Here is a 55,512-nt window from a genome sequence, read left to right as displayed (position 1 = left end):
CCTGACGGCCCGGGAGGAGGCCGTACTGGCCTGTCTGGGCGAGGGGTTGTCCAACCAGCAGATATCCCGCCGGCTGGGCATTGCCGAAACCACGGTGAAGACCCATGTGTCCCGGGTGCTGGCCAAGCTCGGCGTTTCCTCCCGGGTCCAGGCCGCCCTCGCTTACCGGACACCGGCGTTTCAGGAGCAGCGCGGCTCGGCCTGACTTCTACGGCTGGGCTGACCTTTACGGCTGGGCTGGCTTCATGGCTGGCCTGACTTACGGCTGGGCGGGCGTTACCTGAACAAACAGGTCCTCGGCCGGCGGCGTCCAGGTCTGCGGATCGGCGGGCACCTGCTCGCCGGAGCGGATGTCCTTGATCTCGTGCGTGCCGTCCTCGGAGGTGAACCAGACAAAGGGAATCCCGCGGCGGTCCGCATACTTGATCTGCTTGCCGAATTTCTCCGCCTTCGCAGCCACTTCCACCGGAATGCCGCGGCCGCGCAGATCCGCGGCGATGTCCTGGGCCGCAGACCACGAGTCATCGTGGGCGAGTGCCACCAGAACGGCGGTGGGAACGCTGCGGTTCGCCTCGGCAAAGTTCTGGCTCAGAATACGCATGACCAGACGGGTCACACCGATGGACAGGCCGACGCCGGGGAACTTGCGACTGCCCTTGGACGCCAACGAATCGTAGCGGCCGCCGGAGCAGATCGAGCCCAGGGATTCGTGGCCCACCAGCACGGTCTCATAGACGGTGCCCGTGTAATAATCCAGGCCGCGGGCAATGCTCAGGTCCGCCACCACGCGGCCCGGAGCACGCTTGACAGCTTCGGCGATGACCTGGGACAGCTCATCCAGGCCTTCTTCGAGCAGCTCATTGGTAATGCCAAGGGCGCGGACCTGCTCCACGAAGGAGACGTCCTCGGTGCGGATGGAGGCGAGCTTCAGGGCGGCGTCCGCCTGTTCGGCGGTGGCGCCGAGTTCTTCCTGCAGCAGCTGCGCCACCCGCGCGGCACCGATCTTCTCCAGCTTGTCGATGCTGCGCAGCACACCCGCGGTGTCCTGAAGCCCGATCCCCCGGTAGAATCCCTCGGCCAGCTTGCGGTTATTGACCCGGATCAGAAAATCCGGGATCGGCAGCGCGCCGAGCGCCTCGGCAATGACCAGCGCCAGCTCCACGTCGTACCGGAATGGAAGCTCGCCGTCGCCCACTACGTCAATGTCCGCCTGCGTGAATTCGCGGGCACGGCCCTCCTGCGGGCGTTCGCCGCGCCAGACTTTCTGGATCTGGTACCGGCGGAACGGAAACGCCAGGTGGCCGGCGTTTTCCACCACGTAGCGGGCAAAGGGGACGGTGAGGTCAAAGTGCAGGGCAAGGGAGTTCGGATCGACTTTGCCGGAGGCCTCGCCTTCTTCAGCCTGCAGCCGGCTCAGTGCGTAAACTTCCTTGTCGATCTCGCCCTTGCGCAGCAGCTGCCCCACGGTTTCCACCGCACGCGTTTCAATGTTGGAGAAACCGTGCAGTTCGAAGGTGCGCCGCAGCACATCCAGTACATGAAGTTCAACCAGGCGCTCCTGCGGCAGCCATTCGGGGAAACCGGACAGTGAGGCCTTGCGTGCCATGCGGGCGAGCTCCTTCTGGGGATATGGGCAATCTGCTGCAGGGAATTCGCCTGCCGGCATGCCTAAACTAAGTGCGGCACTCATTTTAGGTCGTCCGCGCGCGCCATGGCGAACCGGAAGGACCTTCCACTGCCGGGGCCGGTGCCGCCGCCCGGCCGCCGATGTCCGTCCGTATCATCAGGAGAACCCGTGGCAGCTCCCCGCCAAGACCGCGAAACCCGACGGCGCATAGCCCGGATGCAGGCCAAGCGCGCCCTGCAGCAGAGCCAGGACAAGCGCCGGAAACGCGACAATCTTTTTGCCGGTGCGGCGGGAGTCCTGGGGCTGGCCCTGGCCCTGGCCCTGCAGGCGGCCTGGTTCTCTTCCAATCCGACGCCGGAGCAGACCCGGCTCATCGAACAGCAGGTTGCGGCGGCCAAGGCCGGCGAACCCACAGCCAATCCTGAGACCCCCGGCGCGCCGGCCACCGCCGGGGCCATCCCGGACAAGTCCATCGCGGAAGGCCGGACCTTCTCCGGAACCCTGGCCACCAGCGCCGGAGACCTGGGAGTGGAGCTGGATGGAAATGCGGCCCCGCAGGCCGTGGCCGTCTTCACCTCCCTTGCCGAGTCCGGTTTCTTCACGGGTAAAACCTGCCACCGGCTCACCACGGCGGAGACCATGGGCGTTCTGCAGTGCGGTTCCCTCAACGGTGACGGTGCCGCAGATCCGGCCTACCAGTGGGGTCCCGTGGAGAACACTCCCCCGGACGGCGTGTATCCGGCGGGGTCCGTGGCGGTGGCCCGCGGAGGCAGCACCGACAGCAACGGGACCCAGTTCTTCCTTGTGTACAAAGACTCCAATATTCCGCAGGATACGGGCGGATACACGATCATGGGTAAGCTAACCTCAGGGCTGGATGTTCTGGAATCAGTTGCCGAGCAGGGAGCTGTGAAAAATGGCACTGAAGTTCAGGACGGCACTCCGAAAACCCCGGTGACGATAGACTCGTTTACCCTGAAGTAAATGGCAGCGCGGGCTTCGCGCACTGCCAAACCTCGAGTGAAAGACTTTTAGCGGTGACAGACAGTCAGAAATCCGACGAAACAGCTTCCAGGCCAGTCCCGGAGGCTTCCGAAACCCAACGGCCCGCAGCACCCAGCCCGGCAGCTTTCGCCGCCCGGCGGCCCGCTACTGCAGCACCTGATGCAGGCACCCCCACCCCGTCAACCGCACCCAAGCCGGTCATTGCGGCCCCGCCGGTGCACTCCACGTCTCTGGAAGAAGCTGCCCGCTTTGCCCGCGTTCAGGAGGACGGCCATGTTTTCCTGCTCGTGAACGGCGAGGAATTCCCGGTAGGCCAGTACCCCGACGCCAGCCGCGACGAAGCCCTTGCGTACTTTGTGCGCAAGTACGACGACGTCGCCAGCCAGCTTGCACTGCTTCAGGCACGGGTGCAGGCCAAGGCTCCCACCACGGACATGCTGAAGACCCTGAAGCACCTCGGTGAGCAGGTGGCCGAGCGCAAGATGGTGGGCGACGTTCTGGCCCTTGACGCGCAGATCGAAGCGCTGCGCAGCAGCATCAAGGAAGCGGAAGCCGCAGAACGGGCCGAAGCCGAAGCCGTCAAGGCACGCGAACTGGCCGCCCGTGAGGCCATTGTGGCCGAAGCCGAGGAAATTGCCGCCAAGGATCCGGCCACCATCCAGTGGAAAACCAGCAGCAACCGGATGAATGAGCTCTTCGAAGCCTGGAAAACGGCCCAGAAGAACGGACCCCGTCTGGGCCGCAGCAACGAAGATAGCCTGTGGAAGCGGTTCCGTTCCGCCCGCACTGTTTTTGACCGCCACCGCCGGGCGTACTTCTCCCAGCTGGACAGCGAAAACACGGCGGCCAAGCGGGCCAAGGAAGCACTGATTGCCCGTGCCGAGGAACTGGCCACGTCCACCGACTGGGGCAACACGGCAGCGGAATACCGCCAGCTGATGGATGAGTGGAAAGCGTCGAAGCGTGCCAGCCGCAAGGACGACGACGCTCTCTGGGCGCGTTTCCGTGCAGCCCAGGACACCTTCTTTGCCGCCCGCCAGGCCGCCAACGAGGTGATCGACGAAGAGTTTGCCGCCAACCTCACGGTCAAGGAGGAGCTGCTGAAGGAAGCCCAGGGTATCCTTCCGGTCCGCGACCTGACGGCCGCCCGCAAGGCGTTGAACTCCATCCGTGACCGCTGGGAAGAGGCCGGCAAGGTTCCGCGCGCGGACATGGGCCGGATGGAAGCCGGTATTCGCAAGATCGAGGAAGCCGTCAAGGCAGCCGAGGACGAGCACTGGCAGAAGAGCAATCCGGAAACCAAGGCACGCACCAACAGTGCCCTGAGCCAGCTCGAAGCCACCATTGCCGCGCTGGAGGAAGATCTGGCCGCAGCTGAAAAGAACGGCAACGCGAAAAAGATCGCCGATGCCCGTGAAGCCCTTGAAGCCCGCCAGCAGTGGCTGGCCATGCTGCAGAAGTCGGCGCAGGACTTCTCCTAGCTTCTTTGCGTTGGCCCGCCCTCCCCGTTATCCACAACGGGAGGGCGGGCCTTTTGTTTTAACCCCGGCTCGGCAAAGGTGGATCCATGCCGGCCACACTGTTTCCCTACCCCGGTGTGTTGCCGGCCTTCACCTCCACCGGCGGTGCACTCTTTTGCGCAGGCGGTGACTTTTCCGGGCCCGAACTGCAGGCAATGGAAACTGACGGCCTGCTGCGCTGGGTTTACGGGGAGACGTACGTGCGCTGGGATATCGAACCGGACCCGGTATGCCGGGCACTGGCTGCAGCGAAGGTACTGCCCGAAGGGCTCCGGAGCCGCGTGATGCTGGGTCGGCTCACAGCTGCCTGGGTGTACGGCTGTGCGCCTCCGCCGCGGCGCCTACAGCTGCTGGTGGACCATCACCGGCGGACCAGCGCCCTGGCGCCCTTTAGCCCCGCAGTCCTGCATGAGGTCCGACTGGAGCCCGGGGAGTGCATGGACATTGCCGGGATGATGGTCACCACTCCCCTGCGCACCGCCCTTGACCTGGCCCGTCACGATCCCCAGGAGGAGTCAGTCCAGGCGCTGCTGGCGATCGCTGCGCATCCCGTGCTGGGCTGCCCGCTCGAAGCCGTTCGCCGCTCGGTGCAGGCCGGCCCCGGATACCCGGGGAAGGCAGCTGCCCTGCACCGGCTGGACCTCGCGGCCCGGCAGGCGGATCAGACGCGCCGCTGGGAGCCGGTGGTCCGGTAGACGTCAAACACGCCGTCGATCTTCCGGACGGCGCTCAGGATGTGGTCCAGATACTTCGGATCGCCCATCTCAAAGACAAACTTGGACATGGCCACCCGGTCGCTGGAGGTGTTCACGCTGGCCGAGAGGATGTTCACGTGGTTCTCGGACAGAACCCGGGTGACGTCGGAGAGCAGGCTCTTGCGGTCCAGCGCTTCCACCTGGATCTCCACAAGGAAAACCGAGGACTGCGTGGGCGCCCAGTCCACGGGCACAATCCGGTCCGGCTGATCCCGCAGTTCGGAGACGTTGCGGCAGTCGCTGCGGTGCACCGACACGCCCGAACCACGGGTCACAAATCCAATGATGGGATCCGGGGGCACCGGAGTGCAGCACCGGGCCAGTTTGACCCATACATCCCCCACTCCGCGCACTGTCACGCCGGAGTCGGAGAACTTGGGCCGGCGGGCCGCCGTCGACACCGGGGTTTCCGCCAGGTCCTCTTCGGCACCCTGATGCCCGCCCATCAGCGAGACCAGATGTTCAATGACATTCTGGGCGGAGGTGTGCCCGTCGCCCACCGCCGCATACAAAGCCGAAATGTCCTGGTGGTGCAGTTCCTGGGCCACGGTCAGCAGCGCGTCATGGGTCATCAGCCGCTGCAGCGGCAGGTTCTGCTTGCGCATCGCCCGGGTGAGCAGGTCCTTACCCTTGTCGATCGCCTCTTCCCGGCGTTCCTTGGTGAACCACTGCCGGATCTTGTTCCGGGCCCGGGGGCTCTTAACGAAGCCCTGCCAGTCCTGGCTCGGACCGGCACCTTCGGCCTTGGACGTGAAGATTTCCACCCAGTCGCCGTGCTCCAGCTCGCTGTTCAGCGGCACCAGTTTGCCGTTGACGCGGGCCCCAATGGTGCGGTGTCCCACCTCGGTGTGCACGGCGTAGGCGAAGTCCACCGGAGTTGATCCGGCGGGCAGGGCCATGACCTCGCCCTTGGGGGTGAAGACAAACACCTCGCGGGCGTTGATCTCAAAGCGCAGCGAGTCCAGGAACTCATCCGGATCCGAGGTTTCCTGCTGCCAGTCGACCAGCGACCGCAGCCAGCCCATGTCATTGTTGTCCGGTCCGACGGGTGTTTTGGAGCCGTCCTTGTACTTCCAGTGCGCGGCCACGCCGTACTCGGCGCGGCGGTGCATGTCATGGGTGCGGATCTGGATTTCCACCGGCTTGCCGCCGGGACCGATCACCGTGGTGTGCAGTGACTGGTACATGTTGAACTTCGGCATGGCGATGTAGTCCTTGAACCGCCCGGGCAGCGGGTTCCACCGCGCGTGCAGGGCACCAAGGGTCGCGTAACAGTCACGCACGGAGTCCACCAGGACACGGACGCCCATCAGGTCATGGATGTCGTCGAAGTCTTTGCCCCGGACGATCATTTTCTGATAGATCGAGTAGTAGTGCTTGGGCCGGCCGGTGATGGTGGCCTTGATCTTCACCGCATGCAGGTCATCTGCGATCTGGGTGCGGACCGTGGACAGGTACTTTTCCCGTTCGGGAGTGCGGTCTCCGACCATGCGCACAATTTCGTCGTACACCTTGGGGTGCAGTGCTGCGAAGGACAGATCCTCCAGCTCCCACTTGATGGTGTTCATACCCAGCCGGTGGGCCAGCGGAGCAAAGATCTCCAGGGTCTCGCGCGCCTTGCGGGCGGAGGATTCCTGCGACACGAAGCGCCACGTGCGCGCGTTGTGCAGCCTATCGGCGAGCTTGATGACCAGGACGCGGATGTCCTTGGCCATGGCGACCACCATTTTGCGCACGGTTTCGGACTGCGCAGCGTCGCCGAAGGTCACCTTGTCCAGCTTGGTGACGCCGTCCACCAACATGGCCACTTCCGAGCCGAATTCGCGGCGCAGCTCCTCCAGCGTGTAGCTGGTGTCCTCCACGGTGTCATGCAGCAGTGCAGCGGCCAGCGTGGTGCCGGTCATGCCCAGCTCGGCAAGGATGGTGGCCACCGCCACCGGGTGGGTGATGTAGGGGTCACCGCTCTTGCGTTTCTGGCCCTCGTGGCTGCGTTCGGCCACCAGATAAGCCCGCTGGATCAGGTCCAGGTCCTCTTTGGGGTTGTTCACCCGAACCGTGCGCAGCAGCGGCTCCAGCATGGGTGAATAACCGGTGTTGCCGCGGCCGGCAAGCCGTGCCAGCCGTGCCCTGGCGGAGGTCCTGCGTCCGGGTACGGGCCTGGCCGGAGCCGGGGTGAGCGCGGTTCCCGGAGCGGAGGGCGCCTTTGCTTCCGAGGCCGGGGCGGGTTTGGACGTACGCGCCGGCTTTCCCGACGGCACCGGCTTTTCCGAGCGCGCCGGCTTTTCCGTACTCGCCGCCTTTTCCGAGGGGGCAGGCTTGGCCGGCGCTGACGTGGTTGCCGCTGCCTTCGCCGCCTGGGCGGGCTTGGTTTCCCGCGCCGAGGGGGCGGGCTGTGCCGGGGCCAGCCGGGGGGCAGCGGGAACCGGAGCTGCGGGATCTGCCTTCACAGGTGTTCCCGAAGCCCTCTCTGCGCCGGCCTTGTCGGCCGGTGTCGCGCTCTCGCCCACTACTGCCCTCTCTGTGACGTTATTGACCTTTTCCACCCTAAGCGCTGCCATTCCCCCGCGTCACGGCAGTCCCTCAGCGGGCTGGTTCTGGAAACAAGTCTATGCCTGTGCATGTCATCGCCTAAACCGCGTCTTTTCGGCAGTGCCGCGGTATGCAGAAGACCTCCGGACGGGTCTCATGTGTGAACTCCGCCCGGAGGTCTTCCTTAGCCTGACCGGCCGCTTTTAGCTCCCGGCAGACACGGCCGTTGCGCCGTGAGCTGATGCAGCTTCAGCTTCCTTGGCCTCCTGCGCCCGGCGGTCCTTGACGCGCTTGGCCTGACGAACAATATCCGGCTCGTTGCGGCGCAGCACGGCGTACATCGGAGCGGCAATAAACACGGTAGCCACTGTGCCCAGGATAATGCCGATGAACAGCGCCAGCGACAGGTCCTTCAACGTGCCCGCACCCAGCAGGAAAGCACCGATGAACAACACGGATGCCACGGGGAGCACGGCCACCACCGACGTGTTGATGGACCGGACCAGGGTCTGGTTTACGGCCAGATTCACCTGTTCCATGAACGTGCGCTTGGTGCTCTTGTCCAGATTTTTGGTGTTTTCCCGCACCTTGTCAAAGACCACCACCGTGTCATACAGGGAATAGCTCAGGACCGTCAGGAAACCAATAATGGCCGACGGCGTCACTTCGAATCCGCTGAGCGAGTACAGTCCCGCCGTGGTCACCATGACCACCAGCAGGGCGGTGATGGCAGCTACGGACATCTTCCAGGTCCGGAAGTACAGGGCCATCAGCACTGCAGCCAGCGCCACGAAGACCACCAGGCCAATCAGGGCCTGCCGGCTGACGTCCTCACCCCAGCGCGGTCCGATGAACGTGGACGTGACCTGGTCCTCGCTGACGCCGTAGGCCTGGGCCAGGTTGGCCTTGACCTCCAGCGTCTGGTCATCGCTGAGCTGTTCGGTCTGCACCCGCATGGTACCGGGGGCAATGTTGATGATGCGGGCTTCGCTGGCAACATCACCGACGGCCTCTTCACCCGTGCTGACATCGCTGTTGGCGGCGCCGGAGACGGTGAATTCTGATCCGCCGCGGAAATCGATGCCCAGGTTGAAACCGCCCTTAGCCACCGGAATCAGGATGGAAATGAGGACGGCGGCTGCGGCAATCAGGAACCAGAGCTTGGCCTTGGGCACAAACGGGTAGGAACGCTTGCCGGTGTAAAGCTCATTGCCGAAAGTGGCAAAGCGAGGGAGCTTGCTCATTCCTGGCCCTCCTTCTTTGTGCTGGGGCCGGATCCGGCCATTGAATCCTGCTTTTCGGCCAGCCGGCGCTCGGCGATGGTCATCCGGCGCTCCGCTTCCTTGGAGGCGGCCTTGTTCTTGGAGCGCACCGGGGCTGCCCCGGGTTCGCGGATGCGCCCTGCGCCGCGGTACAGCGGTACGGCGCCGAGGCGGGTGGTGTCCAGGCCGGACCACTTGTGGCCCTCGCCGAAGAACTTGGTGCGGGCCAGCAGCACCATGGTGGGATGCGTAAACAGGAACACCACAATGAGGTCGGCAACCGCGGTCAGGCCCAGAGTGAAGGCGAACCCGCGCACGTTGCCCACGGCTACGAAGTAGAGCACGACGGCGGCCAGGATGTTCACTGCCTTGGAGGCCAGCACGGTGCGCTTGGCACGCTTCCAGCCGTTGTCCACGGCGGAAACCAGCCCGCGCCCGTCGCGCAGTTCATCACGTATTCGCTCGAAGTACACGATGAAGGAGTCGGCCGTCTGGCCAATGGCCACAATCAGGCCGGCCACGCCGGCCAGTGAGAGCCGATAGTTCTGCGACCAGCCGAGCAGGCAGATCGCGAGGTAGGTCAGGAGGCCGGCCACCACCAGCGAAATGATGGTGACGAAACCCAGGGCGCGGTACTGGAACAGTGAGTAGACCGCCACCAGTGCCAGACCGATGAGCCCTGCAATCAGACCCATCTTGAGCTGGTCGGCGCCGAGCGTGGCCGAGACCTGCTGCTCGCTCTGGATGTCAAAGCTGATCGGCAGTGCACCGTACTTCAGCTGTTCGGAGAGCGCCTTTGCTGACTCCTGCGTGAAGTTGCCGGTGATGCGGGGCTTCCCGTCGGTGATGACGCCCTGCACCGTGGGCGCTGAAATGACCTGGCCGTCCAGCACAATGGCGAACTGGTTGTGCGGGTCCCCCTGCTGGAAGGCAAAGAGGCGCTCGGTCACGCCCTTGAAGATCTCGGTGCCTTCACCGTTGAACTCGATGTTCACGCCCCACTCATTGATCGAGGCGCCCTGGCTGCTGGTGGAAAGGCCAAAGGTGGCATCGGCAATGTCTGAGCCGGGAACTTCCACAGGACCGAGGATGTACTTGGCGCCGGTGCCCGGTTCGCAGGTGATCAACGGGGCGTCGGCCGGGGCCACTTCCGTGGATGCTTCCAGCGTGGCCGGGTCCATGCAGTTGGTGCTCTCAAATTCGCGGTACAACTCGGGGGTGATCCAGTTGTCGTCCGAGGCGTTGGCCGGTTCGGCAGCAGGCTTCGGAAGCTGCTCCTCGGGAAGCGGCGTTTCAACAGGCCCGCCGGCTGCGATGGCAAGAACCGGACGGAACTCCATCTGGGCCGATGCCTGGATCAGCTCACGGGTTTCGGCCGAGGGAACTCCGGGCAGTGACACTACAACGTTGCGGCCGGACTGCGTGGTGATCTCCGCTTCGGAAACACCGCTGCCGTCCACACGCTGGCGGATAATCTCCACGGCCTGGTCCAGCTGTTCCTGGGTGATCTCGGAACCGCCCTGCACCTTGGGTGCCAGGATCATTTCGGTTCCGCCCTCGAGGTCAAGGGCAAGTTTGGGGGTCCAGCTGGCGTTGCTCCACATGGAACCGCCGCCGAGTAAAAGGGCCAGAGCAGCAAAAATGACGCCCAACCAGAGGAGCGTCTTTTTAGCGGCCGAGCCGGGGCCGGTACGAGGCATAGAGGATAGTCCTTCTAGGGGTGAGACACCGGAGGCAAGGTTGACCCCGGATGGGCCCGCGGAGAGTCTCCCCCCGCAGGCCCGTGGAGAGTCTAGTTCTCTTTATTGTTTTCGCGGTTCAGGCGTTCAAGCGTTTCCTCGGGAGACTCGTCGGCACGCACGGCGGACTCATCGCGGCGAACCGGATCCGCAGCGCGGGCGGTGTCGTCGGCCGGATTAGCGGCAGTCAGCGAAGAAGCGTCATCGGGAACCACGGGGGCTTCTTCCGCGACGGCGGGCTCAGGGGTGACAACCTTGGTCAGCGCCTGCAGGTGAACAGTGGCGGTGTTGCCCGGCGAAAGCTCCAGGACCGCTTTGTTTTCCTCGGAGTTAATCGAGAGGATGGTTCCAAACAGACCGAACTGGGTCATAACCTCGGTGCCGGGAACCATCTGGGTCCGCTGCTCCTGAACCGTCTTCTGCGTCTTCTTCTGCTTGCGGAACATCATGAAGATGAACAGTGCCAGCAGGATGGGCAGCAGCAGGCTGCTGAAGCTGAAACCTCCGGCGCTCTGGTCGGCGGTGTTTTGGGCCATGACGTTTAAGAACACAGAGTGGTTCCGTTTCTGTTGTGGAGATGGTGTGCAGATATTGCGGGGCAGGCAACCCGTCAGGGCCGGTGCTGTCCGCAGCGTCTTGCGCTTCACTTTTGAGGCGCTTGAGTCTTTGTGCCCCAGAACACAAGGGTCTGGTGCGGCAAATGACCAGTCTAAAGGTAAAACGTCCGCAACGGCAGAAAAGTTTCTCCCTCTACTGCATTTTCCCTCCAACGGCCGGTATCCTCAACCAGCTGTGTTCAGGAGCACGGTTGTGCTGATGCCAGCCCGGGCACCCCGAATTAAAGGGACGCGGAGCCGTCTTCCGCGGACGTATTGGTTCCGGGTCCGGAGAACATGTTCTCCGGCAGGTTGGCCGCAACGTTTTCGGGCATCTGCAGCCCGAGGTGTTCCCAGGCCGCACGGGTGGCAACCCGGCCGCGCGGTGTCCGGCCCAGGAGTCCTTCGCGCACCAGATAGGGTTCGGCAACAGTTTCCACGGTTTCCGGCTCTTCGCCCACGGCGATGGCCAGGGTGGACAGGCCCACCGGTCCCCCGTTGAACTTGGTGATCAGCGCCCGGAGCACTGACCGGTCCAGCCGGTCCAGTCCGCGGGCGTCCACTTCATACATATCCAGGGCTGCGCCGGCGGTGCGTGCGTCAATCTGGTCCACGCCGTGCACCAGCGCCCAGTCACGCACCCGGCGCAACAGCCGGTTGGCGATGCGCGGTGTGCCCCGGGAGCGGCCGGCCACCTCGGCGAAGCCGGCGGAGTTGACCTTCATGTCCATCAGCATGGCCGAGCGGCGCAGCACCAGTTCCAGTTCATTGGTGGAATAAAACTCCAGATGCCCGGTGAACCCGAAGCGGTCCCGCAGCGGCCCCGGCAGCAGGCCGGCCCGTGTGGTGGCACCCACCAGGGTGAAGGGCGGCAGGTCCAGCGGAATGGCCGTGGCGCCGGCACCCTTGCCCACAATGATGTCTACACGGAAATCTTCCATGGCCATGTAGAGCATTTCCTCGGCGGGCCGGGACATGCGGTGGATCTCATCGAGGAACAACACCTCGCCCTCCGTGAGCGAGGAAAGGATGGCGGCCAGGTCTCCGGCGTGCTGGATAGCGGGGCCGGAGGAAATACGCAGCGGCGCGTTCATCTCCGCGGCAATAATCATGGACAGGGTGGTCTTGCCCAGGCCGGGCGGACCGGAGAGCAGCACATGGTCAGCACTGCGGCCCCGCAGGCGGGACGCCTCCAGCACCAGGGAGAGCTGCTCACGGACCCGCTTTTGGCCCACAAAGTCATCCAGGTTCTTGGGCCTCAGCGCTGCCTCAATCGCCTTGTCATCCGGGTCGCCGGTGGGGGCAACCAGCCCGTCGCCGGGAAGGACGGACACGTCAGCTCACCTGCTGCCGGGGCGCGCGGGCACGGGCGCCGTCGGTCCCCAGGCGGCGGAGCGTCAGTTTCAGGATTTCGCCAACGTTTCCGCCGGCGGCAATGTCCGGAGCTTCGGCGACGGCGGCGTCAATGGCTGCGTTGGCGTCCTTTTCCGACCAGCCCAGGCCGGTCATGGCGGCCAGGACCTGATCCTGCCAGCGTGCTGCCGCCGGGCTGTCGGCTGTGCCCAGCGGCACCAGCTTGTCCGCCAGTTCCAGCACAATCCGGCGGGCACCCTTGGGCCCTATGCCGGAGACCTTGCTGAAAGCCTTGTCATCCCCGGAGGACGCTGCCACCCGGATTGCCTCTGGGGTGTGAACGGCCAGGACGGCCAGCGCGATGCGCGGGCCCACACCGCTGACACTCAGGAGTGTTTCGAACACTTCCCGCTGATCCCCATCCGTGAACCCGAACAGGGTCATGGAGTCCTCGCGGACGATCATGGCCGTCTGCACCAGGGCTTCGCGGCCCACATGCAGTGAGCTCAGTGTCTGCGGCGTGGCCTGGATCAGCATGCCCATGCCGTTAACATCCAGCACCACCGAGTGCAGGCCAACGTGCGTTACAGTCCCGCGCAGGGATGCGATCATGACAAAACTCCAGAGGCTGTGTAGAACATATCTACGAATACCTTACTGTGCGCCGGCCCTGATCCACGGTTCCGGCGCGCTGCACTCAGCGCCGGGCCCGGGCTTCAGCCTCGGCCCAGAGCCGCTGGGCCGGTGTCAGTCCGTTGCTGGGTGGGCGGACCGCGGCCCGCGCTCCGGACGCTGATCCCGCCGTCGTCTGCCCCGGACCGGCCACGCCCCGGCGCCAGGCGTGGGTGATGGCCAGTGCCAGGGCGTCGGCGGAGTCGGCGGGCTTGGGCATTTCGTCCAGCCGCAGGATTTTCGTGACCATTTTGCCCACGGCGTCCTTGTTTGCTGAACCGGAGCCCGTGACCGCTGCCTTGACTTCGGTGGGCGTGTGCAGGGCCACCGGAATGCCGCGCCGGGCCGCCGCCGCAATGACCACGCCGGAAGCCTGCGCGGTGCCCATGACCGTGCTGACGTTGAGCTGGCTGAAGACCCGCTCCACGGCCAGGACATCGGGTTTGTGCTGATCAAGCCACAGATCGATTGCCTCGGCAATCACCAGCAGCCGCGCGTCCAATGCGGTACCCGCCTCAGTGCCGACCACGCCCACGGCCACCAGGGTGGCGCGGCGGTTGCGCTCGACGTCGACCACTCCCAGCCCGCAGCGGGTCAGGCCCGGGTCAACACCCAGGACGCGCAGGCTCACCGACTACTCAGTCGTCTTCGAGCTGGGCAAAGACCTCGGCGGGGATGTCCGCATTGGAGTACACATTCTGGACGTCGTCCAGGTCCTCCACGGCGTCCACGAGCTTCAGGAACTTGCGGGCATTGTCGGCATCCAGTTCCACATGCATGGAGGGAAGGAATTCCGCTTCATCGGTGTCGTACTCGATACCGGCTTCCTCAAGGGCGGAGACGACGGCACGCAGGTCCGCGGCTTCGGAAATGATCTCGAAGTTCTCGCCGGATTCCTTGACCTCATCAGCCCCGGCGTCCAGCACGGCCATCAGCAGGTCATCCTCGGTGAGTTCCTTCTTGGGCAGGGTGATCACGCCCTTGCGGGTGAACATGTACGCCACCGACCCGGGGTCTCCCATGTTGCCGCCGTTCCGGGTCACTGCCAGGCGCACCTCGGAAGCCGCACGGTTCTTGTTGTCCGTGAGGCACTCGATCAGCAGGGCGGTGCCCTGGGGGCCGTAGCCCTCGTACATGATGGTCTGGTAGTCAACGGCCTCGCCCAGGAGACCGGCACCGCGCTTGACGGCGCGATTGATGTTGTCGATGGGCACAGAGGTCTTTTTGGCCTTGGCGACGGCCAGTTCCAGGCCGGGGTTACCGGCCATGTCGGCTCCGCCGGCGCGGGCCGCAACTTCGATGTTCTTGATCAGCTTGGCGAACGACTTTGCACGCTTGGCGTCAATGACGGCCTTCTTGTGCTTAGTGGTTGCCCATTTAGAGTGGCCCGACATCTACGCTTCTCCTCTGATCATCTGGATAAAAAGTTCGTGGATCCGGCTCTCCCCCGTTACCTCCGGATGGTACGAGGTGGCCAGCAGGTTTCCAGAACGCACTGCCACAATTCTAGCGACGAAATCCTCAGCAGGCGCATGGCTGTTCCCCTGCGGCGGAACCCGGGCCAGTACGTCGACGGAATTACCGGTCTTTTCCACCCACGGTGCACGAATAAATACCGCGTGGACGGGGGCTGCCATTCGGGAATTTTCGCTGGAGGGAAGATTCTCCAGGCCCTTCACGTCCAGCATGGTTTCAAACGACTCCCGCTGGCGGCCAAACGCGTTGCGGCGCACATCAATATCCAGCCCGCCCAGAGTTTGCTGAGGTTCGCCGGACCCGTTTCGCGCAGGATCCGAAATCCGGTCCGCCAGCAGGATCATTCCGGCGCAGGACCCGTACACCGGGAACCCGTTCCGGATCCGTTCCTGCAGCGGGGCGTAAACGCCAAAGGCCCGCATCAATTTATCAATGGTGGTGGACTCGCCGCCCGGCAGCACCAAGCCGTCCAGGCCGTCCAGTTCCGCCGGGCGCCGGACCGGAACCGCAGTGGCCCCCGCTGCAGCCAGCGCTGCCGCATGTTCACGGACGCCGCCCTGCAGCGCCAGCACGCCCACTCTGGGCATCGGGTCTTTTATCATCGGGCCAGTCTACGGTTGCCCGCCTCCCCCGGCGGGCAACTAAGAAGAAGGCCCGCGGGGCTGCTTGCGATATATTCATAAACCATGAGTTCTTTCTCCGTCCTGACAGGCAAGCTGGTCCGCAGTGCCTCCAAACTGCGCGGCGGCGGCTCCGCTCTGCCCGGCCTGGTGGTGGAGAAAATCGATCCCGATTTCATCCGCCGCACGCTGGCCGACCTGCCGCTCGGAGTGGCCGTGGTCTCCGGCACCAACGGCAAAACCACCACCACCAAGATGGTGGTGGAGCTCCTCGAAAGCCAGGGCCTGAAGGTTTTCACCAACCGCACGGGCAGCAATTTCACCCGCGGTGTGGCCGCCGCCCTGCTCGGCGAGGTGGACTGGCGCGGACGCCTGGATGCCGACGTCGCCGTCCTGGAACTGGACGAAGCACATGCGGTGCACTTCGTGAAGCTGATCGCCCCGCGCTATTCGCTGCTGCTGAATGTGCTCCGTGACCAGCTGGACCGTTTCGGTGAAATCGACAAGACCACCCGGCTGCTGGAGGCCATCGCCCAGGCCACCACCGGCACCGTGGTGCTGAACCGCGAGGATCCCCGCGTCGCGTCCATCGCCGACTCCCTGGACCAGCGCCAGGTGCGCTATTTCGGCCTTCATGAGTCCCTGCGCAGCACCTTCCCGAACGACGACGAGATGCGCGGCTCCTCGGCCGAGGCCGCCGCAGCTGTGCTGCCCGCCGACGTCGTGCTGGAACGCGTGGCTGAAACCGACGCCGACTTCCGCGTGGACAATACCGTGGTGAGAACCGGGCTGAAGCTGCGCGGGGTCTACAACATCTTCAACGCCGCCGCCGCGCTGGCGCTGGCCCGCGTGGTTGCCGGACCGCAGGCCAATTCCGAGGCCCTGTTCACCGCCCTCTCCAACGTGGAACCCGCCTTTGGCCGCGGCGAGTCGCTGGTGGTCAACGGGCAACCGCTGGAACTGGTGCTCGTGAAGAATCCCAGTGGTTTCCGGCTGGGCCTGAAGTCCTTTGCCGCGCACGGCTACTCGACCATGATCGCGATCAACGACAACTACGCCGACGGGCGGGACATGTCCTGGCTCTGGGACGTGGACTTCGAGACGCTGGCTGAAAACGGCGTGGACATGGTCACCGGCGTGCGCGCCTACGACATGGCGCTGCGCCTGAAGTACGACGACGTCCCTGTGGCGGACATCGACCCGGACATCACTGATGCGCTGAAGAAGTTCATCGCTTCCGCCGGGTCCTCCCCCATGCGCATCTTCTGCACCTACACGGCCATGCTGGCCGTGCGGCGCGAACTTTCCAAGATCACAACAGTAGAGGTGGTCTCATGAGTGAGTCACTGAACCCCGCGTACGGTGAAGACCGGAGCATCAACATCCTGCAGCTGTATCCGCGGGAAATGAATATCTACGGGGACTGGGGCAACGTCCTGGTCCTGAAGCAGCGCCTGAAATGGTACGGCTACACGGCCAACGTCCTGGAGTACAACGTGGGCGACGAGTTCCCGGCGGATGTGGATCTGCTGGTGGGCGGCGGCGGACAGGACAGCGGGCAGGTGGTGATCCAGGAGGACCTGCAGGGCATCGCTCCCACCTTGTGCGCCATGGCCGAAGACGATCTGCCGATGCTCGCCATCTGCGGGCTGTACCAGCTGTTCGGCCGGTTCTTCAAGACCCACACCGGCACCGTTATTCCGGGCATCGGACTCTTGGACCTGGAAACCCACGGGGGCACCGAACGGCTGATCGGCAACGTGCTTTCGGTCAGCGAGGAATTCGGCGAAATCCACGGTTACGAGAACCACAGCGGCCAGACCTTCCTGGGTTCGGGCGTGAAACCGCTGGCCGAGGTCCGCAAGGGCGAAGGCAACAACACCAAGGACAACTGGGAGGGAGCCCGCTACCGCAACGTGGTGGCCAGCTACCTGCACGGATCCCTGCTGCCCAAGAACCCGGCCATTGCCGACTTCCTGCTGCAGCAGGCCGTGATGCGCAAGTTTGGCAGCTTTGAACCGCGTCCGGAGTCCGCCCGGGACCTGGCGGAGCTGGCGAAGCTCTCCGAGCTGGCCCGGCAGCACGCCTCGCAGCGGCCGCGCTAGCTCGCCGATTTAGGCTGGCCGAAACTACGCCGGAGGACCGCGGTTCCAAGCGCCGGGCAGCGTGGCCAGACCACGTGCGACAGTGCGGAAAGGCGGGGCCAACAGCCCAGACAACCTCTCGTGCGGTGTAGCAGACGCCAGGGATCTGCGCGGCGATTCCTGCTATGGGGATAATGATGCCCCATCATGGGGGTGGGGTTAATTCGCGACGGTATCGTAGGTTTCTAGGCTGATCTTTTCAGCCTTCCGTTCGCTGAGAGTGGGCGCTCCTGCTTCCCGCCAACCCCTGTAAAGGCAATGACACCATGATGATCTTTAGCCGTCCCCAACCAGGGACCTTACCAACAACACTCAAGCTCTTGGTGGCAATCATGATTCCGTCCGTCATAGTGAGCGTGCTCGGAGGGGCCTCGGCCAGTATGGGCTTCGGACTGGCCATGGGCCTGGGGATGGCGGTCACTCCCGTCAGCAAGCCGCGCCAAGCAGCGCTACTGGTGATAGTGGGTGCCGCACTTGGCGGGTTGGCGTCCTTGGCGGGTTCAACACCCTGGGCCATCGCCGCACTCATGTTCGTCTCTGCGATCCTCTTTGCTGCCACCAACCAGCGCTCCGCCGGACTGCTCTCACTGACTCCGGTCATGGTGATCCTTTTTGGCCCCGGCCCCATCAACCTCCCCTGGTGGTCCGCAGTGCTGTGGATCCTTGCCGGAGGGTTGGCCGGGGCCCTCATCACCCGCCTGCTCAAGTTCCAGGCCCCAACACTTCCCGTTGAAAAACGCACCGCGTGGGAGCACGGCATCGCGGTGGGTCTGTTGTGTGCCGCGATCATGTACTGGGCCTTGGCCAACAACATCCCCCATGGGTACTGGGTCGCGGTGACCGTCCTGATGGCGCTGCGGCCATTAGCCAATCAGCGGCAAGAGACCCTCAACGGACGCCTCATCGGCACCTTTTTGGGGGCCGTTATCGCCTTGCTGGCCGTGTTGTTCCTACCCGTCTGGGGCGCAGTCGTAGTGGCTGTCCTGTGCCTGTTCTTCCTGGTCTGGTATTCCATGGGCGGGGCATACCTCATGCAAGCGCTGGCCTTGACACCGATGCTGTTGATCTTCGCGTCCCTTGGCGATGTTGAGCGGGGATTCGAGCTGACCATTGAGCGGGTCATTTTCACGGTGATTGGAATCGTCGCGGCAGTTTTGGTCGCCTTGCTGCTTCGGCGCTGGGAATCACGGCGCGAGGCCCTACTACAACAGTAGTTGTCCTCAGGAGAAGAGCATCCCATGTTTCCCCACCCCGCGCCGGTGACCGTGATATCGCCGTTGTTAGTCAGCACGCTCCGCAGATCCTGGGCGAAGTCCTCATAGTTGCGCACGACTACCTTTCGGCGCTTACCAGCCATTCGTGCGCACCGGCGTCCGCAGCGCCCATGGACTCGACCACGGGAATGGTCCGTTCCCGCACTGCGGCCTGCTGCTCCGGCGGGGCGCAGGAGCCCTGGGGCAGATCTGCGGCAACGGAGCACCAGCGGTAGGGGTCCCGGACAATGACGGACGGAGCCCAGGCCAGATCCGTGACGCCCCACGCGCCGTCGTCGTCCTGGCCAAACTGGGCGCGCAGGATCAGACCCTCATTGTTCACGTCATACCAGGGGGACAGCTCGGTGACGGCGTTGCCCAGGCCGTAGGCAATCCAGGTTCCGTTGTAGTTTTCGATCGGCAGCACGGAGTGGCTGTGATGGCCGTAGATGAAATCGAACTCCCCACTGTCCGCCAGAGCATGCGCTGCCTCCACCTGCTGGGAGTTGGGCACGGAGGCGTATTCCTCCCCGGCGTGGATTGCACCCACCACGACGTCGGCGCCGGCGGCCCGCGCCGCCTTCGCCTTGGCGATCATCACGGCCGGATCCAACAGGTCCACCTGCCAGTCGAAGTCGGCGGTCATCCCGTTCAAACCGTAAGTGGCTTCGATGACCGATACCTTCGCGGCCGGGGTGGAGAGGATCATCGGCTTCGCTGCGTCCGCCTCCGTAGCGTAGGAGCCGGTGTGCTGCAGGTCCAGGGCATCCAGGACGCCCAGGGTCCGGTTGAGGCCGGCGGTTCCGTCGTCCACGGTGTGGTTGCTGGCTGTGGTGCAGGCATCGTAGCCCACGTCCTTGGCTGCGCTGAGGATCTGTGGAGGAACGTTGAACAGCGGATAGCCGGTGTAGGGTCCGTCCGCTTCGGCCACGGGGGTTTCCATGTGGCAGATGCCCAGGTCCGCCTGATCCAGGTAGGCCTTCTTGCCCTCCAGCAGCGGCCCGAAATCCAGCGGCATCCTGCCGGAGGCGGCAGCATCGGCACCGGCCTGGGTCCAGAGCTGCGGATGCACCAGGAGGTCACCGGCGACCATCATCGAAAAACACCGCACCGCTGCACACCCCTGCCCCAGTCCCGGCGTAGGGGCGGGAGCTAAAGACGGCTCCGAAACAGCCTGGCCGCTGCCGGACGCTGACGCTGATGCGAACGCTGACTCCGGCCCTGCGCCCGAAACGGAGCCCGACGGCGATGCCTCCGTGTCCGTAGAAGGAGCTGCCGGCGAACACCCGACCGCCGCGGCCAGCAGCAGCACAGCAGCAACTGTCCTGCACCTCGAAGCCGTACTGCCCCCCGTCCCGGTCCCGAACAGAAATCGGACCCTGCGTTTACGCATAATGCTCCCGCCCTGACACATTCGTCCAAAAGCCGCTCCGGGCAGCCCCGCCCAGCGTACGACGGCGTTTCTGTTGTTCGCCTCAGTAGGGGTGTGCGAGTCTTGACGCTTATGAGCAACCCTTTCGGAAGCACCAGCACCCTGCCCTACCAGCTCCCTCCGTTTGAGCAGATCACCCCGGATGATTTCCTGCCCGCTTTCAAGGCCGGGTTCGAGGAACACCTCGCGGAAATCGACGCCATCCTCGCGAATACCGAGGCACCGGACTTCGAGAACACCATTGCCGCAATGGAGCTGGCGGGTCAGATGCTCCAACGCGCTGCCTCTGTGTTCTTCACCTTCACAGCAGCTGATGCAACCGACCAGATTCAGGCCATCCAGCAGGAAGTCGGCCCGCAGCTGGCCGCCCACGAAGACAGCATCTATCTCAACAAGGCCCTCTTTGAGCGGGTCGACGCAGTGTCCGTTGAAGGGCTGGACGAGGAATCCACCCGCCTGGTGTCCGAGTACCGCCGCAGCTTCATCCGGGCCGGTGCCCGTCTCGACGACGCCGGCCAGTTCCGGATGCGCGAGCTGAACTCGCGCCTGTCCGTGCTGGGCACCGAATACTCCCAGAAGCTGCTCAAAGACACCAACGAATCGGCGCTGCTGGTGAGGGACGCGGCGGAACTGGACGGCCTTTCCGATGACGACGTTGCGTCCGCGGCGGCTGCTGCATCCGCGGCAGGCAAGGAGGGGTACCTCCTATCGCTGATCCTTCCCACCTCGCAGCCCGTGCTCTCCTCGCTGACCAACAGGGAGACCCGACGCCGCCTCCTGGCGGCCTCACTGAACCGCGGCTTCCGGGACAACGAAGAGAAGACGCTGGGCCTCGCAGCCGAATTGGCCGCGCTGCGCGCTGAACGGGCTGCCCTGCTGGGCTTCGCCAACCATGCGGAGTTCGCCACCGATAACCAGACGGCCCCGTCACTGGAGGCCATCCACTCGATGCTCGGGAAGCTCGCGCCGCCGGCGGTGCGCAACGCGCAGGCCGAGGCCGAGCTACTGCGCGAAGCGGCCGCGCAGGACGGCGTCGAGGATCTGCAGGCCTGGGACTGGTCCTACTATTCCGAGCAGGTGCGCCGTGAGAAGTTCAGCGTAGACCTTGCCGCGCTGCGGCCTTACTTCGAGCTGGAACGGGTCCTGGCGGACGGTGTTTTCTACGCGGCCAACCGGCTGTTCGGGCTGACCTTCACCGAGCGCCCCGACCTGGTCGGCTACCATCCGGAAGTCCGGGTCTGGGAAGTGAAGAATGAGGACGGCTCAGGGCTGGGACTGTTCCTGGGCGATTATTACACCCGCGATACCAAGGCCGGCGGGGCGTGGATGAACGCACTGGTGCACCAGTCCGCACTGCTGGGAACCTCCTCCGTGGTCATCAACAACCTGAACATCACCAAACCGCCCGCCGGGGAACCAACCCTGCTGTCCTTCGGCGAGGTGGTGACGGCGTTCCACGAATTCGGCCACGCCCTGCACGGCCTGTTCTCCGACGTGACCTACCCGCAGTTCTCCGGCACCGCCGTTCCCCGCGACTTTGTGGAGTACCCCTCCCAGGTCAACGAGATGTGGATGCTGTGGCCCGAGGTGGTTGCAAACTTCGCGAAACACCACGTCACCGGGGAGCCGCTCCCCCAGGACGCCATCGACAAGATCGAAGCAGCCTCCACCTGGGGCGAGGGATTCGGGACCACGGAATACCTCGGAGCCACCCTGCTGGACCTTGCCTGGCACGAGCTGGCTCCCGGAGAAACAGTGCAGGATCCCGAAGCCTTTGAGGCAGAGGCGTTGGAGCGTGCCGGTGTTGCGCTGGACCTGGTACCCCCGCGTTACCGGTCCGGTTACTTCAAGCACATTTTCGCCGGCGGCTACGCGGCCGCCTACTACGCGTACATCTGGAGTGAAGTCCTGGACGCAGACACGGTTCAGTGGTTTCAGGAAAACGGCGACCTGACGCGGGAGAACGGGGACCGGTTCCGGCGCGAGCTGCTCGCCCGTGGCAACAGCATCGATCCGCTGCAGGCTTTCCGCAACTTCCGGGGCCGCGAGGCCGCCCTTGAACCGCTGCTGCACCGCCGCGGACTGGACTGATCCGCCATGGTCACCATAGCCGCCTGCCAGGACCTTCATCAGGACTGGCTGAGGAACCTGGCCGGCGTTACCGGCGGCCGCACCTTCTCCACGCATGAGTCGGAGTGGGCATGGATGCCGGCGCGGCGGCAGCTGGTGCTGCTGTATCCGCAGCGGATTTCACCTGCCGGCATCCGGCCCGGACTGGCCGAGGGCATGCGGCTCGGCGCCCAGAGCGTGTCTGTGTGGATGAACAGTGCGGCAAGCTACGCACCCCTGGAAGCGTTTGGTTTTCGCCGCGGACCGCAGCCGCTGTGGATGAGCGCTCCGGCGGGTGTGCCGCAGCAGTACGACGCAGGATCGGCGGCCGCTGACCCCGATCCCGCGGAAATACACGGGCCCGACGCCGACGAACTCGCCGCCGCGCGCTCCCATCCGCGCACCGCTTGGCACCTGACCACCAGGGATGAGGACAAACTGACCGGTCGGGCGTGGGTCTATGTTCCCGCAGCGGCAGATCGGCAGGAGGGAGCAGCGGATCCGATCACCGGCCTGCCGGGCATCCCGGCGCCGCCGGCCCGGAAGCCGTCAAAGGGTTCTCTGGCCGGCATCTTTGGGCTCGCGGTTGGTCCCTCCAGCCGCCGCAAAGGCTACGGAACGGAGCTGCTGAGCCGGGCGGCCGCCGTCGCTGCCTCCGCGGGCGCTAACCGGCTGGCCATCAATGCTGCTCCCGCAGGCGCTGAGTTCTGCGCGGCCCGGGGGTTTGAACTGATTGGCCGCGGGCAGTACCTGAACCTGGACCTGCGCTGAAGTGCCCGGCCGGGCCGGCTGAGAGCTCTTTAGCCCTCAGCCGGCTCCGCACGGCCGGTCTGAGGAGCTACCAGCCGCGTTCGGCCAGCCGGTGCGGCTGCGGAATTTCATCCACGTTGATACCCACCATGGCCTCGCCCAAACCACGCGATGCCTTGGCAACTTCATCGGCGTCGTCGAAGAAGGTGGTGGCCTTCACGATGGCTGCCGCACGCTGCGCCGGGTTGCCGGACTTGAAGATGCCCGATCCCACAAACACGCCGTCGGCACCCAGCTGCATCATCATGGCGGCATCCGCCGGCGTGGCGATCCCGCCGGCGGTGAACAGCACCACCGGGAGTTTGCCGGCCGCAGCCACCTCCTTGACGAGCTCATAGGGCGCCTGCAGCTCCTTGGCGGCAACGTACAGCTCGTCCTCCGGCAGCGAGGACAACCGGGCCACCTCGGAACGGATGGCCCGCATATGCATGGTGGCGTTGGAAACATCACCCGTGCCGGCCTCGCCCTTGGACCGGATCATGGCCGCACCCTCATTGATGCGGCGCAGCGCCTCGCCTAGGTTGGTGGCACCGCAGACAAAAGGAACAGTGAATTTCCACTTGTCGATGTGGTTGGCATAGTCGGCCGGGGTCAGGACCTCGGATTCATCGATGTAGTCCACACCCAGGGACTGCAGGATCTGGGCCTCCACAAAATGGCCGATCCGGGCCTTGGCCATGACCGGAATGGAAACGGTGTCAATGATGCTGTCAATCATGTCCGGGTCGCTCATCCGAGAGACTCCGCCCTGTGCACGGATGTCTGCTGGCACGCGCTCAAGCGCCATAACGGCCACGGCGCCGGCGTCTTCGGCAATGCGCGCCTGCTCGGCGGTGACCACGTCCATGATCACACCGCCCTTGAGCATCTCGGCAATGCCTCGCTTGACCCGGCTACTGCCGGTGACCGGAGACAGGGAACCGGACGTGGAAACCTGTCCGGGTACGTGCGCGGACTCTGGGTTATTCATGGAGCTCTCACCTTCGAGGGAAGTCATGGCAGCGAACGCTGCTATTCCCAGCCTAGATGTTCGGAGCCTGTTTAGCAGACCGCCCGCCATCGGATTGCTTCCGATGACGGGCGGCGGGAAATTTCCTTCGGGGCCGGGGCCTCCTACGCGCTCAGATAGCCTGCCGACGGACGGCGAGCATCCGCTGCCAGATGGTGACGCAGCTGGCCGCGCAGAGGGCCAGCAGGACCACGAGCAGCAGCACCTCGCTGATCCCCAATCCCACCAAGCCAGTGGCTACCAGCACGGAGACCAGGCGCTCGGCGCGCTCGGCGATGCCCACATTGGCGGTGAATCCCAGGGACTCGGCCTTTGCTCTGATGTAGGAAACCAGCATGCCCAGCACCAGGGCAATGATGGCAGCTACACCAACCGCATCGTTGTTCCCGCCAGTGAAGAACCAGATGCTTACGCCGGCAAACAGTGCGCCATCGGCAAAACGGTCCAGGGTGGAGTCAAGGAATCCGCCCCATTTTCCGGTGCGTTCCTGCTGGCGGGCCATGATGCCGTCAATGACATCGGAAAAGATGAAGACCGTAATGAACAGCGTCCCCCAGAACAGCTGTCCCAGCGGATAGAAGACCAGTCCGCCCACCATAACGCCCAGGGTGCCCAGGATGGTCACGGCATCCGGCGAGACGCCACGCTTCAGCAGCCAGGTCGCCAGCGGCGTAAAGACGCTGGTGAAAAAGCCTCTTGCATATTTGTTCAGCACTGCTCAGTCCTCGCTGGCCTGGGGCCAGGCGTCGGCCACTTGTTGGCGGACATCCCCCAGGGTTTGGGTAATGGCCTTGGTCTGGGCGATGATCGGCAGGAAATTCCCGTCCCCGCCCCAGCGCGGAACAATGTGCTGGTGCAGGTGTGCGGCTATTCCCGCACCTCCGGTCACGCCCTGGTTCATCCCAAGGTTGAAGCCGCTCGGGTTGGACACTTTCCGCAGCACGCGCATGGCGGTCTGGGTCAGCGCAGCAATCTCCGCCGTCTCCTGCTCGTCAATGTCCGTATAGTCCGGCACGTGCCGGTACGGGCAGACCAGCAGGTGTCCGGCGTTATACGGAAACAGATTAAGGATCACAAAGGCGTACGTGCCGCGGTGCACAATCAGCGACTCTTCGTCGGAACGGGCCGGAGCGGCACAGAACGGGCAGTTGTGCTCCGAGGAGACCTGTTCCTGCCCGCCCTTGATGTATGCCAGCCGGTGCGGCGTCCACAGCCGGGCAAAGGAATCAGGCACGCCGGCAAGCTCGAATGAGTCGGTGACCGCGGCGTCGCCCGGGTAGGGACTGCCGCCGTCGTCCTGGCTGCTGTTTTCCATCTGCGCTCCTGTCTCCGCCGCCGAACCTATTTGTCCCGGTTCCGGACGGCTTCGACAATCCGCTTGACGGCCTCTTCAACGGGTACGCCGTTGTCCTGGCTGCCGTCGCGGAAGCGGAAGGACACGGCGCCGGCGTCGGCGTCGTCGCCGCCGGCGATCAGGACAAAGGGAATCTTGTCCTTGGACGCGGTGCGGATCTTCTTCGGGAAGCGGTCGGTGCCGGTGTCCACCTGGGCGCGGATGCCCTGGGCCTTGAGCTTGTCCACCACGTCGAACATGTAATCGTTGAACGCCTCGGCCACGGGAATCCCGACTACCTGGACCGGTGCCAGCCAGGCCGGGAAGGCGCCGGCGTAGTGCTCGGTGAGCACGGCCATGAAGCGTTCCACAGAGCCGAACAGTGCGCGGTGGATCATGACCGGACGCTGGCGGGTGCCGTCGGCGGCCTGATATTCCAGTTCAAAGCGCTCGGGCAGGTTGAAGTCCAACTGGATGGTGGACATCTGCCAGGTACGGCCAATGGCGTCGCGGGCCTGCACGGAAATCTTGGGGCCATAGAAGGCTGCTCCACCCGGATCCGGAACCAAATCAAGGCCGGATTCTTCGGCTACCTCGGCGAGGGTGCGGGTGGCTTCCTCCCACACGTCGTCGGAGCCGACATACTTTTCCGGGTCCTTAGTGGAGAGCTCCAGATAGAAGTCATCCAGGCCGTAGTCCTTGAGCAGGTCCAGGACAAACTTCAGCGTGCTGGTCAGCTCGTCCTTCATCTGGTCGCGGGTGCAGTAGATGTGGGCGTCGTCCTGGGTCATGCCGCGCACCCGGGTCAGGCCGTGGATCACGCCGGACTTCTCGTAGCGGTACACGGAACCGAATTCGAACAGCCGCAGCGGAAGCTCGCGGTAGGACCGGCCGCGGGAGCGGAAGATCAGGTTGTGCATGGGGCAGTTCATCGGCTTCAGGTAGTAATCCTGGCCGGGCTTGATGACCTCGCCGGTCTCCGGGTCGGTGACTTCATCCACGTGCATGGGAGGGAACATGCCGTCGCGGTACCAGTCCAGGTGGCCGGAAACCTCGTACAGGTGGCCCTTGGTGATGTGCGGGGTGTAGACAAACTCGTAGCCGGCCTCGGTGTGCCGCTGGCGGGAGTAGTCCTCCATGGCCTTGCGGATGATGCCGCCCTTAGGGTGGAACACCGGCAGGCCCGACCCCAGCTCATCCGGGAAGGAGAACAGGTCCAGTTCGGTGCCCAGCTTCCGGTGGTCGCGGCGCTCGGCTTCGGCCAGCCGCTCCTGGTAGGCCTTCAGGGCGTCCTTGGTGGGCCAGGCGGTGCCGTAGATGCGCTGCAGCTGCTGGTTCTTCTGGTCGCCCAGCCAGTAGGCGGCGGAGGAACGGGTCAGCGCGAAGGCGTTGGAGATCAGTTTGGTATTGGGCAGGTGCGGGCCGCGGCACAGGTCGCACCAGACGACGTCGCCGGACTTGCGGTCCACGTTGTCGTAGATGGTGATTTCGCCGGCGCCAACCTCAATGTTCGCGCCCTCGCCTGCTTCGTCCGCGCCGTCCTTCTTGCCCAGCAGCTCCAGCTTGTACGGCTCATTGGCCATGGCTTCGCGGGCCTCGGCCTCGGTGACCACGCGGCGCGCAAACTTCTGGTTCGAGTTGATGATCTTCTGCATCATCTTCTCGAGCGTCTTCAGGTCCTCCGGCGTGAACGGCTCGGCCACGTCAAAGTCGAAGTAGAAACCGTCCTTGATGTACGGGCCAATGCCCAGCTTGGCGTCCGGGCGCAGCTGCTGCACGGCCTGGGCCATCACATGGGCGGTGGAGTGACGCAGCACGTTCAGGCCGTCTTCGGAGTCGATGGTCACAGCTTCAACGGCGGAGCCGGGGGCCAGCTCGGTGTCCAGATCCTTGAGGACACCGTCCACGCGCATGACGACGACGTCGCGGCGGTCGAAGAAGAGCTGAGCACCGGTGGTGCCAGTATCCACCGTGGTCTCTTCGTCGTTGACGATGAGGGTGAACTTCTCTGGCACTGACACGGTTGTCTCCTAGATTTCGTTGTACGGCGTCTTTTGGGCCGGCCAGGACGTGGTCGGCGCCTTCTGCGCCCCTTCGATGTTATCCGCTGGAGTTGGGCCCCACCAACCTGCCGCGCTGGGGACGGGGCAGCGGGAGTGAGGCAGTGTCCGCCAGATTCCATGCTTCAAGGGCCTGCAGGCTCATGCCGCGCTCCCCGGTGCGCCGGGTGAGCCCGCGGATCAACATCAGCTCGGTGCCGAAAAGCAGCGGCCCGGTTTTCTCCTGCGCCTCGGTGAAAAACGTGCAGTCCACGCAGCCGGTGCCGTCGTCGAGGCTGATGAACACCACGCGGCGACCGCCGCGCATGGGCGGAGTCTGGGTGGCCACCCGGATGCCGGCCACCAACACCTCGGAGCCGTTGCGCAGCTCTATCAGGTCGCGGGCCTTGGTGACGCCCAGTTCGGCCAGCAGCGGGCCGTAGCTGTCAATCAGGTGGGCGCTGACATCCACGGACAGCAGGTCCAGTTCAGTGCGCACCTTCTCACGCAGTGTTGGTTCCGGCAGTTCGGGCCGCAGGTTTTCCAGTTCGGTGTCACCCAGCGGCAGCGCCAGCTGTCCGGGAATGGGATCGTATTTCCGCGGTGCCGGGCGCGGCGGCGCAGTGTCCAGGTGGTGCAGCAGGTCCGCTCGGGAGGCGCCCGTTCCGGTTTGTTGGGCCAGCGGGTCGAAGGCCCCCAGCGCGGCCAGGCGCATCAGTGTGGCCCGCCCCACCTTGGCACGGGCACGCAGATCAGCCAGGGAGTCGTAGGGCTGGCCGGCGGTGATGCGCCGCAGTTCAGCTGCCGAGAGCCCGTAGATTCCGGCCAGGCTCAGCCGGATACCCAGTTTTTCGGGCTTGGCCGGATGGCCGGGCGCGGCCGGAACCGCCGGTACCCGTTCCACCCGATACTGCGCACCGCTGCGGTTGATGTCCAGGGGCAGGACGGGAATTCCCATCCGCCGGGCCTCCGCCACCAGCAGCCGGCGCGGATACATGCCGGGGTCGTGCTCAAAGATCCCGGCCAGGAATGCTTCGGGGTGGTGGGTCTTCAGCCAGGCCGACTGGTAGGTGGGCACTGCAAACGCGGCTCCGTGCGCTTTGCAGAAGCCAAAGCTGCCAAAGGCCTTCAGCGTGCCCCAGACCTTTTCGATGACCTCGGCGGTGTAGCCGCGCTTGGCTGCTTCGGTGCGGAAGTAATCCTCCACGGATTTTTCCGCATTCTCGTTGCCCAGCAGCCGTCGCAGCTCATCGGCCTTGGCCAGGCCGCAGCCGGTGAACACATCGAAGGTGCGCAGCACCTGTTCATGGAACACGGTCACCCCGTGCGTCTCTGCCAGAACCGGTCGCAGGGCCTCATGCGGATACACCTCCGGCGACCAGCCGTGCCGGTGTTCCAGGAACGGGCGGACCATGTCGGATTTCATGGGTCCGGGCCGGAACAGTGAGATGTCGATGATCAGGTCGTTGAACTCCCGCGGGGCGAGTTTGCCGATCAGTTCCCGCTGGCCCGGCGACTCGATCTGGAAGCATCCCAGGGTGTAGGTGCTGCAGATCAGGTCATACGTGGGCGCATCATCCAGCGGTACGGCGTCGAGGTCGATGGAACCGTCCGCCAGTACATAGTCCGGTCCCTTCCCCGTGGGCCCGGCGGGATGCGCACCGGCGCGTACGGTCTCTTCCTTGGTGGGATGCAGCCGCCGCACTTCCTGCAGGGCATAGGCCATGGCGCTTTGCATCCGCACGCCCAGCACATCGAGCTTGAGCATGCCCATAGGATCCATGTCGTGCTTGTCGAACTGGGACATGGGCAGGCCCAGGCCGGAGGGCTGCACCGGGGTGCGGTCCAGCAGGGACGTGTCTCCCAGGATCACACCGCAGGGGTGCATGGAAATGTGCCGGGGCAGCCGGTCCAGGCGCTCGGTCAGATCCACCAGCAGATCCAGCTGCCGGTTGCCCTCCACCCGGCCGGCAATCTCCCGCAGCTCGGGCTTTTCCGCGAGCGCCTCACGGAACTTCCGGGCGGAGAAACGCCACAGCTGTTTGGCCACGGCTCCAATGTCCTCCTCGGCCATACCCAGTGCCATCCCGGCGTCGCGCACCGCCCCGCGGGCCCGGTAGCCGTTCTGCATGCTCATCAGGGTGACCCGTTCCGCCCCGAAGCGTTCAAAGATGCGGTGGTAGACATTGTGCCGCTGGGCGCTTTCCACATCGATGTCGATGTCCGGCAGGGTGGAGCGGTCCCGGGAGAGGAACCGCTCAAAAATCAGGTCATGGGCCAGCGGATTCACGTGGCTGACACCCAGCAGATAATTCACCAGCGAAGAGGCTCCCGAGCCGCGCGCTGCGGCACGCACCCCCATGCCGGTGATCATGGCGGAGACCTCGGCGACGGTCAGGAAGTAGGAGGCGAACCCCAGCCGTTCAATGATGCCCAGCTCATGGGCCAGCCGGTTCCGCAGGCGCGCTTCGGCGCCCGGGTCCAGTGCCGGGAACCTGCGGCCAATGCCGGCTTCGCAGCGGCTCACCAGCTCCGCCATCGGTTCGGAGGTAATGCCGATTACCGAGGCTTCCGGAACCACCGGCTGCTTCCAGCCCATATCCTGCACGGGGTCCATCCGGCAGGCATCGGCGAGCGCTTCGGTGTCGCCCAGCATCCGGGCGGCACCGGCGGCCCCGTAACCGGCTTCGGCACTGATCTCGCGGGCAAGCGAGGTCATCTGCGCGGCACTTTTGAGCCAGCCCTGGCCATTGGGCTGCAGATCCGGAAGCCGTGCCATGGAGGTCAGCGCCCGGGCGGCGTCCAGGACATCGGCGGTGGCGGCGCCGTCGGCATCCACATAGCGCACCGCATTGGTGAGGATCGCCGGCAGCTGCATTTCATCAGCCAGCCGCAGCATCCGCACGGCATGGGCCAGGCTGAGGTTGCTTCCCGGCGCGCTGAGGTGGGCCACCACCTCCACGGCGAGCGCCCCGCGGGGCAGGAGGGCCTGCCAGCGGGCAAACAGCGTGCGGGCAACGGCGTAGCTGCGGCTGCGCATGGCGGTCCCGACGTCGGACCAGGGTCCCACCAGCACGGTCAGGACGGGTTCGGAGCCGTTGCCGCCGTGACCGCCTCCGTCGCTGCCGTCGTCGCCCGCTGCCCGCGCGGCCAGCTGCGCCAGCGTCACCCCCACCGGCTTACTGCCCTTGCGGGCAGCCGAGGCCGAGGTGCCGGCGTGGGCATCGGAAATCAGCCGGCACAGCGCCCGGTAGCCGGCACCGCTTCGCCGGCCGCGGGCCAAAACCACCACGCGTCCGCTGACCGACCGGACCCCGTTGGCATCGGGCTCCCCCAACACCGCAAGGTCCACCCCCACAATCGGATCAATTCCGGTGTCCATGCAGGCGCGCAGGTGCTTGACCGTTCCGTACAGTCCATCCCGGTCGGTGCAGGCGAGCGCGTCGGCACCGTCCGCAGCGGCGGCCTGCGCCATATCCTCCGGCCAGGAGACTCCGTAGTGGGCGCTGAACGCGGTGGCGGCATGAAGATGGGTGAAGCTCATGTCAGGGCAGTCCTAGGCGCTTTCCCGCAAGGCGTCATGAATGCGGATCAGGCGCCAGCGGCCGGAGCTGATGTCGTGGGAAAGATCCAGGGTGCGCAGCGGCGAGCGCGGGGTTTGCCGGGCCTGGACCCGCCAGATCTCCGAGTCCACCAGCCCGGGGCCGTGCCCGCGTTCGGCCCGGGCTTCCTCATCCCACCAGTTCCGGCGTTCGTACCAGCGCACCGGATCCGCTGCCACCTTATAGGTATGCCCTTGCCAGGACAGCCGCAGCGGCTGCCCGCCCAGAGAACACACCACCTCTACTGCTTCGCTGAAGACGCCCACGGCCGTCCTTTCTGTACCTGATAGCCAGCCGGCCCCGCACCCCGGCCACCGCCACGGTTGCCCTCAACCTGCCCGGGGAATACTGCTGAGGGCCAAGCTGGATCCGGCCGAAACCTCCACTGGAAATATTCGAACACATATTCGAATAGTTCCAGTGTACGGCCACCATCTGACAAAAGGGCCCGCTGACCGGCCCCCGTTATTCCGCTGCTGCCTCCACCCTGGATTGTGTAGACAGCGGTATCTCCTTGATGAACAGGCAGAGCACTCCGCCCAGCGCAACAATGGGCACACTGAGCAGGAAAATTGGCGGCAGTGCCTGCCCAAAGGCGCTGGCAATAACGTCCTGCACCGGCACCGGCAACCCGTGAAGCAGGGAAGGACTCAGCGAATTGATGCTCCCGCCGGGAACGGCCGCTGCAACACTGGCAGGCGCACCGGCCAGCTGGTCTGCAAGCCGGTGAATAAAAATGGATCCGAAAGCGGCGATGCCGAAGGATGCGCCGATCTGCCGGAAGTAGTTCGCAGAAGAGATGGCTGTTCCCATGTCCTTGCCCGGCACACTGTTCTGCACAATCAGCACCAGGTTCTGCATCAGGGCGCCGATCCCCATGCCCAGCACTGCCATCCCCATAGCTGTGAACCAGTACGGCGTCGATTCAGAAATCCTCGAGAGGAGAATCAACCCGACAATCACCAAGGCACACCCTGCAATGGGATAAATCTTGTAGCGGCCGGTGCGTGAGATCAGCTGACCGGTACCAATTGAGGTCAGCAGCAGCCCGCCCATCATCGGCAGCATCATCAGCCCCGATTGCGTGGCGCTGGCACCGTTGACCATCTGCAGGAACGTGGGCAGGTAGGAAATGGTGGAGAACATGGCTATGCCTACTGCGATGCCCACCAGGACCGGCAGGAGGAAATTCCGCAGCCGGAACAGGCCCAGCGGCAGGATTGGCTCGCTGGCACGCTGCTCAGCCCGGATAAAACCCGCAGCGGCGGCTAGAGCCAGCGCGGAAAGCCCGAGGATCTGCGGGCTGTACCAGTCGTAGGTAGTTCCACCCCAGCTGGTGACCAGGATCAGCGCTGTCGAAGCGATCGCCAGCAGTGCCGCGCCGGGATAGTCCAGCTGTACCCGCCGCGCCGGGTGCTTGGGCAGATGCAGGGAGGTGATCACCACAAACAGGGCCACCGCGCCAATGGGCACATTGATGTAAAACACCCACCGCCAGGACCAGGAATCAGTGATCCAGCCGCCCAGCAGCGGACCGCCAACGGATGCCAGGCCAAAGGCGGCACCGATCAGCCCCATGTAACGGCCGCGTTCACGCGGGGATACAAGGTCCCCGATAATTGCCTGCGCCCCGATCATGAGCCCGCCGCCGCCGATGCCCTGCAGCGCCCGGAAAGCAATCAACTGGCCCATGCTCTGAGCCAGGCCAGAGAGCATGGAACCAATGAGGAACACCACAATCGCGAAGATGAAGATGTTCTTGCGGCCGTAGAGGTCTCCCAGCTTGCCGTAGATAGGAAGTCCGATGGTTGCCGCCAGGATATAGGCGGTCACCACCCAGGACAGGTGCTCCAGCCCGTTCAGGTCCCCCACGATAGTGGGCAGTGCTGTGGCGACGATCGTCTGGTCCAGTGCTGCCAGCAGAACCGAGAGCACCAGTCCGGTAAAAACCAGGGTCCGGTTCCGGCGTTTGGCCGGGTCCTCCGGACCGGTGGGAGAGCCCGCCTGCCCGGGAGGGCCTCCGGAACCGTCCGACGCCGTCGTTGCATCGGATGCCGTAGCCGTACCGGGCACCGTAGCGGCAACGGAAGAGGACATCTGGGAGGCACCGGCGGCTGCCGCGGCGGCAGAAGCCATCTGCACGGAGCGGTGCATCTCTTCCGGGGACATGCGGTGCCGGGGAAGCCTGCGTTCCACCGGGGAAGCCGCTCCGGCTGGGGTTACCCCGGGCAGCGCTGCCGCATGTGCTGCGCTCTGTCTGCGCGTCATGAATATACACCGATCTGCAGTGAGGTTTGTCTCTTAAATAGCTGAAACGTTCAACGCGGCGACTGCGTGCCCAGCTGAACATTAGCGCTGGTGGAGAGCGGAATCTGCTTGATGAACAGGGTCAGGACCAGCCCTGCGCCCAGGGCCGGAATGCCGAGCAGGAAGATCGGCGGCAGGGCATCTCCGAAGGCCTGCGCGATGAAGTCCCGCACCGGGGCCGGGAGGGTTTTCAGTTCGGACGGACTGATTGAATTCACTCCGTTGCGGAGCACACCCGCAGCCTGCGCCGGGGCGTCAGCCACCTGGTCATTCAGGCGCTTGATGAAGAATGAGCCGAACACCGCGATTCCCAGCGATCCGCCCATCTGCCGGAAGTAGTTGGCCGAGGAGACCCCGGTGCCCATGTCCTGCACGGGCACGCTGTTCTGCACAATCAGTACCAGGTTCTGCATCAGGGCGCCGATGCCCAGGCCCAGCACAAACATGCCCAGGGCGGTGAATCCGTACGGCGTGGTGTTGGAAATCCGGGACAGGAGCAGAAGTCCGATGATCATGACGGCAGTGCCGAGGATGGGGTGAATCTTGTATCTGCCGGTGCGCGAGATCAGCTGCCCGGTGCCGATGGACGTGATCAGCAGGCCTGCCGTCATCGGCAGCATCATCAGCCCGGACATGGTGGCCGAGGCGCCGTTGACCATCTGCAGGAAGGTGGGCAGATAGGAGATGCTGCCGAACATCGCCAGCCCCACCGACAGGCCCACCAGGGTGCACACCAGGAAATTGCGGTTGCGGAAGAGCCGCAGCGGCAGGATCGGTTCCCTGGCCCGCAGCTCCACCGGGATGAAGAGCGCCACGCCGACGGCGGCAGCGGCGCCCAGTCCCAGGATGGTTGGCGAGGTCCAGGCATAGGTGGTGCCGCCCCAGCTGGTCAGCATCACCAGCGCGGAGCTGACCAGGGCCAGCAGCGCGGCGCCGAGGTAGTCCAGCGGCGGACGCGGTCCGGATCGCACCGGCAGGTGCAGGGAGGTGATGATGACAACCAAGGCGAGAAGGCCCAGCGGAAGGTTGATGTAGAAGACCCACCGCCAGGACCAGTACTCGGTCAGGTAGCCGCCAATCAGCGGCCCGCTCACCGAGGCCAGCCCAAAGGCTGCGCCAATCAGCCCCATGTACCGGCCGCGCTCGCGGGCGGAGACAAGGTCGCCGATGATGGCCTGCGCGCCGATGATCAGCCCGCCGCCGCCCACACCCTGGATGGCGCGGTACGTGATCAGCTCGGCCATGCTGTGCGCCTGTCCCGACAGGGCTGAGCCGATCAGAAACACGATAATCGCAAAGACAAAGATGTTCTTGCGTCCCAGCAGGTCACCGAGCTTGCCGTAGATCGGCAGCCCGATGGTGGAGGTGAGCAGGTAAGCGGTAATCACCCAGGACAGGTGATCCAGGCCCTGCAGGTCCCCCACGATGGTGGGAAGCGCGGTGGACACGATGGTCTGGTCCAGGGCGGAAATCAGTACGGCCAGGATCAGGCCGGCGAAGACCAGTGCGATTTGCCGCCGGGTATGCGGCGACGGGGCTACCCCGGCCGTCATGGCGGGCGGCTGACCGTCGCCTCCTGCGGCGGAGCCGGCTGTTGTGGGCGGGGCCGGGGTCCTCAGCAGATAGGACGACGCCGGTGAACCCAGATCAGTTGCTGCCCGGGCTCCGGGATGGGTGGCTTCGGCTCCGTGGGCGGTAAATTTGGCGGCCATGACGCTCCTAGGGAAGTCGTCCGCAATGAGTGCCGAACCAAACGGCACTTTCCATCAGACGCCCCGAGCGCAACCGAGTCAACGGCGCAGGGCCGCCTCCGGGCTGGACCGCACGTCCTGCCCCAAATGCCGCCGCTACCGGCAGGCGCCGGAGCTGCGGAGAACGAGAAGTCACCTGCCCAGGGAGCTGGTCACTGCCTCCGGCGTTGTTCCACGGCTATCAGAGGGGCAAACTGGCACTAATGCGGACCGACCATGGTGTTGAAGCCGCCGGGTTCCACGATTTCTCTCGGGGTACGCCATGAACCACACGATGAGTATCATTTTTCGCGCCATACCGCTCCTGATGGGCGCGCTCTGCCTGTCCTACGGCCTCTATATCCTGGCCGGACCGAACGATGCCGGCCACTTTGTCGCCGGACACGTCAACGCCGGACTGACCGCCATCTGTTACGCACTGTTCACTACGGCAGCCACCATCATCAGGCAGCTCATCAACAGCTATGGGCGCGTGTGGGAGATCATTTTGCCCCTCTCCGGCTACGTGGTTGCCGCCGCCGCCATCATCTGGGGCATCGTGCTGGCCAACCGAGAGAACACCGCGGCGGAGAACCTCACGGCGGGCTTCGTGGTGATCGGCGTCGGCTTGGTCGCCGCGTGCGTCAGCACCGTCGCGGCCGCCTCCACGAAATTCTCGCTGATCCAGTCCGCACAGTTACTCGATCCTCTGGGCGGCCCGCCGGACGGCGCCCACTCCCGGGCCGTTGGCGCCCTACTGATCGCAGTTCCGCTGGTGGCCGCCGTCGTCGGGCTCTCCCTTGCAACCGGCCTGCTGGTGCGCTCAGACACCCCCGGATTCGTTGCCGGCCACGTCATGATCGGTCTGTCGGCCATCTGCACGGCGCTGATCTCTCTCGTCGCGAGCATCGTGCGCCAGGTGCGCAACGTATTCAGCGATGCCGAGCGTTTCGCCTGGGCCTGGCTCGTCGCTGCCGCAGGCACGGTCAACATACTGCTCGGATTATTTGTGCTGTTCAGCTCAAACGAGCCCTATCGGCTGGCCCCGGGATGCGTGCTGATCGGCCTCGGGCTGATCTGCTTCAGCATCCTGTCCAAAGTGCTGCTGCTCGCCCTCGTCTGGCGCCGCACATTTGCCCTGGCCAATCGCATCCCCCTCATGCCCATAGGAACAGCGCTCACCTGTCTGTTCTTCGCCGCGTTCCTCTTTGAAGCCGCAGGCACAGACCCTGCATTCTTTGTCGATGCGCATGTGCTGGTTGGACTCGGAGCTGTCTGCTTCACGCTCTTCTCCATCGTGTCGATCCTCGAAGCGGGGACATCGGAGTAACAGGGCAGCTGTCACATCAGCGGCCGAGTCAACAGGAACTGCTCAGCTGGCAAACTCCCAGCCGTCTGCAGGCCGTGGGCTGGCCAACCAGTACCGTGAGCCCTCCGGATTACGCCTGACGATGCCCTCATCCACCAGGTAACGCCGGACGCCGGCCGGATCCTCCGAGTAGTGGCCCAGGCGTTCGGTGATCTCCCGTTCGTTCATCACCGGCGCCTCTCCGGGAGGTGCCGGGGCCGTTTCGAAGACGTGCCCGGCCACGTAGTGGAGCAGCTCCAGCCGATCCGCCTGCCGCCGGGGGTACGCACAGATTTTTCCGTTGACGAGGAACCTGCGCGCCGAGGTTTCCGGCGCCTCTTTGCCGCTGGCCAGCAACCGGGCAAACACACCGCTGACCGGCTGGACATCGCAGGCACCCGAGGAGACCAGCCCGGCTTTCTGCAGGGCGGTCAGCGATTTGCGTTCCTTGGGCTCCAGATCCTGTCCATCCAGGGGCGCTCCCCGCTCCGCAGCCGTGATGATCCGCGCGTAGAGCTTCAGCCTGCGTTCATCGGCGAGCGCAGCTGCAACGGCCCGCCACTGGTCCGATGCCGTTTGTTCCGGGGCAGTGATATTAGCTGCCGGCCGCTCCTGTTCCATTGCTGCCTCTTCCCCTGGGTGCGTGCTGTGCCGGTGCAGGGCACGTCTGACGTGTAAGTACCGTACCCCACGCCGTAGCGACCGGCAGCAGGTCCGGTTAGCTGCGCGAAAAGGCGTCCAGCTTGGCCTGCACCTCCGCCCGGCGGCGTACCTTCAGCTCGTAGCCAATAAAGGCGTCAATCATGGCGCGGTAGGTGGCTTCCACCACCGTGGGGTCCCCGTCCTGTGCTTCGGCGGTGGCGCGCACGTGTTCGAGGACTTCCTCGACCCGCTCGGGAGCCAACACCTCGGCGTCGTTGTCCTTGAGGGAACCGGCAAGACGCACCAGCCGCTCCCGGCGCCAGATCAGCGCCACGATCTCCTCATCAATCTCATCTATGGCGGTGCGTACATCGTCCAGCTGACAGGTCATGGATCGTTGATGATCAAGGGTTTCCATGGTTTTAGACTAGCGGGCCTCAGAGTGTCCGCCCCGCTACGGAACGTGCGGGGCAGCAGTTGAATGCCCAGCGGCACCCGGCCGGTGCTGCCCCGGGCGCTCCCGGGAGAGCTTTGAAGGCCACCAGATCTTGCGGCCAATGTCATAGGAAAGGGCGGGGACCAGCAGGGAGCGCACCACCAGAGTGTCCAGCAACACCCCGAAGGCCACCATGAAGGCCAGCTGTGCCAGGAACAGCACCGGAATCACGCCCAGCGCCGCAAACGTCGCGGCCAGCACAATGCCGGCGCTGGAGATGACGCTGCCGGTAATCATCAGTCCGCGGATCACCCCCTCGTGGGTGCCGTGCATCAGGCTCTCCTCCCGCACTCTGGTCATGAGGAAGATGTTGTAGTCCACGCCTAGGGCCACCAGAAAAATAAACCCGAAGAGCGGCACGGCCGGGTCCGCTCCGGGGAAGTCCAAAACGTGGTTGAACACCAGGGCAGAGACGCCAAGAGTCGCACCGAAGGACAGCAGCACGGTCAGGATCAGCAGGACGGGCGCCAGGATGGAGCGCAGCAGGAGCATCAGCAGGAAGAGGATCACCACCAGCACCACGGGAATGATCAGGTCCCGGTCATGGGTGGCTGCGGCGTTGGTGTCGATGGTGGTGGCCGTGACGCCGCCGATCAGCACGCCGTCGATGTCCGAGACATCATCGCGCATGGTTTGCACGGTCTGCTCAGCGGCATCGGACTCGGCGGCATTGGTCAGGGTGGCTTCCATCAGCACCTTGCCGTCCACCACCTTTGGTTCACCCGCGGAGCCGGGCACCGGTGAGGCCTGGACGCCGTCGGCCGTGACCGGCAGGCTTCCTGTCGGAGTTCCGGTGGCGTCCACGGCGAGGGATTCCACGCCGGAGACGTTCAGCACCGTGCGGGCAACGTCGTCGAGCTTGTCTTCCGGAGCCACAATCAGGACCGGGCTGCCGGAACCGGAGGGGAAATGCTCGCCGAGCACCTGCTGGCCCTCCTTCGCGTCCGTTTGCCCCAGCACAAAGTCGCTTTGCGGAACTCCCGAGGCCCGCAGCTGCAGCATCCCCGTGGCCGCAATCAGCAGCACCACTGCGGGGATGACCCAGACCCGGCGCGGATGCGCCTTGATGATCCGCGCGACCCGAGGCCAGATGCCCTTGGGGTCGTTGCCGTCGCGATCCGGATGCGGGGACCCGAACTGCGGCCGCCGGGGCCAGAAGGCGGCACGTCCGGTCAGCATCAACAGCGCCGGCAGCAGCGTCATCGCGGCGAGGAAGGCGAAGCCAATTCCGATTGCGGCCACCGGACCCAGCGCCTTGTTGGAGTTCAGGTCGCTCAGCAGCAGGCACAGCAGGCCCGCGGTGACGGTGGCCGCCGAGGCCAGCACCGGTTCAATGGTCCCCTTCAATGCTGCCCGCGTGGCGTCCCATCTGCCGGAGTGGTCCCGCAGCGACTCCCGGTAGCGGGAGACATAGAGCAGCGAATAATCGGTGGCCGCGCCGATGCCCAGGATGAACAGGATGCCCTGCACCTGGCCGTTCAGGGTCAGGAATCCGCCCTTGGCCAAGTAGAAGACCACCAGAATTGCTGCCGAGAGGGCCAGGAGGGACGTCATCAGCACCAGGATTGGCAGCAGCGGGGAACGGTAGACAATCACCAGGATCACAAACACTGCCAACCCCGCCACCAGCACAAGCGAAGTGTCGATCCCCCCGAAAGCCTCGGTGATGTCAGCCAGCTGTCCGGCGGGCCCGGTGACGTAGCCGGACAATCCGGGGGGAATGCCGTCCGCGATCACGGTGCGCAGCTCTTGGACCGTAGTTGCTGCTTCGTCCGTGTCCAGGACCGGAACAAAGATTTCCGCAGCCTTGCCGTCCGTGGAGATCTGTGCCGGGGAGACTCCGCCGGCGACTCCCGGGACTTTGGCTAGTGCCGTGACCCGGCCGTCGATGAAGCTGCGGTCCTGCTGCGTGAGGCCGGCATCGTTCACGTAGACAATCACGGCGGGAATCGCGTCGCTGTCAGTGAATTCCTTTTGCAGCTCCGCCACCTGCGTGGAGTCGGAGCTGGCCGGCAGGTAGGACGCCTGGTTGTTGTCGGCCACTTCGCTGATCTTGCCGAAATAGGGTCCGCCGATTCCTCCGACCGTCAGCCAGACCAGGATCAGCACCACGGGAATCAGAAAACGGGCCCAGCCCGTGCGCCGGTCTGTCCGGCCGCCGTCGGGCCCCTCACCATTAGGGCTCCCGCCAGCGGGGCTCTGCGTGGCCGCGGAGCCGACCCGGTGACTGCCGGCAGGTTGACGGGGTGCTGATGCATTCCGGGCCATAACTCCATGACAGCCCCGCCCGGCAGCGGCGTCAACGGTGCCCGGGCGTTCACGCCCTTTCCCGGGATGTAAAAAAGGAACATATTGGGCCGGCAGTGGCAGGATCAGGGAATGAAACCTTCTTTGTCCGTGATGACCGTTGGCGTGCGGGATCTCGAGGTTACCTACGCGTTCTATACCTCCAGGCTGGGCTGGGAAGCCGCCCAGTATGTTCCCGAAGAAGTGATCTTCTACCAGGTGGGCCACGGCCTGCTGCTGGCGTTTTTCCGCCGTGACCATCTGGCCGCCGAAGCCGGACCCATGGGAGAGGCAGGTGCCGCTCCGGTCACCCTGGGCCACAACGTGGCGTCCCCCGCAGAAGTGGACGCTGTCCTGGCTGAAGCCGCCGCAGCCGGCGGTTCCATCTCGGCTCCGGGAACGCAGATGAGCTGGGGCGGTTATTCGGGCTACTTCACCGATCCCGACGGTTACCGGTGGGAGGTTTGCTACAACCCCGGCTTGAGCGTCGATGAGAAGGGAAACGTGACCCTTGACGTGGCTGAGGTCATGGAGCCGCTGGAGGCCGATCCGGGTCCAGCGGGAGCCATGAGCGGACAGCCCGGCTAGACCTAGTCCAGTCCTTCGAAGATGTCGCCCAGCAGCGTTGCCCCGGGCGGGGCCGGCGGCCAGGCAATGACCAGCGGTTCAACCCCTACGGCACGCGTCCAGCGGGCATCCTCCTCCGCTTCCAGGGGCACTCCGGGTGAGACCGCGCTGCGCTGTGACCGGTGTTCCATCAGCCCCGCGACCACCCGCTGCGCCACGCTGCTGACGTCCACCTCAATGCCGATCTGCTCGTCCGGAACCGGATGTAGGTCATACAGCCGTTCCTCGTTCCAAGGGGCAAGGCCGTGCCGGAGCCGGCTTCGGTTCCAGCGTTCCCAGGACGGCGCCGTGCAGCAGACGCCGCATCCCGGAACCGCCGCCGTCGCGCAGGCGGTCGAAGGCAGCATCTGTGGCGGCTCCAACGGCAACATGGTCCGGATGGCCGGTGATCCCGTCGGGCCCAAAGGTGGCGACGACGTCGGGCCGTTCCTGAGCCAGGATCCCGCCGATGCGTTCCGCGAGTTCGGCAAGCGGTACCCGGTTGAGCGTGCCGTCCTCGTACCCCAGCCACTCGTGGCGGTCCGGCGGCCGGCCGTGAGCGGTCCAGGCGGCGTCCAATTCGCGTCGTCGAATCTGGCCCAGGGGTTCATGCAGCGGTGGATAGGAAGGGTCAGTCTGGCCACCGCCGCCGTCGGTCGCGTGGACCAGGATGAAACGGAACCCGGGATCATGTTCGTGCAGAGCCACCGTTCCGGCCAACCCGTAGGCGTCATCATCGGGATGCGCAACTACTAGGGCAAGGACGTGTGATGAGTCCATTCCGGTACCTCCCCGCAGGCAGTGCGGTCAGCTTCTTCCTTATCTACCTGTCCCAGCGTAGAACGTCCGTCTAGAACAGTGCGGGCTCGGCTCCTGTCTCAGGGGTCGGAGCCGCCAGGAGCTCCGGCCCGTCGTTGCGCACGCTTCCCACGGCCGGCCCCACTTCGTTCAGAGTCCAGCGTGCTGCCTCGCCATGGGCTTCGGCGAGAACCCGGCGAACCAGCGCCCCCGCGTTAGGCGCAGCAGGGTCCAGCCACGCCGCCATCGTGTCCCGGCTGAGCGGCATCGGCAGCCGATCGTGCAGCTCCCCCAGTTCCGCGAGCACCTCGGGCTGCCCGGCACTGCGGATTACCTCCGGGTCCGGGGCCGCAGTCGTCAGGATCGACGTCGAGAGCAGCCAGCTGCCCGGCTCCCCCGGAGCCTTCGCCGGGTCGCGCCACCACTCGTAAAGTCCGGCGAAAAACGTCAGCGCCCCGTCCGCACGCCGCACATAGTGAGGCCGTTTGGTTTTTCCCGGCCCCGATTTCCACTCGTAGTACCCCTGCACCGGCACCGCGCAGCGGCGCGAGACGACGGCGTCGCGGAAGGTCGGCTTCTCCAGCACCGTTTCGCTGCGTGCGTTGAACGCCCGAGCCCCCGCCGAAGCGTCCTTTGCCCATCCCGGCACCAGTCCCCACTGCGCCACATGAACCTGCCGCACCGGGCCGCGGTTCACGGGTCCGCCGATATACCGTTCCAGCACCACCGGGACGTCCGACGTCGGCGCCACATTCCAGGATTGGCGCAGCTCCAGATTGGCATCAGCTTCTGCCTCGGCCTCCGCAACCAGGTCCGCCGTGGTCTTCGCCATTACGTAACGTCCGCACATGCTTCAAGTTTGCCCTGCCTTAGGCTCGGATGTGCACCAGGGCGTCAGCAGGCGCGCAGGTGCCGCCTGGGTCGACTTTCCGCTGCGGGAGGCTGGGGAATTGAACCGGTGCCCCGGCGGTTGTACCCGGCAGTCCCTGTTTCTCAGCACATAAAGGAGCCTTCCATGGCCGCCACAGCAGAAGCTTTCACCCCCGACGCCGGTTCCATCACCATGTTTTCCACCTCCTGGTGCGGTTACTGCCGACGCCTGAAGTCTCAGCTGGATGCTGCCGGAATCGGCTACAACGAGGTCAATATCGAAGACGTGGACGGCACCGCGGAACTCGTGGCCGAAATCAACGGCGGCAACCAGACCGTGCCCACCGTGATCTTCCCGGACGGCTCGTCGGCCACCAACCCCTCCGCCGCCGAAGTCAAGGCCCGCCTGGGCGTCTGAGCCCCATTCCGCAGAGGGTCACTTCCTGATCCTTCGTAAGTAGGCATCGAGTGTGCAGAAACGGTGAGTTCGCGGACTGCACATTTCATCCAATGCGCAGATATGGCGGCTTCCCGCGCGGCCAACCCACCGGAGCTGCACACACAGAGACAGGAAGACCCTCTCAAGCCACCGGAGCTGCACACACAGAGGTCCCTGCCCGGCAGGGGCCTCGCAGCCCGCCATTTTCACGCACGTCAACTTCGCGCATCTCCGTCCCGCTTCATAGGATGGAATGCGGAGCGCCGGACATCGGCGTCCCGCCCGGACACCCCGAGAGGCAGCACAACGCATATGGTTCACAAGGTTCAGGCAGTAGTCGTCAAGGAAAAGAACGCACCGGTCTCCCTCGAGACCATCCTGGTTCCGGATCCCGGCCCCGGTGAAGCCCTGGTGGACATCCTCACCTGCGGTGTCTGCCACACTGACCTGCATTACAAGCAGGGTGCCATCAATGACGATTACCCGTTCCTGCTGGGCCACGAGGCCACCGGCGTGGTTTCCGCCGTCGGCCCCGATGTCACCGAGGTTGCCCCGGGCGACCGCGTGGTCCTGAACTGGCGCGCTGTCTGCGGCGAGTGCCGCGCCTGCCGCAAGGGCGAGCCGCAGTACTGCTTCAACACGCACAACGCCACCCAGAAGATGACCCTGGAGGACGGCACGGAGCTGACCGCCGCCCTGGGCATCGGCGCGTTCGCGGAGAAGACCCTGGTCGCCGCCGGCCAGTGCACCAAGGTGGACGACGACGTCGACGCCGCCGCGGTGGGCCTGCTCGGCTGCGGCATCATGGCCGGCATCGGTGCCGCCATCAACACCGGCGAGGTGCAGCGCGGGGAATCCGTGGCCGTTATCGGCTGCGGCGGCGTGGGCATTGCCGCCGTCGCCGGCGCACAGCTGGCCGGCGCCACCACCATCGTTGCGGTGGACATTGACACCAAGAAGCTGGAACTGGCCAAGGCCCAGGGCGCCACGCACGTCATCAACTCCAAGGACGAAGACCCGGTTGAGGCCATCCGCGCCCTCACCGGAGGCAACGGAGCAGACGTGGTGATTGACGCCGTCGGCCGCCCAGAAACCTACAAACAGGCCTTCTACGCGCGTGACCTCGCCGGCCGCGTGGTCCTGGTGGGCGTGCCCAATCCGGAAATGAAGATCGAGCTGCCGCTGGCGGACGTCTTTGGCCGCGGCGGCTCACTGAAGTCCTCCTGGTACGGCGACTGCCTGCCCTCGCGCGACTTCCCGATGCTGGTGGAGCAGTACAAGCTCGGCCGGCTGGACCTTGACGCGTTTGTGTCCGAGCGCATCGGCCTGAATGACATTGAAGAAGCCTTCACCAAGATGCACGACGGCTTGGTCCTGCGTTCGGTGGTGGTCCTCTAAATGGCCGTGAACATCGACAACGTCATCACCTCGGGCACGTTCTCACTGGACGGCGGCACCTGGGAGGTGGACAACAACGTGTGGATTGTCGGCGACGACGCCCAGGTGATCATCATTGATCCCGCGCACGACGTCGACGCCGTGGCCGCCGCTGTTGGCGACCGCGAAGTACAGGCGATCCTGCTCACGCACGGCCACGATGACCACATCCGTGCCGTGGGCGAAGCCCGGGACCGCTTCAGCGCCCCGGTGTTCCTGCACGCCGCGGACCGGATGCTCTGGGATGCGGTGTTCCCGGAAGAGGGGCCCGACGCCGAGATCGAGGACGGTGACATCTTTGAGGTGGCGGGCATTACGCTGCAGGCACTGCATACTCCGGGGCATTCCCCCGGGTCAGTGTGCTTCCTGCTGGCCGCCGATGCACCCGGCGACGGGTCTCCGGTGGTCTTCAGCGGCGACACGCTGTTTTCCGGCGGACCCGGCGCCACCGGACGCTCCTACAGCGACTTCCCCACCATCATTGCCTCCATCCGGGAACGGCTGCTGACCCTGCCCTCGGAGACCCGGGTGCTGCCCGGACACGGCGACGCCACCACCATCGGCGCGGAAGCACCGCAGCTGGAGGAATGGATCGCGCGCGGTCACTGACCCGCTGCTCTGCGGGGCTGGTGCCTCCCCAAGGGACGCATCAGCCCCGGTGGGCGGGCCGGGGGAAGAAACGCACACCGGCATGGAACCTGTGGCGAGGCCGGCGTCCAGCGGCGTGGCCGGGCAGCCGGCCGGTGCATCGTCTTCCGGACATGACCTCCACGGTTGCAGAAACATCACCACGGTAGATACGAATCCGGCTGCCGCGAGTACCGCACCAACAACAACCCAGTGCATTGACCCGATCCTTTTGCTCATCAGGTGAGCACATCACAGCCAAAGAGACTTCGTTCGCTGCGCCGCGAACAGTTGGCCTCCAGATCGAATTCTGCGGCTCTTGATTCCTTCCGACGACGGCCAGACACTGAAGAAATGGCCCTCCAAATCAGCCCCGCCTTTTGGACTTTCCTGCCTCAGCTGCGGTATGAACCCACCCCGCGGCGAATCCGGGCACAGCTGGGCAACAACACGGTGGTCGACTCCACCGATGCCTTCCTGGTTTATGAACCCCGGCGTGTCACCCCCATCTATGCCGCTCCCGCAACGGACATCGCCGGCATCCTGACGCCTGCGTCGAACCTTCCGGATAAGGATCCGCTTGCCGAGGTGCCGCCGAACGCCCTCATGGACCCGCGCTACCCTTTTACCGCGCACACCGCGCCGGGCCAGCGCCTGGATCTGCGGGCCGGCTCGCATGACCTTCCCGGCATAGCCTTCCGCCCCGATGACCCGGACCTGTCCGGCCATGTCCTGCTGGACTTCAGCGCCTTTGACACCTGGCTGGAGGAGGATCAGGTGATTGAGGGACATCCCCGCGATCCGTTCCACCGGGTGGATGCGCGGGAATCCTCACGGGCTGTGCGGGTACACCTGGGAGACCAGCTGCTGGCCGAAACCCGGCAGCCCCTGATGGTCTACGAGACCATGCTCCCGGTGCGCACCTACTTTCCCCGGGAGGATGTGGACTGGGACATGCTGGGCGCCTCGCTCACGCAGTCCGTCTGCCCGTACAAGGGAACGGCGTCCTACTGGTCCGTCACCGACAGCCAGGGAGGGACCGATCTGGCCTGGTCCTATGAGAAGGTGCTGCCCGACTCGGCACAGCTGAAGGACCGGGTGGCCTTCTTCGACGAACGCACGGAGGTCTTCGTGGACGACGCCAAGCAGGAGATCAACTCCCTCTTCCGTTTCTAAGCGCCTACTCCGCTCTTGGTTCCGCGTAGCCCTTCGTGCCGCCTCAGGCTTGCGTGCAATCAGAGGGCGTGAATGTAGTGGCTGATGAACAGCCCCACCGAGAACACAACCGCCGCAGCAGACACCCACAACGCTGCCCTCTGCAACAACCTGTTCCCCACGTGTTGCCTCATCCTCAGGATCGCCCAGACGAGCATCGCGATCGCCAGCAACGGGAACACGAAGTACACCAGGCTCGCGATGGACCCCACGAGCAGCCAGATGTCCACCCAGGAACGCGGCACCGCGGGCGAGGAAGTGACAGGTGCGGCAGTTGTGGGTGCGGCAGTTGTGGGTGCGGCAGTTGTGGGTGCGGCAGTTGTGGCTGCGGCAACCTGCTCGACGGGCCCAAAATCAGCGATGATGCGTTCGGCCGTCTGCTCCGAAACTCCGTACCGGTTGAGTATCTCGGCCGCATCCTCGCGCATCGCCTGGACCGTCTCAGCGCGCTCCCGGGCATCAGTGCCGATCAATGCTCGATCGAGATCGGCGAAGTATGCCTCCAGTAGTACCGGCAACGGTTCAATGGTGCTCATGAATTCTCCTTGATGATGGTCGTAACATCCGCGGCGAAGACGTTCCAGGTCTGGCTGAAGACCTGCAGCGCGGCCTCGCCCTCGTCGGTGAGGTGGTAATAGCGTCGGGGCGGTCCAACCGGTGATGGCTCCAGCGTTGTGGTTACCCACCCCTGCTGCCGGAGGCGTGAAAGCAGCGGATATAGAGTGCCCCCGCTGGCGAACAGGATTTTCTCCTCCCCGAGACGCTCGGCAATCTCCAGACCGTATGCGGGCGAGGAGCGCAGGCAGGCGAGAACGCAGTATTCCACTGTGCCCTTGCGGAGCTGCGTCAATACCGATTCACGGGAAGGTGTCATGTAGTGCACGCTACCGGTAGCATGCACTACATGCAAGCTACCGGCAACGGGAGTTCAGCGGCCGGTAACTGCCATAGAATCGACCATGCTTCCTGGCTTTAATGCGACCCTAAGGTGCCCAACTTTGCAAAAATTAGACCTGCAACAATTACCTGACCGTTATGTCATGGTCCAGCTGAACCCGGCGGACCCGCTGCCTCCCTGGTCCACCGACGTCGTCAGCTTCTGCTCTATCACCAGAACCAGAAGCGAGCTCTCCGTCATTGCGCCCCGGCATGTTGTACCGGCAGACGTCGCCTGTGACGGCGAGTGGGATTGCTTGGGCATTGACCAAAAGTTCACTCTGGATGTCCCAGGGATAGCCGCATCAATCGCTTCACCCTTGGCCGGCGACGGTATCAGCGTATTCGTTGTGGCAACGGTGGACACGGACTAATCTCCCCCCCCCGCTACCCGGCGTGAGATGCTCAGGTCCATGACTCCACCAACACGCCTTCGACCCGCCGAAGTGAGCGATCTTCCTTTCATCTTCCGCAAGGAGCTCGAATACATGGAGACCATTGAGCCAGATGAGCTCCAGGGGTGGATGTCCGCTATCGACCTGAACCTCGCAGACTGGATCAGTTGCCTGCCGCACACCCTGTTCTGCGTGGACGACGACGGGCAACCACTCGGGTATGCCATGTGGACCTTCGATGGTGACAGCGCCACCCTGGCTTCGATCCATGTCCTCGACAGCCACCGTCGCCAAGGGCTCGGGCGTCTCCTCCTGGATGCGTTTGAGCAGAGAACCAGCCAAAGCGGAGCCCGCGTTGCAAAACTCGGCGTGCACCGGGGCAACCAGGCCCGCCTGCTCTACGAGGGCGCGGCTTATGAAACCACCGGACAAGACGGGGATTACGTGCTGTTCAGCAAGGTAATGAACAGATTCTGACTCCCTCGGAAAGTCTCGTATTCGCACATATTGCCACCATGAAAGAGATCGACCATGAAGTTGCTTACGTCCGCTTCGAGCAGGTTGCCCCGGACGAAATGTGGGCTGAGATTACCAAACTCTTCGTCTTGAGCTTCGCAGCCCCTCCCTACAATCAATCACCAGACGAACCAGTGCATTGATGGGTTACTGCTTCGGACGCTGCCGCCCTGGCCGGGAATCGCGCGCGAGCCAACCCGCGACGTCGTGCGCGCAGTCATCGGTCGAACGATTGGTGGTGTTGACCTCAAAGTCGTAGATCACGCCGTTATGCACGCTCAGGGCTTGCTCCCGCGCCATTCCTTCCGCCCGGTCCGGCCGTTGTGCTTCCCGGGACGCGGCGGCATCAGGAGCGCAGCGCACTCCCACCCACACCATTTCCACTTCGCTAAACGTTGTCCGTAAACGCTCCTGGCCGGCTCCGCCGGAGAGCACAACCTCATCAAGAATCACGTGTGCCCCAGCCTTGGCCATACTGCTCAGCCCGGTGTACCAACTGCGCTCCAGGGCCCGGTGCTCAGCACTAAAGGTGATCGTGCCGTCCTGCTCGTACGTAATTCCCGCCCGTGGACTATCACCCCGGTTGGGAAGTGCCTCAATGAACGTATCAACACCGAATGTCAGCCAGAGGCCCGGAAGCATTTCCTGGAGAGCTCGACTGATTGAGGACTTCCCGGAGCTCGAGCCTCCGTTCAGCACGATCACCTGAGGATTTCGTTCGGAAGCCGATCGGCCAGTGGGAGGCCATAGGTCGCTACGCCGCTAACAAGTATTCCATCCTGTTGAGTCGCCACAGTGAAGCCCGGTCGCCAGAATGAGGCCTGTTACATGTCTGGAATGATGGATTCTCCGACTCGCGCTGAGATGGTATCCCGGCACTCGCCGGCGTCACGGCTGATATTGGCACTTGCCTCAGCGGGGTATAAGAAATGGACTGCCGGGACGTTGCCGGGCGTTTGCGGATCGTTGCTCCCCGGCAGGGGCTCCCAGCCGCGGGCTTCCATACAGTCAGCAAACTGGTCTACGTATTGCGGCTTGGTGTGAAACTCGCTGTTGGCGAAGTAGTCCTGATTGATTCCGACTGCGACAGAAACCCCGCCTACAGACAGAGCAGCAGCCACCGCCGTTGAGACGGAGACCCGCTTAATGGTCCGCTGGCGGATAACCCGGCGGAGCATCGAGGCACGAACAGGAGTAAGCTCTTCAGCGATCTCCCGGTTGGCCGGGGGTTCAAAGGTGATAGGCATGGCGTTCCTTAAAGGTTGGTGGTTCGTGCGGCGCGCAGTTTGCGGCGCGCTCGTTCAATCCGTTTGCGTGCGGCGGGCTGGCTGATGCCCAGCGTTGCAGCCGCTTCGTCATAGCTGCGTCCCTCGATGAGGCAGAGCTCGCACAATTTCCGTTCAATGTCCGGTAGGGCAGAGATTTCCTCGAGAATCCACGCCAGCTCTTCCGCCGCCCGCGTGTGGTCGGCGCGTTGGTTCCAGGCTGGGGAGCCAGGAAGAGGATCGGTGAGTTCTGTCGGGACGGAGCGCCGCTGAGCCCTGTTGAGGTTGTATGCGGTATTTCGGCAACACAGCAGCAGCCAGGGCAGTACCGTGCGTTCGGCTAAGCGCACGTCTTTTCGGCGCCTCCAGAGCAGCAGGAAGGTTTCCTGGACGATGTCGGGCACTTCATGCCGGGCGTCGGCCAACCCCCAGGCGTACCGGTATACGGTGCCCGAGTACTTATCAAACAATGCGGCGAACGCCGCCTCACTTCCTTGGGCCAGGTTTACTGCCAGCTGATCATCGGCTGATACCAACGGCTTTTCAACGCGTGAGCTCATTTGCACACCTCCATCCAGTAAGTGTTACGCGGAGGCATTTTGTGACGCGCGAAATCAATGTGAAAACAGCGCCCGGATGGAGGTGGGGATTAACTACCCATATCTTTGGGTATGCCCTAAGTTTTGGTTGTTCGTGATTTTGTGCCGCCAGGGCGGCGTCCGCTCAGCCGCGGCTTTCGTTATGGAGCGTGTGGGTGTCGAGGATGCTCAGGGCACGGTATATCGTGCTGTTAATAGGCACCGCCACGCCGTGCTCCGCCGCGATCCGGACGACTGCGCCGTTCTGTTCCTCAAGTTCGGAGGGACGCCCCGCGATGAGATCGCGTTGCATGGACGCCGTGCTGTCGGGTGTGAATGCGTCGTAGTGGCCCATGGTGATGTCCACGTCATCACTGGTCAGGTTTGCACCGGCAGCGGCCCCGACGGCGGCGACTTCCCGCATTGCATCTTCGATCAGCGCGCGGGTGGGTGGATGGGAGCGGGTTTCACCGACGTTCCTGCGGCAGAGTGCTCCGATGCCTCCATAGGCGGTGATGAGCATGAACTTCCGCCACAGATCCGTGGTGATATCACTCGAGATCCGAGCCGCAATACCGGCGGACGTTAGTGCATCAGCGAGCTCCCGTGTGCGGGCGGAAGGTGAGCCGTCGAGTTCGCCAAGGGTAACGGCTGGTTGCCCTCCGACATGGTGCACATGACCTGGCTCAACCAAGTACGAGATGATCATGCACAGACCGCCGATGGCATGCCCGGGACCGGCAGCGGCAGTGATCTGGCTGGCCGCCGTGACCCCGTTCTGCAGGGGCAGAACCGGCGTGTCTGAGCGCAAAAGGGGAAGAGCCGTCACCATGACCTCTGCCACGGAACCTGCTTTACAGGCGATGATGACGGCATCGCACTGCCCGATGACGGAGGCATCCGTGTTCACACCCGCAACGGGAATGCGTTCGTCCCGCCCATCACCGGTGGTGAGACGCATCCCGTTCTCCCTTATTGGGTCCAAATGCCGGGGTGTGACGACGAGATGGACGTCATGACCAGCCTGGGACAGGGCAGCGGCGAAGTATGCCCCGACGCCTCCTGCTCCGATAATCCCAATTTTCATGGCTGCGTCCTTCCGGTTGGCGACAGCTGGAATCACCATATAGTTCCACATGAGCCCGGGATATCGTTCATAGATATCGTCTCGGCCGGTTTTCCAAATATGTCCGGGATTTCTTTGGGAAGCTGCCCTGCTGCACTACGCGCGGCAACGCTGGCTCACATTGGCATGGCGCGCACCTTAGACAGACAGGCGCCCGGGGAGGATCATCTTCGTGCTTCTAACCATCCGCACGAGTCATTCATCATTGTTTCGTGCAGGTCGCCTCATCCCCCACGGTCCAAGCTCAAGAGCAACCACACGGTTGTTTCCGGTCATTCCGCGGAAAGATCTGAGCGCGACCTCACATAGTGGGAAACAAAAGTGCTGCGGACCACCTCTAGATGTTCACGCAGACAGTGAGCTTCGGAAATAGAGGGAAGCAGGAAGAGCCACATTTGGGCTGTTCGTTGGATCAGGTCGGTGCGACTAGTCAGCATGTTGGAGACGTGCTGCACTCCGATGAAAGAAGACACTACATAGCAGGCAAGGCTCTCAACGTTGATGCCAGCACGCAGCTCGCCCGCGGCGGCCGCCCGGTCAAGCAATGCCTCAACCGTACGCATGGCATCCAGGTAGGGTCTGGTCACGCGGCTTGCCCAGGAGGACTCTTCCATGGTGAGCCGGTAAGCAGCTCCCACAAAGGGTTCCTCAACCAGTTGGCAGGCTATCACCGCCGACAGCTCCAGGAGAGCAGGGAGACTGGCGCCTTCTTCCAGGGCGACGGAATCGGAGACAGGGCGGAACCTCTGCTCGTATTCAGCAACCACGGCCTTGGCGAGCTGTTCCTTGGTGCGGAAGTGGAACTGCATCGACCCCTTGCTGACACGAGCCTCACGAATGATGGCCACTGCGGTGGCACCATCAAAGCCATCACGTTCAAACACGACGGCGCCTGCACGCAGGACTGCTGCTCGTGTTTTAGCGGCGCGGGCCTGAACCATCACGGTGTTCCTTTTTCACCAGCATCCGAGGCCAGTTAGGCCTTCTGGCAATCCTCGTCCGGCGGATCCATGTCATCAGAAAAGTATAGGCAGATTGTTTTCATTGACCCTGTTCGGCCTGCCTACCACGCTGAAGGAATCGTGCCGTATTAGCGGCCGATCCACTCCGTCTGCGAATCCACTTTTCTCCGAAACTGAGGACCCCACATGCCCAATCCACTGTTCAGCCCGCTCGGAATCAGCACTTCCTTTGGTGGAATGTTCCTCATCGGCGCTCTGGAAGCACTTTACGGTCCGTCGCTAATACGCCTTATAGAACGCTTTGATGCCTCTCCTTCCGCCGTCGGCTTCGTTATCAGCGCCCACTTCATCGGAGGTCTCATTGGCGTGCTCGTAAGCCAGAGCGCCCATCCTCGGGTCGGCAATAAAATCACCCTTCTCACCGGCTACCTGCTCCTTCTGTTGGGCAGCATTGGCTTCGCCTGGGCACCGACCCTCGGTCTCGCCGTTGCAGCCTCAGCTGCGGCCGGTCTGGGTTTCGGCGCCCTGGATTATGCCTTCAGTCATCTATTCGCCGTAGCCTTCGGCTCCCGCTCAGGAAAGATGCTGAATCTGCTTCACGGTTTCTTCGGCCTCGGAGCGGTACTGGCACCGCTTGCGGTCGCAGTCTTCGGCCCCGAACACTACCCGGCATACTTCACGTGCTTCGCCCTTCTTACCGTTCTCACATCCCTGGGAGTCAAGGGGATTCGTTCCTTTCCCACGCAGAGTCCAGTCGTCACGACACCTGTTGCCGTTCCAACCTCAGGGCTTCCCACGGTACGAGATAAGCAGGTCCGCCTCACACTTGGGTTCACCGCCATGGTCTGTATCTTCGTTTTTCACGTCGCGGTGGGAAGCGGAATCGGCAGTTGGGAATCGACTTATCTGTCCCTCCGCGGCTTTGGCGCCGAGCAGGCGGCAGCGGCTGTGTCCCTGTTCTGGTTCAGTATGACGGCGAGCCGTTTCGTTCTGGGCACGGTGATCAAGCGTTTGGGTCCGGGCATGGTTGTGACACTCAGCAGCACGCTCATGGCGATTGGCTCGTTCCTGGCGTTCGTCCCCGGTTTTGCAGTTGCAGCTTTTGCCGTAGCGGGCTTCGCCCTCGGACCGGTTTTTCCCACTGCTCTGGCCTGGGCTAACCGGCTTTTCGGTGGACGTTCCTGGGTGAGCGGGTCGCTGATCGCCGTCTCCATGGTCGGAGGTATCGTATTTCCGCCGGTGCTGGGCGCCACAATCACCGATGGTGCTGAGGGGCCCATGTTCCCGTTGGCGCTTGCCGGCCTCTCACTGCTCTGTGTCCTGGCCTGCTTAACACTACGAATCGGCCGGTTACGTGAGGGAGTTTCGAAGAACTCGGCTGAACCTCTGCCCGCTGAATCCAAGCAACGATAGAAACCGCTGCACCGTAACCATCCACACGTTCGCCCATGCGGATCGGCGCCGTCGGATGCGCCACAGCATTTGGTGAGTCGCAGCGGTAAACGGCACGGTTCGCAGCGCTTTGTGTCCTAGTGCCAAGTCCCGCAACGCGATCCTTCACAGGAAAACAGCTGGCCCACATAGGCCGGAGGGCTACATCAGCGGATGAAGTAGGGACTGCCACGGCTCTTGCTGAACGTATCGGACTAGGTGTGAACTTCCCACGTCTGCCATTTTGGCAGAGTCATCACACGCCGAGGGAATGTCATAATCCCCATTCAGGTCTATGCCTTCGCTGCCCCCCATGGTAAGTGCGAGACTGCCGTCGTAGGAGATGTCCGCAAAGGTGAGGGTTCCGTCTTCCCACTTGGGTCCCTCTTCCCCACGGAAGACAGGAATCCAACGTTCAGAGGGATTGGAAGAGAGAATATAGAGGCACCCGTCCTCCTCCGATAGAGTCCCCGTCAGAGCTGCCGCGTCCCCACCCGGGACCGAGTCAGAATAAACGGCAATCGGCGAGTCACTTGCGGTCGGCGGGGAAACCGTGCTCGAACAAGCGGCGAGGGTCAGGATTGCTCCGATACCAATGATTCCCAAGACTGCATAGTTTGACATTCTCAATGTTGGACAGCCTCCACGCCCATTGTGTTGAGATACCAGAATATGGATTGCGGCGTTATCGTTCAACCATGAGTGCGTCGTCCCGGTCCGGCGAATCCCTTGACCCATCACCTGAAGTGGTCGTGCGGTTGATGGAGCGGATCGTGGGCGAGCAATGGCCCTCAGGATCAGAGAGTTTCAGTAGTTATTTCGCACGTCTTGGCTGTGTTCTGGGCTCGACGGATCCCGACGATGAGACCTCCCCAGGCGTGACTCAGGGGCGGTTTGTCGTGCCGGGTTGTGAAGTGAAGAACGCATCTTGGCACGCTTTGAAGGGTGAAATCTTCGCCTTAAACCTTTTCATTTATGAGAGTTCGGAGAATTTTTCCTCGACGGACGTCGATGCCGGCTATGACGCGGTCCGGGACGGCATCTCTGCTGTGTTCGGCCTTTCGCCGGACGAAAGTACTGATCAACGCGGCAACCGGTCTGCTGTCTGATGGGTTCAAGGGACTGTCATCGAGTTGTATGCGCACGTATGCATCGCTCCCGTGGTGCAGGTCGGCGCGGCTCACAGGGGACGTACTGCCGCCTACCATCACCTCATCGCGCAAGTACCGAAACGCCCGAGCCACTAAAACAAGCACGTCCCGCGAAACAACCGGGGCCCGGATGAAGCGTCCACCGAAGGATCTCTCAGCGTGACTCTTTCATCCAAGCTCGTGCCTTTTCCAGGAGCGCTTCGACAACAGGTTGCTTCTGCGCCACGTAATCATCACGGCGATCATGAAAACGGGCAACGAGCTCCTGCTTGGCTTGCTCGTACTCGATCACGGCTGCAGGAGTCGCGCGCAGATAGTCGCGGAACAGCAGGCGTCCCTGCAACGCATCCGAGCCCAACCGCATCACGTGGACATGATCGGTGCGCTGCTCCTGGATGATCCGATGCAGGAACGAGTGGTCCGCGTCGGCCGCAAACGAAGAAGGTATGTATTCGAACCCTAGGGCAGAGAGTTTAGACAAGGTTCGGGGATTGAGCGTTCGGACGACGTCGGGCACGCCCACCACGACGTCTACGGTGTCCTTCGATGACAGTCCGGGCACACTCGTCGATCCAATGTGCTCGATCAGGTCAGTTGAGAACGCCGCCCGCAGCTCTTTCTTCGTGCTCTCGAAACGACGTGGCCAGCGCTCGTCATAGGGAACTAGTGCGACTTCCGAGTATGCCCGATTCATATCACCAAATTATCGCCTGGGTGGAGTGAATGAAGCATGAGCCGATCCCTCAACGTGCTCGTCAGGACCTTTGCTGCGAAGGGCTACTGATGTGGCTGGTCGCGCTGCTTTTTTCGCTTTCCCAGCCACTCTTCTCGATAGGCGTCTGTCTCTCGGGCCTTCTTGTTTCCCCACTGGACGCCCAAAAATGCGCCCAACCCGCAGCCAACTGCGATCAGCACTGCTCCGCCGTCCCATCCCCAGATGAACCCTCCAACAAGGAGTGCGGCTACAGCGGCGCATAATCCGGCTAGCTGGGCATTGTTCACATCTCCTGAGTCGTCACGATTTGTTTACCGCATGGCTGCGATCCCATAAGCAGGATCGACAGTGCTTCGATGAGGTCACTATCGATAACGGGTTTAGCGACGAGGCCGGGAACGGCCGTCGATCCGATGTGGTGGATCTGTATCACCTGATCGGGGATCGTCTGACGAATCAGGCCCTCCAACATGGTGAACTGCGCCGCCCACAAACTCCGGTGGCCTTCCAGAGGGCCGGGTTGGGTCTGGCGGTGGGAAATGCGGCCATCTGCACAGTTCTGCAGGGACGCTGATCTTCTCGAGTGTCAAACATTTAGGAGTCAGTTCTCATTCGCAAGTTTCGTCCAGCGAGCTGAAAGGACATGTACGGATGCCAATGGCCTTGACCCCGGATGGTGGACACCTCACAAGAGAGAATGTTCACTATGACAAGAGCACGTCGGGAGTTCACTCCTGAATACAAGGACGAG

54 protein-coding genes (1 of these 54 only partly in view) are annotated in these 55,512 nt (G+C 64.0%); 20 read left to right on the top strand and 34 right to left on the bottom strand.

Features of this window, described 5'->3' with window-relative positions; genetic code table 11:
* A protein-coding gene (locus ABIB35_RS03325; RefSeq protein WP_354178889.1) for a response regulator crosses the window boundary here: on the top strand, positions 1-205 show its 3' portion. It extends 557 nt beyond the left edge of the window; only the last 205 of its 762 coding nucleotides appear in the window; the start codon falls outside the window, past its left edge; it ends in the stop codon at positions 203-205.
* Between the two features lie 54 nt (positions 206-259).
* On the opposite strand, the gene hisS is transcribed toward ABIB35_RS03325, so the two are convergent.
* Positions 260-1,606, bottom strand: coding sequence for a histidine--tRNA ligase (gene hisS / locus ABIB35_RS03320; RefSeq protein ID WP_354178887.1), 1,347 nt, complete (start codon positions 1,604-1,606; stop codon positions 260-262).
* A gap of 189 nt (positions 1,607-1,795) precedes the next feature.
* Here hisS and ABIB35_RS03315 point away from each other — a divergent pair, with 189 nt between their 5' ends.
* The 3 genes from ABIB35_RS03315 to ABIB35_RS03305 all read left to right on the top strand — a co-directional run bounded on the left by ABIB35_RS03315 (position 1,796) and on the right by ABIB35_RS03305 (position 4,847).
* Positions 1,796-2,611 carry a peptidylprolyl isomerase gene (locus ABIB35_RS03315; RefSeq protein ID WP_354178885.1) on the top strand — a complete coding sequence of 272 codons (816 nt, stop codon included), beginning with the start codon at positions 1,796-1,798 and terminating at the stop codon, positions 2,609-2,611.
* A gap of 53 nt (positions 2,612-2,664) precedes the next feature.
* Positions 2,665-4,113: a DUF349 domain-containing protein gene (locus ABIB35_RS03310; RefSeq protein WP_354178884.1), complete on the top strand. Its 1,449-nt coding sequence runs from the start codon at positions 2,665-2,667 to the stop codon at positions 4,111-4,113.
* Between the two features lie 86 nt (positions 4,114-4,199).
* Entirely contained in the window at positions 4,200-4,847 is a 648-nt protein-coding gene (locus ABIB35_RS03305) for a hypothetical protein (protein WP_354178882.1), read from the top strand.
* On the opposite strand, the gene ABIB35_RS03300 is transcribed toward ABIB35_RS03305, so the two are convergent.
* The 9 genes from ABIB35_RS03300 to pdxT all read right to left on the bottom strand — a co-directional run bounded on the left by ABIB35_RS03300 (position 4,814) and on the right by pdxT (position 15,136).
* Entirely contained in the window at positions 4,814-6,985 is a 2,172-nt protein-coding gene (locus ABIB35_RS03300; RefSeq protein ID WP_354179204.1) for a RelA/SpoT family protein, read from the bottom strand. The genes ABIB35_RS03305 and ABIB35_RS03300 overlap by 34 nt on opposite strands.
* 654 nt (positions 6,986-7,639) lie before the next feature.
* The gene (gene secF, locus ABIB35_RS03295) at positions 7,640-8,680 is read right to left on the bottom strand and encodes a protein translocase subunit SecF (protein WP_354178881.1); all 1,041 of its coding nucleotides are present in this window, start codon (positions 8,678-8,680) and stop codon (positions 7,640-7,642) included.
* Entirely contained in the window at positions 8,677-10,398 is a 1,722-nt protein-coding gene (gene secD, locus ABIB35_RS03290) for a protein translocase subunit SecD (protein WP_354178880.1), read from the bottom strand. The genes secF and secD overlap by 4 nt, the downstream gene beginning before the upstream one ends.
* A gap of 92 nt (positions 10,399-10,490) precedes the next feature.
* The gene (gene yajC / locus ABIB35_RS03285; RefSeq protein ID WP_354178878.1) at positions 10,491-10,988 is read right to left on the bottom strand and encodes a preprotein translocase subunit YajC; all 498 of its coding nucleotides are present in this window, start codon (positions 10,986-10,988) and stop codon (positions 10,491-10,493) included.
* 287 nt (positions 10,989-11,275) lie between these two features.
* Positions 11,276-12,343: a Holliday junction branch migration DNA helicase RuvB gene (ruvB, locus tag ABIB35_RS03280; protein ID WP_354179203.1), complete on the bottom strand. Its 1,068-nt coding sequence runs from the start codon at positions 12,341-12,343 to the stop codon at positions 11,276-11,278.
* A 25-nt stretch (positions 12,344-12,368) separates the two neighbouring features.
* On the bottom strand, positions 12,369-12,998 hold the full coding sequence (gene ruvA / locus ABIB35_RS03275; protein ID WP_354178877.1) for a Holliday junction branch migration protein RuvA: 630 nt from the start codon (positions 12,996-12,998) through the stop codon (positions 12,369-12,371).
* An 85-nt stretch (positions 12,999-13,083) separates the two neighbouring features.
* Positions 13,084-13,689 (bottom strand): crossover junction endodeoxyribonuclease RuvC, encoded by a 606-nt coding sequence (gene ruvC, locus ABIB35_RS03270; protein WP_354178875.1) that lies wholly within the window; start codon positions 13,687-13,689, stop codon positions 13,084-13,086.
* Positions 13,690-13,696: 7 nt separating this feature from the next.
* Positions 13,697-14,452 (bottom strand): YebC/PmpR family DNA-binding transcriptional regulator, encoded by a 756-nt coding sequence (locus ABIB35_RS03265; protein ID WP_354178873.1) that lies wholly within the window; start codon positions 14,450-14,452, stop codon positions 13,697-13,699.
* Positions 14,453-15,136: a pyridoxal 5'-phosphate synthase glutaminase subunit PdxT gene (pdxT, locus tag ABIB35_RS03260; protein ID WP_354178872.1), complete on the bottom strand. Its 684-nt coding sequence runs from the start codon at positions 15,134-15,136 to the stop codon at positions 14,453-14,455. It abuts the gene before it with no gap.
* An 84-nt stretch (positions 15,137-15,220) separates the two neighbouring features.
* Here pdxT and ABIB35_RS03255 point away from each other — a divergent pair, with 84 nt between their 5' ends.
* The 3 genes from ABIB35_RS03255 (at position 15,221) to ABIB35_RS03245 (ending at position 18,512) form a co-directional block, all read left to right on the top strand.
* A complete protein-coding gene (locus ABIB35_RS03255) occupies positions 15,221-16,492 on the top strand; it encodes a DUF1727 domain-containing protein (RefSeq protein ID WP_354178870.1) in 1,272 nt (423 codons plus the stop codon).
* Positions 16,489-17,259 carry a type 1 glutamine amidotransferase gene (locus ABIB35_RS03250; protein ID WP_354178868.1) on the top strand — a complete coding sequence of 257 codons (771 nt, stop codon included), beginning with the start codon at positions 16,489-16,491 and terminating at the stop codon, positions 17,257-17,259. Before ABIB35_RS03255 ends, ABIB35_RS03250 begins: the two co-directional genes overlap by 4 nt.
* A gap of 371 nt (positions 17,260-17,630) precedes the next feature.
* A complete protein-coding gene (locus ABIB35_RS03245) occupies positions 17,631-18,512 on the top strand; it encodes an FUSC family protein (protein WP_354179201.1) in 882 nt (293 codons plus the stop codon).
* Between the two features lie 118 nt (positions 18,513-18,630).
* On the opposite strand, the gene ABIB35_RS03240 is transcribed toward ABIB35_RS03245, so the two are convergent.
* Entirely contained in the window at positions 18,631-19,647 is a 1,017-nt protein-coding gene (locus ABIB35_RS03240; RefSeq protein ID WP_354178866.1) for a CapA family protein, read from the bottom strand.
* A 408-nt stretch (positions 19,648-20,055) separates the two neighbouring features.
* On the opposite strand from ABIB35_RS03240, the gene ABIB35_RS03235 reads away from it, so the two are divergent.
* Both ABIB35_RS03235 and ABIB35_RS03230 read left to right on the top strand, forming a co-directional pair.
* Positions 20,056-22,074 (top strand): M3 family metallopeptidase, encoded by a 2,019-nt coding sequence (locus tag ABIB35_RS03235; RefSeq protein ID WP_354178864.1) that lies wholly within the window; start codon positions 20,056-20,058, stop codon positions 22,072-22,074.
* 6 nt (positions 22,075-22,080) lie between these two features.
* The gene (locus tag ABIB35_RS03230) at positions 22,081-22,863 is read left to right on the top strand and encodes a GNAT family N-acetyltransferase (protein WP_354178862.1); all 783 of its coding nucleotides are present in this window, start codon (positions 22,081-22,083) and stop codon (positions 22,861-22,863) included.
* A gap of 67 nt (positions 22,864-22,930) precedes the next feature.
* Here ABIB35_RS03230 and pdxS read toward each other — a convergent pair whose 3' ends face one another.
* The 8 genes from pdxS to ABIB35_RS03190 all read right to left on the bottom strand — a co-directional run bounded on the left by pdxS (position 22,931) and on the right by ABIB35_RS03190 (position 34,904).
* Positions 22,931-23,872 carry a pyridoxal 5'-phosphate synthase lyase subunit PdxS gene (gene pdxS, locus ABIB35_RS03225; RefSeq protein ID WP_354179200.1) on the bottom strand — a complete coding sequence of 314 codons (942 nt, stop codon included), beginning with the start codon at positions 23,870-23,872 and terminating at the stop codon, positions 22,931-22,933.
* Between the two features lie 151 nt (positions 23,873-24,023).
* Positions 24,024-24,626 carry a phosphatidylinositol phosphate synthase gene (gene pgsA / locus ABIB35_RS03220; RefSeq protein ID WP_354178860.1) on the bottom strand — a complete coding sequence of 201 codons (603 nt, stop codon included), beginning with the start codon at positions 24,624-24,626 and terminating at the stop codon, positions 24,024-24,026.
* A 3-nt stretch (positions 24,627-24,629) separates the two neighbouring features.
* The gene (locus ABIB35_RS03215) at positions 24,630-25,226 is read right to left on the bottom strand and encodes an HIT family protein (RefSeq protein WP_354178858.1); all 597 of its coding nucleotides are present in this window, start codon (positions 25,224-25,226) and stop codon (positions 24,630-24,632) included.
* A 26-nt stretch (positions 25,227-25,252) separates the two neighbouring features.
* Entirely contained in the window at positions 25,253-27,265 is a 2,013-nt protein-coding gene (gene thrS, locus ABIB35_RS03210; RefSeq protein ID WP_354178857.1) for a threonine--tRNA ligase, read from the bottom strand.
* 79 nt (positions 27,266-27,344) lie between these two features.
* A complete protein-coding gene (locus tag ABIB35_RS03205; RefSeq protein WP_354178855.1) occupies positions 27,345-30,827 on the bottom strand; it encodes a DNA polymerase III subunit alpha in 3,483 nt (1,160 codons plus the stop codon).
* 12 nt (positions 30,828-30,839) lie between these two features.
* On the bottom strand, positions 30,840-31,151 hold the full coding sequence (locus tag ABIB35_RS03200) for a DUF6504 family protein (RefSeq protein ID WP_354178853.1): 312 nt from the start codon (positions 31,149-31,151) through the stop codon (positions 30,840-30,842).
* 199 nt (positions 31,152-31,350) lie between these two features.
* Positions 31,351-33,153: an MDR family MFS transporter gene (locus tag ABIB35_RS03195; protein ID WP_354178851.1), complete on the bottom strand. Its 1,803-nt coding sequence runs from the start codon at positions 33,151-33,153 to the stop codon at positions 31,351-31,353.
* Between the two features lie 50 nt (positions 33,154-33,203).
* Complete coding sequence (locus ABIB35_RS03190) at positions 33,204-34,904, bottom strand: MDR family MFS transporter (protein WP_354178850.1); 1,701 nt, start codon at positions 34,902-34,904, stop codon at positions 33,204-33,206.
* A 313-nt stretch (positions 34,905-35,217) separates the two neighbouring features.
* Here ABIB35_RS03190 and ABIB35_RS03185 point away from each other — a divergent pair, with 313 nt between their 5' ends.
* Positions 35,218-36,252 (top strand): DUF2776 family protein, encoded by a 1,035-nt coding sequence (locus tag ABIB35_RS03185; RefSeq protein ID WP_354178849.1) that lies wholly within the window; start codon positions 35,218-35,220, stop codon positions 36,250-36,252.
* A gap of 42 nt (positions 36,253-36,294) precedes the next feature.
* Here ABIB35_RS03185 and ABIB35_RS03180 read toward each other — a convergent pair whose 3' ends face one another.
* The 3 genes from ABIB35_RS03180 to ABIB35_RS03170 all read right to left on the bottom strand — a co-directional run bounded on the left by ABIB35_RS03180 (position 36,295) and on the right by ABIB35_RS03170 (position 39,676).
* Positions 36,295-36,891, bottom strand: a complete 597-nt coding sequence (locus ABIB35_RS03180) for a DUF2087 domain-containing protein (RefSeq protein ID WP_354178848.1) — start codon at positions 36,889-36,891, stop codon at positions 36,295-36,297.
* A 97-nt stretch (positions 36,892-36,988) separates the two neighbouring features.
* A complete protein-coding gene (locus tag ABIB35_RS03175) occupies positions 36,989-37,330 on the bottom strand; it encodes a chorismate mutase (RefSeq protein ID WP_354178846.1) in 342 nt (113 codons plus the stop codon).
* A gap of 36 nt (positions 37,331-37,366) precedes the next feature.
* Positions 37,367-39,676, bottom strand: a complete 2,310-nt coding sequence (locus ABIB35_RS03170; protein WP_354178844.1) for an MMPL family transporter — start codon at positions 39,674-39,676, stop codon at positions 37,367-37,369.
* A 111-nt stretch (positions 39,677-39,787) separates the two neighbouring features.
* On the opposite strand from ABIB35_RS03170, the gene ABIB35_RS03165 reads away from it, so the two are divergent.
* On the top strand, positions 39,788-40,282 hold the full coding sequence (locus ABIB35_RS03165) for a VOC family protein (protein ID WP_354178842.1): 495 nt from the start codon (positions 39,788-39,790) through the stop codon (positions 40,280-40,282).
* A gap of 2 nt (positions 40,283-40,284) precedes the next feature.
* On the opposite strand, the gene ABIB35_RS03160 is transcribed toward ABIB35_RS03165, so the two are convergent.
* From ABIB35_RS03160 to ABIB35_RS03150, 3 genes are all read right to left on the bottom strand, one after another.
* Positions 40,285-40,494: a hypothetical protein gene (locus tag ABIB35_RS03160; RefSeq protein ID WP_354178840.1), complete on the bottom strand. Its 210-nt coding sequence runs from the start codon at positions 40,492-40,494 to the stop codon at positions 40,285-40,287.
* Between the two features lie 37 nt (positions 40,495-40,531).
* Positions 40,532-41,080 carry a PIG-L deacetylase family protein gene (locus ABIB35_RS03155; RefSeq protein WP_354178838.1) on the bottom strand — a complete coding sequence of 183 codons (549 nt, stop codon included), beginning with the start codon at positions 41,078-41,080 and terminating at the stop codon, positions 40,532-40,534.
* A 70-nt stretch (positions 41,081-41,150) separates the two neighbouring features.
* Entirely contained in the window at positions 41,151-41,948 is a 798-nt protein-coding gene (locus ABIB35_RS03150) for an SOS response-associated peptidase (RefSeq protein WP_354178836.1), read from the bottom strand.
* Between the two features lie 165 nt (positions 41,949-42,113).
* Here ABIB35_RS03150 and ABIB35_RS03145 point away from each other — a divergent pair, with 165 nt between their 5' ends.
* The 4 genes from ABIB35_RS03145 (at position 42,114) to ABIB35_RS03130 (ending at position 45,647) form a co-directional block, all read left to right on the top strand.
* Positions 42,114-42,386 carry a mycoredoxin gene (locus ABIB35_RS03145; protein WP_354178834.1) on the top strand — a complete coding sequence of 91 codons (273 nt, stop codon included), beginning with the start codon at positions 42,114-42,116 and terminating at the stop codon, positions 42,384-42,386.
* 333 nt (positions 42,387-42,719) lie between these two features.
* Entirely contained in the window at positions 42,720-43,805 is a 1,086-nt protein-coding gene (locus tag ABIB35_RS03140; RefSeq protein ID WP_354178832.1) for an S-(hydroxymethyl)mycothiol dehydrogenase, read from the top strand.
* A complete protein-coding gene (locus ABIB35_RS03135; RefSeq protein ID WP_354178830.1) occupies positions 43,806-44,453 on the top strand; it encodes an MBL fold metallo-hydrolase in 648 nt (215 codons plus the stop codon). It abuts the gene before it with no gap.
* A 372-nt stretch (positions 44,454-44,825) separates the two neighbouring features.
* A complete protein-coding gene (locus ABIB35_RS03130; RefSeq protein WP_354178829.1) occupies positions 44,826-45,647 on the top strand; it encodes a DUF427 domain-containing protein in 822 nt (273 codons plus the stop codon).
* Between the two features lie 59 nt (positions 45,648-45,706).
* Here ABIB35_RS03130 and ABIB35_RS03125 read toward each other — a convergent pair whose 3' ends face one another.
* Together ABIB35_RS03125 and ABIB35_RS03120 are read right to left on the bottom strand one after the other, a co-directional pair.
* Positions 45,707-46,222, bottom strand: a complete 516-nt coding sequence (locus ABIB35_RS03125) for a hypothetical protein (RefSeq protein WP_354178827.1) — start codon at positions 46,220-46,222, stop codon at positions 45,707-45,709.
* Positions 46,219-46,560 carry a PadR family transcriptional regulator gene (locus tag ABIB35_RS03120; RefSeq protein WP_354178825.1) on the bottom strand — a complete coding sequence of 114 codons (342 nt, stop codon included), beginning with the start codon at positions 46,558-46,560 and terminating at the stop codon, positions 46,219-46,221. Before ABIB35_RS03120 ends, ABIB35_RS03125 begins: the two co-directional genes overlap by 4 nt.
* A gap of 166 nt (positions 46,561-46,726) precedes the next feature.
* On the opposite strand from ABIB35_RS03120, the gene ABIB35_RS03115 reads away from it, so the two are divergent.
* From ABIB35_RS03115 to ABIB35_RS03105, 3 genes are all read left to right on the top strand, one after another.
* Positions 46,727-46,996, top strand: coding sequence for an ACT domain-containing protein (locus ABIB35_RS03115; protein ID WP_354178823.1), 270 nt, complete (start codon positions 46,727-46,729; stop codon positions 46,994-46,996).
* A gap of 72 nt (positions 46,997-47,068) precedes the next feature.
* Positions 47,069-47,494, top strand: coding sequence for a GNAT family N-acetyltransferase (locus ABIB35_RS03110; protein ID WP_354178821.1), 426 nt, complete (start codon positions 47,069-47,071; stop codon positions 47,492-47,494).
* Between the two features lie 38 nt (positions 47,495-47,532).
* Positions 47,533-47,676: a hypothetical protein gene (locus ABIB35_RS03105; RefSeq protein WP_354178819.1), complete on the top strand. Its 144-nt coding sequence runs from the start codon at positions 47,533-47,535 to the stop codon at positions 47,674-47,676.
* A gap of 4 nt (positions 47,677-47,680) precedes the next feature.
* Here the strand turns inward: ABIB35_RS03105 and ABIB35_RS03100 are convergent, their stop codons facing one another.
* The 5 genes from ABIB35_RS03100 to ABIB35_RS03080 all read right to left on the bottom strand — a co-directional run bounded on the left by ABIB35_RS03100 (position 47,681) and on the right by ABIB35_RS03080 (position 51,443).
* Positions 47,681-48,232 carry a chloramphenicol phosphotransferase CPT family protein gene (locus tag ABIB35_RS03100; protein ID WP_354178817.1) on the bottom strand — a complete coding sequence of 184 codons (552 nt, stop codon included), beginning with the start codon at positions 48,230-48,232 and terminating at the stop codon, positions 47,681-47,683.
* 125 nt (positions 48,233-48,357) lie between these two features.
* A complete protein-coding gene (locus ABIB35_RS03095; protein ID WP_354178815.1) occupies positions 48,358-48,780 on the bottom strand; it encodes a hypothetical protein in 423 nt (140 codons plus the stop codon).
* A gap of 8 nt (positions 48,781-48,788) precedes the next feature.
* Positions 48,789-49,358, bottom strand: coding sequence for an RNA polymerase sigma factor (locus ABIB35_RS03090; protein WP_354178813.1), 570 nt, complete (start codon positions 49,356-49,358; stop codon positions 48,789-48,791).
* Between the two features lie 163 nt (positions 49,359-49,521).
* Entirely contained in the window at positions 49,522-50,463 is a 942-nt protein-coding gene (locus ABIB35_RS03085; protein WP_354178811.1) for a 2-dehydropantoate 2-reductase, read from the bottom strand.
* A gap of 311 nt (positions 50,464-50,774) precedes the next feature.
* The gene (locus ABIB35_RS03080) at positions 50,775-51,443 is read right to left on the bottom strand and encodes a ScbR family autoregulator-binding transcription factor (protein ID WP_354179198.1); all 669 of its coding nucleotides are present in this window, start codon (positions 51,441-51,443) and stop codon (positions 50,775-50,777) included.
* Positions 51,444-51,650: 207 nt separating this feature from the next.
* Here ABIB35_RS03080 and ABIB35_RS03075 point away from each other — a divergent pair, with 207 nt between their 5' ends.
* On the top strand, positions 51,651-52,877 hold the full coding sequence (locus ABIB35_RS03075) for an MFS transporter (protein WP_354178809.1): 1,227 nt from the start codon (positions 51,651-51,653) through the stop codon (positions 52,875-52,877).
* Positions 52,878-53,593: 716 nt separating this feature from the next.
* Positions 53,594-54,004, top strand: coding sequence for a hypothetical protein (locus ABIB35_RS03070; protein WP_354178807.1), 411 nt, complete (start codon positions 53,594-53,596; stop codon positions 54,002-54,004).
* Between the two features lie 196 nt (positions 54,005-54,200).
* Here the strand turns inward: ABIB35_RS03070 and ABIB35_RS03065 are convergent, their stop codons facing one another.
* Both ABIB35_RS03065 and ABIB35_RS03060 read right to left on the bottom strand, forming a co-directional pair.
* Positions 54,201-54,740, bottom strand: a complete 540-nt coding sequence (locus ABIB35_RS03065; protein WP_354178805.1) for a GrpB family protein — start codon at positions 54,738-54,740, stop codon at positions 54,201-54,203.
* 304 nt (positions 54,741-55,044) lie between these two features.
* Entirely contained in the window at positions 55,045-55,254 is a 210-nt protein-coding gene (locus ABIB35_RS03060; RefSeq protein ID WP_502915716.1) for a GrpB family protein, read from the bottom strand.
* Positions 55,255-55,512 lie beyond the last annotated feature (258 nt).

The organism is Arthrobacter sp. UYP6, from assembly GCF_040547315.1.
In the GTDB taxonomy this organism is placed as follows: domain Bacteria; phylum Actinomycetota; class Actinomycetes; order Actinomycetales; family Micrococcaceae; genus Arthrobacter_B.
The sequence above is the reverse complement of the archived record's forward strand: the minus strand, read 5'-3'. Positions and strand labels throughout refer to the sequence as shown.

What these genes read in the sequence shown, in the direction of transcription:
- hisS (WP_354178887.1), bottom strand. Translation starts at nt 1,606, where the DNA reads ATGGCACGCAAGGCCTCACTGTCCGGTTTCCCCGAATGGCTGCCGCAG.
- ABIB35_RS03305 (WP_354178882.1), top strand. Translation starts at nt 4,200, where the DNA reads ATGCCGGCCACACTGTTTCCCTACCCCGGTGTGTTGCCGGCCTTCACC.
- ABIB35_RS03300 (WP_354179204.1), bottom strand. Translation starts at nt 6,985, where the DNA reads ATGCTGGAGCCGCTGCTGCGCACGGTTCGGGTGAACAACCCCAAAGAG.
- secF (WP_354178881.1), bottom strand. Translation starts at nt 8,680, where the DNA reads ATGAGCAAGCTCCCTCGCTTTGCCACTTTCGGCAATGAGCTTTACACC.
- secD (WP_354178880.1), bottom strand. Translation starts at nt 10,398, where the DNA reads ATGCCTCGTACCGGCCCCGGCTCGGCCGCTAAAAAGACGCTCCTCTGG.
- ruvA (WP_354178877.1), bottom strand. Translation starts at nt 12,998, where the DNA reads ATGATCGCATCCCTGCGCGGGACTGTAACGCACGTTGGCCTGCACTCG.
- ABIB35_RS03265 (WP_354178873.1), bottom strand. Translation starts at nt 14,452, where the DNA reads ATGTCGGGCCACTCTAAATGGGCAACCACTAAGCACAAGAAGGCCGTC.
- pdxT (WP_354178872.1), bottom strand. Translation starts at nt 15,136, where the DNA reads ATGATAAAAGACCCGATGCCCAGAGTGGGCGTGCTGGCGCTGCAGGGC.
- ABIB35_RS03255 (WP_354178870.1), top strand. Translation starts at nt 15,221, where the DNA reads ATGAGTTCTTTCTCCGTCCTGACAGGCAAGCTGGTCCGCAGTGCCTCC.
- ABIB35_RS03250 (WP_354178868.1), top strand. Translation starts at nt 16,489, where the DNA reads ATGAGTGAGTCACTGAACCCCGCGTACGGTGAAGACCGGAGCATCAAC.
- ABIB35_RS03245 (WP_354179201.1), top strand. Translation starts at nt 17,631, where the DNA reads ATGATTCCGTCCGTCATAGTGAGCGTGCTCGGAGGGGCCTCGGCCAGT.
- ABIB35_RS03240 (WP_354178866.1), bottom strand. Translation starts at nt 19,647, where the DNA reads ATGATGGTCGCCGGTGACCTCCTGGTGCATCCGCAGCTCTGGACCCAG.
- ABIB35_RS03235 (WP_354178864.1), top strand. Translation starts at nt 20,056, where the DNA reads ATGAGCAACCCTTTCGGAAGCACCAGCACCCTGCCCTACCAGCTCCCT.
- ABIB35_RS03230 (WP_354178862.1), top strand. Translation starts at nt 22,081, where the DNA reads ATGGTCACCATAGCCGCCTGCCAGGACCTTCATCAGGACTGGCTGAGG.
- pdxS (WP_354179200.1), bottom strand. Translation starts at nt 23,872, where the DNA reads ATGAATAACCCAGAGTCCGCGCACGTACCCGGACAGGTTTCCACGTCC.
- ABIB35_RS03215 (WP_354178858.1), bottom strand. Translation starts at nt 25,226, where the DNA reads ATGGAAAACAGCAGCCAGGACGACGGCGGCAGTCCCTACCCGGGCGAC.
- ABIB35_RS03205 (WP_354178855.1), bottom strand. Translation starts at nt 30,827, where the DNA reads ATGAGCTTCACCCATCTTCATGCCGCCACCGCGTTCAGCGCCCACTAC.
- ABIB35_RS03195 (WP_354178851.1), bottom strand. Translation starts at nt 33,153, where the DNA reads ATGACGCGCAGACAGAGCGCAGCACATGCGGCAGCGCTGCCCGGGGTA.
- ABIB35_RS03190 (WP_354178850.1), bottom strand. Translation starts at nt 34,904, where the DNA reads ATGGCCGCCAAATTTACCGCCCACGGAGCCGAAGCCACCCATCCCGGA.
- ABIB35_RS03185 (WP_354178849.1), top strand. Translation starts at nt 35,218, where the DNA reads ATGAGTATCATTTTTCGCGCCATACCGCTCCTGATGGGCGCGCTCTGC.
- ABIB35_RS03180 (WP_354178848.1), bottom strand. Translation starts at nt 36,891, where the DNA reads ATGGAACAGGAGCGGCCGGCAGCTAATATCACTGCCCCGGAACAAACG.
- ABIB35_RS03175 (WP_354178846.1), bottom strand. Translation starts at nt 37,330, where the DNA reads ATGGAAACCCTTGATCATCAACGATCCATGACCTGTCAGCTGGACGAT.
- ABIB35_RS03170 (WP_354178844.1), bottom strand. Translation starts at nt 39,676, where the DNA reads ATGGCCCGGAATGCATCAGCACCCCGTCAACCTGCCGGCAGTCACCGG.
- ABIB35_RS03165 (WP_354178842.1), top strand. Translation starts at nt 39,788, where the DNA reads ATGAAACCTTCTTTGTCCGTGATGACCGTTGGCGTGCGGGATCTCGAG.
- ABIB35_RS03155 (WP_354178838.1), bottom strand. Translation starts at nt 41,080, where the DNA reads ATGGACTCATCACACGTCCTTGCCCTAGTAGTTGCGCATCCCGATGAT.
- ABIB35_RS03150 (WP_354178836.1), bottom strand. Translation starts at nt 41,948, where the DNA reads ATGTGCGGACGTTACGTAATGGCGAAGACCACGGCGGACCTGGTTGCG.
- ABIB35_RS03145 (WP_354178834.1), top strand. Translation starts at nt 42,114, where the DNA reads ATGGCCGCCACAGCAGAAGCTTTCACCCCCGACGCCGGTTCCATCACC.
- ABIB35_RS03140 (WP_354178832.1), top strand. Translation starts at nt 42,720, where the DNA reads ATGGTTCACAAGGTTCAGGCAGTAGTCGTCAAGGAAAAGAACGCACCG.
- ABIB35_RS03135 (WP_354178830.1), top strand. Translation starts at nt 43,806, where the DNA reads ATGGCCGTGAACATCGACAACGTCATCACCTCGGGCACGTTCTCACTG.
- ABIB35_RS03130 (WP_354178829.1), top strand. Translation starts at nt 44,826, where the DNA reads ATGGCCCTCCAAATCAGCCCCGCCTTTTGGACTTTCCTGCCTCAGCTG.
- ABIB35_RS03125 (WP_354178827.1), bottom strand. Translation starts at nt 46,222, where the DNA reads ATGAGCACCATTGAACCGTTGCCGGTACTACTGGAGGCATACTTCGCC.
- ABIB35_RS03120 (WP_354178825.1), bottom strand. Translation starts at nt 46,560, where the DNA reads ATGACACCTTCCCGTGAATCGGTATTGACGCAGCTCCGCAAGGGCACA.
- ABIB35_RS03115 (WP_354178823.1), top strand. Translation starts at nt 46,727, where the DNA reads ATGGTCCAGCTGAACCCGGCGGACCCGCTGCCTCCCTGGTCCACCGAC.
- ABIB35_RS03105 (WP_354178819.1), top strand. Translation starts at nt 47,533, where the DNA reads ATGAAAGAGATCGACCATGAAGTTGCTTACGTCCGCTTCGAGCAGGTT.
- ABIB35_RS03095 (WP_354178815.1), bottom strand. Translation starts at nt 48,780, where the DNA reads ATGCCTATCACCTTTGAACCCCCGGCCAACCGGGAGATCGCTGAAGAG.
- ABIB35_RS03090 (WP_354178813.1), bottom strand. Translation starts at nt 49,358, where the DNA reads ATGAGCTCACGCGTTGAAAAGCCGTTGGTATCAGCCGATGATCAGCTG.
- ABIB35_RS03085 (WP_354178811.1), bottom strand. Translation starts at nt 50,463, where the DNA reads ATGAAAATTGGGATTATCGGAGCAGGAGGCGTCGGGGCATACTTCGCC.
- ABIB35_RS03080 (WP_354179198.1), bottom strand. Translation starts at nt 51,443, where the DNA reads ATGGTTCAGGCCCGCGCCGCTAAAACACGAGCAGCAGTCCTGCGTGCA.
- ABIB35_RS03075 (WP_354178809.1), top strand. Translation starts at nt 51,651, where the DNA reads ATGCCCAATCCACTGTTCAGCCCGCTCGGAATCAGCACTTCCTTTGGT.
- ABIB35_RS03070 (WP_354178807.1), top strand. Translation starts at nt 53,594, where the DNA reads ATGAGTGCGTCGTCCCGGTCCGGCGAATCCCTTGACCCATCACCTGAA.
- ABIB35_RS03065 (WP_354178805.1), bottom strand. Translation starts at nt 54,740, where the DNA reads ATGAATCGGGCATACTCGGAAGTCGCACTAGTTCCCTATGACGAGCGC.